Source organism: Bacillus sp. BS1807G30, assembly GCF_040047675.1.
In the GTDB taxonomy this organism is placed as follows: domain Bacteria; phylum Bacillota; class Bacilli; order Bacillales; family Bacillaceae; genus Bacillus; species Bacillus altitudinis.
In genome coordinates, this window is the sequence record NZ_CP157353.1 from 921127 (window position 1) to 977939 (window position 56813).

Consider the following 56813-nt stretch of genomic DNA (forward strand, 5'->3'; position numbering starts at 1 on the left):
CCTAAAAAAAAATAATTTTTGCCGAATTAATAAGCATAATGTCGTAGGAAGTCAAGACTATTTCTTCTGGTATTCGATCCTTATAATAGAAAGTAGATAAAAATTCGGATCACGATAGATACATACAGGAGGAACAAATGAAAAAACAATTGATCACAGCTGCAAGTGCAGTTCTACTTGGGACGACATTATTTGCCGGAGCTGCCTCAGCACAATCAGTAAAGGTTCAAAAAGGTGACTCTCTTTCTGTTCTAGCGAAAAAATACAAAACAACCGTGAGTAAGATTAAATCAGACAATAAACTGAAATCTAACACGATTTATGTTGGACAAACTTTAAAAGTGAATGGTACTTCTTCAAAAAAGGTAACGAAAACATCAAAAACAACAACAAAAGTAAAAGCGTCTTCAGCGACAGCCACTCATAAAGTTGTCAAAGGTGATACTTTATCTAAAATCGGCAAAAAATATGGAATGACAGTGAAAGAGCTGAAATCGTTAAATAAACTCAAAACAGATCTGATTAAAATTGGACAAAAGCTGAAAGTGAAAAAGACATCCAAAGTGAAACCAACACCTGTCAAAGAAAAAACAGTTGCTACTTCTTCTTTAAACACGTCTAAACTCGTAGCAGATGCGAAAGCACAAAACGGTACACCATATAAATGGGGTGGAACGACACCGAAAGGCTTTGATTGCAGCGGTTTTATGTGGTATATCATTAACAAACAAACAAAGATTTCAAGACAAACAACTGAAGGTTTTTGGGGATCAATGAAAAGCGTCTCAACACCTAAAGTTGGAGATTTTGTCTTCTTTACAACCTATAAATCTGGCCCATCTCACATGGGTGTCTACCTTGGGAACAACAAGTTTATCCACGCTGCTTCTGATGGTGTGACGATCAGCGATATGACTTCAAGCTATTGGAAGCCAATTTACCTTGGCGCAAAGACATTTGTAAACTAACATCATCTAGGGACTGCTTATAAAGCAGTCTCAGATTGTTGACAAAGGGCTAAAATGAACTTTATTTTAGCCCTTTGTCTTCTTTTTTTCAGCGTGATAGAAAACCTTTGCAGTCAATGAAAGAAAATAAAAACGATATCATAAAAAAGCCCATGCTGCTTGACATTAGCCAAGTAACACGGGCTTTTTATCTCATGAGATTTAAAAACCTAATTGAAGATCGACATCAATGGAGACGATCGCATAGACACAAACGATGACAAAAATATTGAGAACGACGCCTAGGAAACCTGGTCCAGTGCGGCCTTTTTTAATGAACAGTTCAATCACACCGAATGGAACTGCGGCCATTGCAAAAGGAAGCATTTGAAACGAATAAAATGTCACATTGCTAATAATGGCGAGGTTCAGCATGAGCAGCGATAAAATAGCGGTGCCGACCGAAATCCAGCCAAACACATTATGCTCTTTAAAAATTCTTACCAATTCCATAATTCCACCTCGCTCACTTTGGCCGTTTTAATGCGTTTTGTCTTCACAAATTTCTCTATTTCTTTAGAAGGACCTGTGACAACAGAACCGTAAACCGTGACACCATTTTGATTGATGTAGCGTATTCGGTTAGAGAGGTCAAGTTCAGGTCTGCCAGAGATCGTTTTTGCCCAGGATGGATGCTGGTTGACATAGGCGAGGGCATCTTTGAACTGATCAACCTCTGTTTTTGATGTGTGCTGAAGCTCTTTTAAAAATTCAGAGTCTTTCCCGGGAAAACCGATTGGACGCTGATTTCCACTTAATGAATCTTCTGTTTTGATCGCATTCCAAAGCACTTTCATATCATATTTTTTAGCAAATGAATACACGTCTTTCGGTGTGTATGCTTTGTCATAGGATACATATACTTCACTCACTGTTCCTTCAGGTAACTTGTCTAAAGTGGTGAGTGTTTGTTTTTTAGATGTATCTGCCTGCGACGAAGGGTGCGTAAAGAAATCCTCCGTATTACGTGCGCTGTCGCCATAATAAGAGATCGTAGGCTGCTTTAATTTATCGAAAAACATTTCGATTTGTTCACTACCGATGGCTTCTGTTTTATTGCCAATTTGTTTTTGTAGCTTAAGTTCTGTGTTCATACCAAACAGTTTGACCTGCCCTTTTAAATCCTTCATATCAATGGCGACGTTCGGTTTTGTTAGGGCGACTGTTACAGCGGCCGTTTCCATAAAATGATTGCCTTTACTGTCTGCTCCGCCAACGCCGTAGTATAGATAACTACCTAGTGTACAAAGCGGTAAAATAATCAGTGTAGATATGACAGCAAGCACAGAAATACGTAAATAGGACTTTCTTTTTCCGTATTGTAAAATGGCTTTTTGTTTTTCAGGACTGATGGAGAAGTCTGTCCAATCTGAGTCATTCAGTTCTTGGCTTAAGCGTTTTTCATTTTCTTCGAGCTCTTCTTCAAACGCCATCATTTCTTCCTCGTTCATCTCGCCATTATTATATTGTTCCCATCGCTTATTAAACTCTTCATTCATCATTAACACCTCTGTTATATAGTGCTTTTAGGCGCTGCCTTGCACGAAATAAAACACTTTTAAAATTTGCTTCAGTAATATTCATGACCTTGGATGCTTCTTTGTAATTCAGTTCTTTTAAATAATACAATGTCAACGCTTCCTTGTAGTTATCTGGAAGCTGCTCCAAATACATGTTGAGGACTTCTTTTATTTCAATCTGTTCAGCAGGACTTTGTACAGACGTTTGTAAAAGGCCGCCAATGAGATCATCCGATATGGTCACTTCTTTTTTATGTTTCCTGACATAATCAATAAAAGCATTTCGTGCCACCTGAAATAACCAAGGTTTCACTTTGCTATGGTCGTAGGAATGAATATGTATATAAGCACGCATAAAGGTTTCCTGCAATAAGTCCTCTGCCAAATGTTTGTCTTTTGTCATGGAGAGCAGAAACCTGTAAACATCGTTCATATACATTTGATAAATTTCATCGATCGTCACTGATTTTTCTCCCCTCTATGTTATACACGCATAAGAAAGGCATAAAGTTGCACGAAACTTCTCATAGGCCGTACATTACTCATCTCTTTCACCGAATCAAAATCATTTCTCCTTATCATAGCGAAATTTGCATCATTTATAAAGTGTTTTCAATAGAACAAATCAGGAAAAAAACTCAAAAAACGACAATTTCGGACACATTTCTTCCTCTATTCTCTCCTAAAAACACATACTTGAATACAGAAGGAGCGGTCTCTTAAGTGAAAAGATGATTTTTAGTGAACCGTCTCTATTTTATCAGCAGGAGAAAATTTTTAGTACCAGGTAATAAAAAATTTGTTATAATAGAAACAAATCCTTCATTCTTCAAACAAAGGAAGTGCACTATGTATAAATTTTCAGGCTATACCGTCAAAGCATTTTTTGCTCTCCGAGGCGGAATCAAAGTATATCAAAAAGAGAATCTGCCAACAGACCGGGGGTTTGTCATTGCTTGTACGCATGAGGGTTTTGTGGATGTTCTTGCATTAGGCGCAGGAATTCTTCCGTTTGAGATCCACTACATGGCGAAAAAAGAATTGTTTGCAAATAAATGGATCGGCGGATTTTTAAAGAAGATTCATGCTTTTCCAGTTGATCGAGAGAATCCTGGGCCAAGCAGTATTAAAACGCCCATTAAATTATTAAAAGAGGGGAAAATCGTTGGGATTTTTCCAAGCGGAACACGTACAACAGAAGATGTTCCTTTAAAAAGAGGGGCCGTTACGATTGCGCAGCTCGGCAAATCACCAATCGTACCAGCAGCGTACAAAGGACCTTCTAATGCAAAAAGCCTTTTTAAGAAGGGGAAAATGCGCTTAATTATTGGTGAACCGATTGAGCTGTCTGAATTTGATCATCTGCCGCCAAAAGAAAGATTAGGTGCGATGACAGAAGTATTAAACACAAGAATCAAAGAACTTGAAGCTAAGTTAATCGAAAAGGGATAAAGAAAACGACCACTTGCTAAGGCAAGGGTCGTTTTTTTCTTAAGAAGCGCCTTCTTCAGCTGCTTCTAATAGTTGTTCGTTTAGTTTTTTGACTTCGATGTATGCCACATGGTGTCCATCGACTTCATTAATGATAAATTCATAGCCTTGTTCACGAATCGCGTCATTTTTCTCGACTTCATATTTTTGTGTAAGGAACCAGCCGCCGATTGTGTCGACTTCTTCGTTATCAAGCTGAATACCTAGTAGCAGGTTAACTTGATCTACAAGGACCTTTCCATCAAAGATGTAGTGGTCTTCTCCCAATTTACGCACTTCGTTGATTTCATCAATATCGAATTCATCACGAATTTCACCGACGATTTCTTCAAGGATGTCTTCAACTGTTACAAGTCCTGCTGTACCGCCATATTCATCTGATAAAATGGCCATGTGTACACGCTCACGCTGCATTTTAAGCAGTAGATCATGAACAGGAACTGTTTCAATTACATGAATAATCGGGTTTACAAAATGTTCGATCGTATCACTTGTGGAACATTCACCACTAATACATGCAGTGAGTACTTCTTTAATATTCACAACACCGATAATGTTGTCTTTATCGCCATCTTCAATTGGATAACGTGTATATTTCTCGACTTTGGTCACTTTCAGCATTTCCTCAATCGTAATATCGTGCGGGAAGCTGACAACTTCGGTACGAGGAATCATAATTTCTTTCGCCAGACGGTCATCAAATTCAAAAATTTTATTCACATATTTGAATTCAGACTGGTTAATCTCGCCGCTCTTATAGCTCTCAGATAAAATAATCCGCAATTCTTCTTCAGAGTGCGCCATGTCATGCTCAGATACTTGTTGAAGACCAAATGCTTTCGTTAATAAACGAGCAGATCCATTTAACACCCAAATGAACGGAAACATCACTTTATAAAATATCATAAGCGGTCTAGCAAATAGAAGGGACACTTGCTCAGCCTTTTGAATGGCGAGTGTTTTCGGTGCAAGCTCTCCAACCACGACGTGTAAAAACGTCATAATACTAAACGCAATAATAAAAGTGACAATATGACTGGCTGATTGAGGAATGGACAGCTCTACAAATAGTGGAGCAAGCATGTGCGCAATTGTTTCTTCCCCTAACCAACCGATCCCAAGGGCGGTAATGGTAATACCGAGCTGACAGGCCGACAGATACTCATCAAGGTGAGTCGTGACATGCTTGACAGCAACTGCTGTTTTATTACCTTCTGCAATTAATTGATCAATTCTTGAGCTTCTTAAGCGAATGATCGCAAACTCCGATGCAACGAAAAACGCGGTTAAAGCTATAAGTAAAGCAACTATGAGTAAATTCACTATGTCCAATTAAGGCCTTCGTTCTGACTTTGAGAACGAAGGTAACACCTCCTGTTTAGTAAAAATTTTAACTTAACAGCAGTAAAAATGATTGGACAGCCGTCATTTTTTCAGGAGTAAGCTGCTCTTTTAGTTTTTCACGTTGTTCTGGCTGAAGCTGCTTACAACGTGCCAAAATGCGGTCCATATGCTCATTCATCCGATCGATATCAGAGGTTAAATGGACAAGTTCATCAGGATCTTCCTTTTGAGAAGGGAATTGTTCATCTAATCTGGATTTGATGTCAGAAAGAGCCAATCTCTGCTGTTTGCAAAGAACGATTAATTGTAATCGTTTTAAAGCATGTTCATCGTAATAACGATAATTAGAGCAAGATCTAACAGGCGCAAGCAACCCTAGATTCGTATAATAATCTACAGTTCGTTTCGTCACCTGTGCAATCTGTGCTAGTTCACCAATACGATACTTTTTCTCAGCCCCATCTGAACATCTCCTCCTAACCGTCACGTTATAGTTTATGAAAATAGTTTAATATAATTCGAGTCTGAAATACAAGATAATTGTTCAGATTTCCTGGCAATATGAAGAAACAAAGGGCATTTCCATCAATTTAGGTTGTCATCTTTAAAATACTGTAGCGATACAGGAATTTTCAGATTATTTATGGTAAGATAAAATGAATACCGTTTCATATATATGTAGAGAGACGGATTTTACGTGAACCGGAGGTGGTTAAGTGGGGCCCTCAAAGTAGTCTTATTTAATCAGTTAACCGTTTTGCAAAAGACAACATCATCAATCAGGAGGTGACTCCTTGTTCTTCTAAGAAAGAGCAAGGTTAAATGGACGATATTGTTAATCTGAGTATAGTCGGAGTTTTGATTGCTTTAACAGCTTTCTTTGTTGCATCTGAATTTGCCATTGTAAAGGTGAGAAGTTCAAGAATTAATCAGCTTGTTGCCGAAGGGTCCAAAAAGGCTATCATGGCGAAAAAGGTGACATCAAGGCTAGATGAATATTTGTCAGCCTGCCAGCTCGGTATTACAGTGACATCCCTTGGTTTAGGGTGGATCGGTAAACCGGCAGTAAAAGAACTTTTAGTTCGAGGTTTTGGTTTGACAAACATTCCTGATTCAGCAATCAGCCTGATCTCAGCAACACTTGCGTTCTCTATTATTACCTTTTTGCATGTAGTTGTTGGCGAGCTTGCACCAAAAACACTTGCCATACAAAAGGCAGAAAAAATGACGCTTTGGCTGTCAGGACCGCTGCATGCATTTTATATCCTTATGTACCCTTTCATTTATGTGTTGAACGGGTCAGCCCGTGTACTAACGAAAATGATGGGTATCGATATGGGGTCTGAAAAAGAACATTCCCATTCCGAAGAGGAATTAAAGATTTTATTATCTGAAAGCTTAAAAAATGGGGAAATCAACTCATCAGAGTATAATTATATGAACAAGATATTCGATTTTGATAATCGAATCGCAAGAGAAATTATGATACCGCGAAGAGAAATTTGTGCGATTCCAGAAGATATGCCGTTAGACGAAATACTGGTGATCATGACAAAGGAAAAGTACACACGCTTCCCAGTGTTTTCAGGGGATAAAGACCATGTCATTGGCATGCTCAACAAAAAGCAGCTCTTTGCAGATATTGTGTATCAAGGAGAAAAAGATCAACTGAAGCTTCAAGATTATATTTATCCAGTGATTGAAGTGATTGACACGATTCCAATTCAAGAGCTTCTCGTCAAGATGCAGCGCGATCGAATGCATATGGCGATTTTAACGGATGAATATGGCGGGACATCTGGACTTGTCACAACGGAGGATATTTTAGAAGAGATTGTTGGAGACATTCGAGATGAATTCGATGAAGATGAGCAGCCTGTCATTCAAAAGAGAGCGGAGCATCATTATATATTAGATGGAAAAGTAAGATTAGAGGAAGTTCAAGATTTGATCGAAATGTCATATCATGATGAAGAAATTGATACGATAGGCGGGCTAATCTTAAATGAGAACATTGATATCCGAGAAGGACAATCCATTTATCTTGATGATATTCGGATGAAGGTCTTGGAGATGGATGGACGCTATGTGAAAAAGATCGACCTGAAAAAAGGCGTCACATCATCAGAAAAAGAAAATACACGAACAGGGCTTGATATAAAAGAGCCACTGTTAGTAAATGAAATGACCTTGAGCGAAAAATAAGCTCAAGGTTTTTTTAGGTATTTAGCCTCTTTTTTAAGAATGTATGTTCGTATATAATAAGAACAAACGTTCGTAAAAGGGGGATGGACATGCTCTGGTATGAAACAGCAAGTATCACGGAGAAAAAAACCTCAATGAAACGTATTGAGTTTCATTTAAAAAATTTCAAGAATTATCAAGCAGCCATTTTAAATATTGAAAGACAGCTTGAAAAGCGAAGTTCTCTCCAACATCATCATATGGCACGTCAAAAATTAGAAGAGCAGAAAAGTCAGTATGAACTGATTGTTGCTTGTATTGAAACGGCTTTAAAAGAATTGGATGAAATAGAGCAGCAGCTCATTGATTATAAGTATTTTCGAGATTGGCGCATGGCAAAATGTGCAATCGAAATCGGCTATAGTGAGAAGACACTATTTTTAATGAAGCGCCAGTTGATGGATCAACTGCTCATCAGCCTAGCTGCCATCACAGATATTTAAAACAGAAGTTGTCCTATTTGATAAAACGCCGCAAAAAGGCATAAAGAGCCGATAATTGTCACAAGTAAATAGGCAGCAAGCTTTCCTATTTGACGCTGCATCAGCATCGTCGCAGATTCTACACTAAACGTAGAGAATGTGGTAAAGCCGCCAAAAAAACCAGTTCCTATGATCACTAGCAGTGGATGATTGGACGTTACAGCGCCTGTGAGAAAACCTAAACCGGCTGCACCTAATAAATTAATGAAAATAATACTGTACGGGAAAAGGGCATGGGATGGAGTTTTCTGGATTTTTTGGCTGATGAAGAAACGACATGCACTACCGATCCCTCCAGCTACAGCTGTATAAAAAAGAATCATTTATCTGCTTCCTTTCTGCTGCTTATTTTGATGAAAGAGCCGTTCAGCAAGGATCAGGCCAGCTAAAGCAGCGGCTACTCCAGCAATGACTGAGAGCAGGATGTACATCATACTTAAATTGAACTGCCCTGCCTGTAACAGAAGAACTGTCTCTTTAGAAAAGGTGGACATGGTCGTAAACCCGCCGCAAAACCCTGTCCCAATCAAAGCAACAAGATATTTTTTCCCTTTCTGAAATAGAAAGTATCCTGTCGCAAAACCAAGAAGCAGGCTGCCAGAAATGTTTTCAATCATCGTTGCATAGGGGAATGTCTGGCTGATGACAGTTTGGCTTAGTTCATATCTGCAAAGTGTACCAATCAATCCACCGATAAAAACGGCGAAATAAGTTTTCATCTGCATCATTTCTCCTTTTGAAAAAATAGCGGGTTATCCGTTACCACACCATCAATTGGGTATTTTTTGATTCGATCCGCTGTTTTTTGATCTTTTACAGTCCATATGAATACTTCCATTCCGAATGAATGAATACGATCAATCCACCATCTATTGATCATCGTTTTCTTCATATTAAGACCATTTGCAAACGAGCTGTATGTCGTTAACTTTCGTTTTGTTAGTTTAAATGCATCAGGCTTTATAATCAAAGCTGTGCGAAGAGAAGGGGCGAATGCTTTGATTCTTTGCAGTGCATGAACATCAAAAGATTGAATGATGATATGACGAGAATAGGAAAACCGATTGATGATGCGGGCAACTGCCTTTTCGATTCCTATCTGCCGTTTTGGGTGTTTGATCTCGATCAATATCCCAATCCGCTGACTGTATCTTTCAAGAATTTCTTGTAATGTTGGAATTCGTTCATTCGTATACTGTTGTTCAAACCAGCTTCCTGCGTCCAGTTTTTTCAACTGATCAAGTGTATAACTTTTGACTAAGCCGTTTCCGTTCGTCGTTCGATCAACGGTATCATCATGGATGACGACGACGTGCTGATCCATTGTCATTTGTACATCTAATTCAATATAATCTGCTCCTTGCTCGACAGCTACATCAAACGCAGCGATTGTATTTTCTGGGGCGGCGCTTGATGACCCTCTATGTGCGATAATATACACTTGCTCCAGCTCCCTGACATAAGTTCTGGTCTTATCATATCAAATGCTTTGGTGGTTTTCCTTCTTTACTATATGGAGAAGAAGAGCGCCGTATTATCATGGAACCTCATGTACCGAAAAAGCTTGATGTATCATTTTGAAAAGTTACAGGAATAGAGCAAGCTTTGATTGAGTAAACCTGAATTACATCAATTTTTCTTCGATCAATTTTGTCCAAATCGTCAGCGTTCGTCAAAATATTAGTGCTTTCGTCATGTTGACTGAAAATTCTGATGTTTTATAATGATGAAAAGGAGGCGAGATGATTGGGTAAAGGGAGAATTAGAGTGGAAGAACGTATTAAGGCCGAAACGGATGCTGAAATGTTTAAAGCGACTCTCCTTGATCAGGCTCAGAAGAAAAAGTAGTTTGCTGCCCGTCGATATGTCTCAAGCCAAAATTTCATAATTGAACATCATGCCTCGGGATAGGTCCCGAGGCTTTTTATATAGAGGTCAGACATTTAAGAGAGGACATAAACGAAGGTTATATTATAAACTAGAGAGGATTGTTTTAAAGGAGAGAGACAGAGATGTTTACACAAAAATGGATGGATACATATTTTACAGTCGATATTGCGATCCAAATAGGCATTAGCCTTTGTATTTTATTGCTTTTTTTATTACTTCGAAAAGTATTTACGAAATACTTGTTTCACCTGCTCTTTAAGCTGACAAACCGGTCTAAAACCGAAGTCATTAATCAAATTGTCGTGGCGTTTGAAAAACCTGCGAGGCTGTTTTTTGTGGCACTAGGTTTATATTTTGCGTTAAGACAAGCCCCATACTTTGAGCACCATATGGATGTCATTGTCAAATTGTATAGATCCTCTATTATTTTGATGCTGACGTGGGGACTTTGTAATCTAACCGCAGCTTCTTCCTTCTTATTTCAAAAAGTGAATTCAAAATTTGAATTAGAGATGGATGATATTTTAGCGCCATTTTTATCAAAGGTTCTTCGTTTTATTATTATTGCACTGAGTATTAGCGTCATTGCACAAGAGTTTAATTATGATGTGAACGGACTTGTGGCTGGGCTTGGTCTAGGTGGTCTTGCTTTTGCGCTCGCTGCGCAGGATACAGTGGCGAACTTTTTTGGAGGAATTGTGATTATTACAGAGAAGCCTTTTACAATGGGCGATTTTGTAGAGACTCCAAGTGTACTTGGGACTGTAGAGGACATTACCTTCCGAAGCACAAAATTTAGAACACCTGCTGAAGCGGTGGTGACCGTGCCAAATTCGACCCTTTCAAAGGAGCCGATCACAAATTGGACGAGAATGAATAAACGTCAAATTACGTTCTCCGTTCGCGTATCTTACAATACACCGAAAGAAAACATTGATAAGTGCATCAAACGTCTGAAACAAATGCTTTATGAGCATGATGGGGTTCATAAGGAAACGATTATGGTGAATCTCGATGTGCTGGCAGACAGCTATTTAAACTTATTCTTCAACTTTTATACAAACACAATCGCTTGGTCTGAAAACCTGGATATTAAGCAGGATATTAACTATCGCATTATTGATATTTTCCATGAAGAAGGGGTAGAATTTGCTTTCCCTGGACAGACCATTTATATGAAACAAAAAGGTGAGAAACAGCTCGGTGAATAAAGGAGGAATGGTGGTTGGATCAAACAAAAGTGGCAGCGCTAAGAGAGAGATTATCAAAGGTCTCACATATTACGGTCCTTTCAGGTGCTGGGATGAGCACAGAATCGGGAATTCCCGATTTTAGATCAACGGGTGGACTATGGACAGAAGATACCTCTCGCATGGAGGCAATGAGCCGGTCTTACTTTTTATCACATCCTCATCAATTTTGGCCGAAATTCAAAGAATTGTTTCAAATGAAGATGAGTGGAGAGTACGAGCCAAACGCTGGACATGCTTTTTTAGCCAATTTAGAAAAGCAAGGAAAACGCGTGGATATTTTCACGCAAAATATCGATGGTCTGCATAAAAAAGCGGGAAGCCAGCATGTGTATGAACTGCATGGTTCCATTCAAACAGCTACATGTCCATCATGCGGGTCAACATACGAACTGCCTTATTTATTACAAGAAGAGGTGCCGGTTTGTGAGCGGATTTCATCAGACGGCCGCACATGTGGACGAGTACTTAAAACAGATGTTGTCCTTTTTGGAGACATGGTGAAGCACTTTGATCAAGTGGAGAAATCGCTCCAGCAAACGGACATGCTGCTCGTCATGGGAACTTCCTTGGAAGTGGCACCAGCACGATATATTCCAGAAGATGCTGCTCATCATCCTTCCATCTTTAAGGTCATGATGAATTTAAGTGAAACGGAATTCGATCCGCTGTTTGATCTTGTCTTTCACGAACGAATTGGCGAGCTTGTGAATGCTTTATAAATCATAAAAAACCCGCATCCAACAGGTGCGGGTTTTCTTTATTGCTGTAGTGGCTTCATTGTTTCATCAAGGACTTCAAACGTGTAGCCCTTTGCCTTTAATTGTGTGATCAGACTGTTTAAGTATTTTGCGGTAGCTGGTTGATCATGCATTAAGATGATTTTTGGCTCTTTCGGGTACTTGGTTTCAAGCACTTGCAGCTGATTTAATACTTCTGGTACATATTTTGAGCTTTTATATTTCCAGTCAAGACTGTCAATGGTCCAGTCCCAGTATACAAAGCCTTTTTGTTTTAAACGTGTTTTTTGCTGGTCTGTTAAGTTTGGAGAACTGCCATAAGGTGTTCTCACAAGATGTGTATATTCACCAGTAACAGAAGCCAATATACGTTGATCTTCTTTCATCTCATTTACAGGAGAATCACTTTTTTGATAAAAGCGTTTCACATCATGCGTGATGCCATGAAGTCCTAATTGATGACCTTCTTGATGAAGTCTTTTCACAGCTGCTGGGTGTTCTTTGATTTGCGGCCCGAGCATAAAGAATGTGGCCTTCACTTGCTGTGATTTTAGCACATCTAACAGCTGATTTGATGTAGCAGAAGGGCCATCATCAAAGGTCAAAAAGATCGTTTGATCCGTTACATGTTTGTTTGGATTGATCTTAAAATGTGCATCTAATGTTTTTGGCGAATCATCTTTTGCTTTCAGACTTGTACTTGTGTCTCGAAATGGACTGCTCGCAGACACTTCATTCGGTTGATCTGCTGCCTGCATATTGGTTTTAGATATATCCCAAATGAAAAAAAGGATCAATGTCAGAATGACTAGACCAATTGCCTTTGAGAGCAGCATCGTGTTTGAAGGTGTCTGTTTTTTCGTAACCCGTTGCATTACAATCGCTCCAATAAATCAGTAGTTTGTGTCGAATCATGTAGTGGATTCTGTCTTTTTTCGCTGTTTTTTGTCGTGCTCATATGGAGTAAGTATACAGGAAAAAAGAGCCTATGAATATAGAAGATGCTAAAAAATTGGAATCTTTTTGGTTATGAATCTATATTTGTTACAATAGAAGGTTATCCAGTCAAATGGATATGAAATAATTCTGAATAATCATTGAAACGTTTACATTTATCCGCTAAGATAGCATCAGATTCAACCATTAAGCAAAGCGAAGGGGAGATTCCATATGAAAGTATTGTACAATGGGGATTTTATTGAAAAAAAAGATGCACATGTTGATATTGAAGACAGAGGCTATCAATTTGGCGACGGAGTCTATGAGGTCATCCGCGTATATAATGGAACTTTGTTTACATTAAAAGAGCATACTGAGCGTCTATTCAAGAGTGCAAAGGAAATCGGCATTCATCTGCAAGGTACAGTATCCGATATGGAAGAGAATTTGAAGAAGCTAGTCGCAGATAATCAAGTGATTGATGGTGGCGTGTATATTCAAGTCACGCGAGGCGTCGCACCTCGTAAACATCAATATGGTGCACTTACCCCTCAGATTACGGCATATACATTTCAAGTGAAAAAGCCTATTCAAGAGCAGACAGCTGGTGCGAAAGCTCTATTGTCTGAAGATCTTCGCTGGTTAAGATGTGATATTAAAAGCTTAAACCTTTTATATAACGTCATGGAAAAGCAGAAAGCGTCTGAAGCTGGTGCGTTTGAAGCGATTTTAATAAGAGACGGCTTTGTGACAGAGGGGACGTCCTCGAATGTGTATGCCGTCATTGACGGTGTCATTCGTACACACCCAGCAAATAACCTGATTTTAAACGGCATTACACGTAGAAAGCTGCTAGAGGTTTGTCAGGAAGAAGGATGTCGTGTGGAAGAAACCCGCATGAGTAAAGACGAACTTTTGCATGCACAGGAAATTTTCATTAGTTCAACGACAGCTGAAGTGATTCCAATTGTAGAGATAGATGGTCAGCCAGTTGGGGAAGGTGTTCCAGGGGAGATCACGAAGCGTGTACAGGAAGGGTTCCAGAAAAAAATTAAGCATGAAAGCGAAGCATCTATTTCTTCGTAAAAGGAAAAAGGCTGTAAACCAATGTTTACAGCCTTTCAGCGTGTAGACAAACCCTCGCATTCGGTGTCAGTCCTGCGTGCTGGTGCTCACGAATGTCAAATTCGCTCCGCGCCAGTACTCGTCCTTCCTAGGGCTGCAAAGGTTTTCTATCACGCTGAAAAGAAGACAAAGGGCTAAAATAAAGTTCATTTTAGCCTTTTGTGATGACATTTATTTCACGATCAGTACAGGTATATCTGATTTGGACGATAACTTTTCACTCACACTGCCAAAGAGCATTTTTTTCAATCTGCTTTGGTCACGTGCTCCCATGACGATGAGGTCTGCTGAAATCTCTTCAGCGTATTCGATAATCGCTTCTGCAGGCTCCCCTTCAACAATTTCAATCGCAGCTTCAAACTGCTCTTCATTTAACAGCATTCTTGCTTCTGCAACGACCTCTTCTGTATGGTCTTCAAAAATCAAGGGACTTTGCTGTTCATCATGAGGTACATACACAGGGGGTGTTTGAAGGTCTGCCATGCCGCCTCCGATATAAGCGCCGCCAGTCATTGGGCGAGGTGCATCAAACACCTGTCTGCTGGATTTCCCATCATGAGCGTAGGCAATGGTCAGCTTGGCATGCAAAGTTTTGGCTAAAGCGATTGCCTTCTTTAATGCTTTCTTACTGTCTTCATGTCCATCAAACGCAACGACCATCCGATCAGCTTGAAACAATGTCCTCATTCCTTTCAAAAGGAGTCTATACGTTCATGGTATACCCGATATCTGAAAAAGATACACATAAAGGGTGTGAACTTTTTGTTAGAAAATTTCATTTATTGAAAAATATTTATTGACAAAATGGTGACAGCCACTATAAGATAAAAAAAGATTCAAGAGCCAAAAGGAGGAAATGTCATGTGCAACATCATTGGAAGAATGAAATCAAACTGCATGAATGGGTTGATTCACGTGACAATTACACCTTCATTGGTCATTGAAAAGGGACTCGTATGTTCCAATTGATCGGATGAATCAAGGCGTATGTTGCGTATTTGTCAACATGCGCCTTTTTATCATGTATAAAAGAGGCGTACCAGTCAGCTGGTTGCCTCTTTTTTTGTTGTATACATTTCGTATATCGAAATAATGGAATGCATCAACAACTAAATGAAGAGGAGTGAAAGCATGTGAACATGCCAAAGGCAAGACAAATGACAAAAGCTCAAAAAACGAAACAAGGTGACAATCAGGAAAATATAGAAAGCGGCTAGCTTTAAAAGGAGAGACAAACATGTTTTCAGTATTTGTGAAATTAGGCTGGTTCTTTAAACAAGAGTGGAGGCGCTATACAATCGCCATTACACTGCTGCTCATTGTGAATGTACTTGAAATGCTGCCACCGAGGTATCTAGGTCAAGCAGTTGATGACATTCGGTCTGGTCAATTTACAACATCCAGTATTCTGTTTTACGTAACCATTTTTTGCTTACTTGGTGTCAGTGTCTATGCGCTCACTTATTTTTGGATGTACCAGTTATTTGGCGGCGCGAATGTCATGGAACGTGTGATGCGCGGAAAATTAATGCGCCACTTACTTAAGATGACACCCACCTTTTATGAAAAGAAAAAAACCGGAAATTTAATGGCGTTAGGTACAAATGATTTGAATGCTGTGGCTTTAACAACAGGCTTTGGCGTTTTAACATTAGTCGATTCCACTGCTTACATGCTGATGATCTTTTTTACGATGGGACTGACGATCAGCTGGAAATTAACTTTAATGGCCATTATTCCGATGCCGCTGATGGCGATTTTGATAGCGTTTTATGGCAGTAAAATTCATGAACGCTTTACAGTCGCTCAAGATGCATTTGGTGATATGAATGATCGTGTATTAGAATCAGTTGCCGGCGTTCGGGTGATTCGGTCTTTTGTACAGGAAAAACAAGATGTGAATCGCTTTCGAGAAATGACAGATGATGTTTTTCAAAAAAATATGAGAGTGGCGATCATTGATTCATTGTTTGAGCCGACGGTGAAATTGCTTGTGGGGATCAGTTATTTAATCGGTATCGGTTACGGCGCATATCTTGTGTTCCAAAGTGATTTAACCATTGGTGAGCTTGTTGCATTTAACGTCTATCTGGGGATGATGATCTGGCCAATGTTTGCCATTGGTGAATTGATTAATATCATGCAAAGAGGAAATGCCTCATTAGACCGGTTGAATCATACACTCAGTTATCAACCGGATGTAACTGACGTAGCCAAGCCAAAAACATTACAAGAGCCTGGCGATATTCGATTTGAACATGTGACATTTAGGTATCCAACTTCCTCTAAAGATAATCTAACGGATGTCTCCTTTACTGTACGAAAAGGGCAAACGATTGGTATTACAGGAAAAACGGGAAGCGGAAAAACAACGATTGTCAAACAGCTTCTTCGTCAGTATCCGACAGGTGATGGAAAGATCTTGTTTTCAGGTGTTCCAATTGAGGACATTGAATTGGATCAACTGTTCCAATGGATTGGCTATGTTCCGCAAGATCATGTCCTTTTCTCTAAAAGTGTAGAAGAGAATATGCGTTTCGGTCATAGAGACGCGAGAGAAGCTGAATTAGCACAAGCGATTAAAGATGCTTACTTTGAAAAGGATTTACGCCTTTTACCAGAAGGCTTGGAAACCATGGTTGGAGAAAAGGGAGTGGCGCTGTCAGGAGGACAGAAGCAGCGGATTTCCATTGCACGTGCTTTATTAATTGATCCAGACATTTTGATTTTGGATGACTCGTTATCTGCAGTTGATGCAAAAACAGAAACGGCTATTTTAGAGAATTTAAGACAAAATCGTCATGGAAAAACGACATTTATTACAACCCACCGTCTATCAGCTGTAGAGCATGCGGATCTCATTCTTGTCATGGAAGAAGGACGTATTGTTCAAAAGGGAACCCATCAAGCGCTTATTCAGCAAGATGGATGGTATAAAGAGCAATTTCTGCGTCAGCAGCTGACAAATCAGCTGGAAGGAGGGGATGAGGCATGACAACAGGGAGAAGACTTCTTGCCTATGCACTCCTATATAAAAAAGTATTGTCTGTTGCTTTGATCTTTCTGATCATTGCAGTTGGTGCTGAGTTGACAGGACCTTTCATTGGGAAAAAAATGATTGATGATCATATTTTAGGTGTAGAAAAACCGTATGTTGAGGTAAATGAAAAAACAGATAAAACGGTTTATTACCAGGGAAATAACTATATAAGAAGTGACCGGCTACAGAATCAAAATGAAGATGGAAAGCAAATCAATGTCGTGCAAGTCGGATTTGGGTACTATTTTGTGAATGAACCGATTCGCTTTGACGGGAGCCGGACAATAGAAGGGGATCAGCTCACCATTGAAAATGGGAGCGAGCGTGAGACGTATCAGGTACAGCGTTTATCCAAAGAGGAAATCTTCGCTTTTTATCAGCCGGAAATCAGTGGTTTGGTGCAGCTTGTTCTATTTTATTTTGGGATGCTCGTCATTGCGATTTTCTTTCAATATGGGCAGCACTATTTACTCCAGCGTATTGCAAATCGCATTATTCAAAAAATGCGAGTGGACGTATTTGAACATATTCAAACGCTTCCGATTCGGTATTTTGATAATTTACCGGCTGGAAAGGTTGTCGCGCGGATTACCAATGACACAGAAACCATTCGTGATTTATATGTCACAGTACTAGCGAATTTCGTCACGAGTGCCATTTACATGATTGGCATTTATATCGCCATGTTTTTATTAAATGTGAAGCTGGCGCTCATTTGTTTAGTGGCTGTTCCGATTATTTTCCTATGGTCGATGACTTACAGAAAGTTTGCGTCGGTTTACAATCATCGCATTCGATCCATCATCAGTGAAATTAATGCCAAGCTAAATGAAGCCATTCAAGGAATGACGATTATTCAAGCATTTCGACATGAACAAGCAACAAAAGAAGAATTTGATGAGCTGAATAACAATCACTTTCGATATCAGCGAAAGATGCTTCATTTAAATTCACTGCTCTCACATAACTTGGTGAATCTGCTTCGGAACTTAGCATATGTCGCACTCATTTGGTATTTTGGCGGTGCGTCCTTAAGTGCCACGGGCATTGTATCGATTGGGGTGCTCTATGCATTTGTCGATTATTTAAATCGTTTGTTCCAGCCGATTACAGGCATTGTGAATCAATTTTCTAGATTAGAATTAGCAAGGGTTTCATCTGAACGGGTCTTTCGATTATTAGATGAGCCTGGTACTGAAGTGGAAGAACCGGTTCAGAAGAAAATCGAGGGGCACGTTCAATTTCAGGATGTTACCTTTGCGTATAATGAAGGGAAAAATGTATTAAAGAACATCACCTTTGAGGCGAAAAAAGGTCAGACGGTGGCACTCGTTGGACATACCGGTTCTGGGAAAAGTTCGATCATGAATTTGCTACTGCGTTTTTATGATATTCAGCATGGGGATATCCTCATTGATGGAAAAAGCATCTATGATCAGTCGCGCCAAACGTTGCGTAAACAAATGGGCATTGTACTTCAAGATCCTTATTTATTTTCTGGAACGATCGCATCCAATGTCAGTTTAGGAAATGAAGACATTAAAAGAGAAACGATTGAAACATCGTTAAAGCAAGTGGGCGCAGCAGAACTATTAAAGCATTTGCCTGAAGGTTTTGATGAACCAGTTGTTGAAAAGGGGAGTACTCTTTCCTCTGGGGAGCGTCAATTGATTTCATTTGCCCGTGCACTGGCATACGATCCAGCGATCTTAATTCTAGATGAAGCGACGGCTAACATCGATACAGAAACAGAAGCCATCATTCAACGGGCACTAGATGTCGTCAAAGAAGGACGAACCACTTTTGTCATTGCACACCGATTATCTACTATTAAGAAAGCTGACATGATTTTGGTGTTAGAAAAGGGTGAGATTGTCGAGCGCGGCAGCCACGAAGAGCTCATGGAGCAAGGCGGACTGTATGCGCAAATGTACGAATTACAAAAGGGAGCTGTGACGAGCAGCTAATGAAGTATTTTAATATAGAAAGCCTCTTTCAACTGAAAGAGGCTTTTCTCAGTGGTGAAACTCAAGTAACTTTAATATTAATAGGAAGATATATTTTTGTAATTATGAATCAATATCACATATGTGAAATAAGATATGTAAAATGGTTAATTAATGAATTTTTATACATATTTTTTAGTTTTTTTATCCAAAAATATATGATTTTCTCTTATTTGTGATATTATATTCTTGTATCAAAAAACAGGAGGATTGAATATGAAGAGTAAAAAAAGGTTATTTAAGAACGTCATCTTGATTGCTGCAACAACATTAATTATTTCTGGATTTAGTGAAATTACATCATCTGCATCAGCAGCTGAACAAAAAGTACCAAAGAAACAAGTAGTCGAGACAAAAACTGATTTATCATCACAAATTCAATCATTTAAGACTGCTAATCAGGTTGGACAAGTTCATGCTTTAGGTAATATTGATTCTTCAGAATATGCTGCAAGGGTTACTCTTAATTTAAGCCAAGTTAGAAAAATGACATCTGCTCAGCGTAATATTTTTGATAAAGGATTTAATAAAAAAGATTACAGCAAGCTAAAAGATGCACTAGGCACAAGTGCGACTGTACTTGGATTGGTATTTGTAACTAGTACACCTGCAGGAGTAGTTGCGGGAGTGTCTGGTTTAATAACTACCTTAGCTCCTAGTGCTCGAGGTACTCTTAAGAATATGGTTTATAATGGATATTGGCAAATGGGGTATTTAGAAGACTTTTTAACTAAGAATAAAAAATACGATCTTATAGATGTTCAATTGCCTTTCATTGAGTACAAAGTAAAAGGAAAAAGAATTAGATTTGTTACAGGAAAAGGTGTAGTAAAAAGAGTTCATTCAAAATCAGGCTGGATTACTCTTTAATTGATTTTTTGAAATATTCAATTTAATTTATTTTTATACTCATATTAAAAAGTCGAGGTGATTTTCACCTCGGCTTTTTGAATTTCTCTGGCTACATTGGGTGTGTTTCCATCAATAAGCGATACCGACGCGTTGATGCACAAATTCCTTTGAGTTTAACTGCTGATACAAAAAGTGTGCGGTATCTTCAACTGAAATTTTCTGTCCATCTATAGGGAGAAAATTCTTTTCATAGCGATATGACCGTGTCACTTCTCCATCTGGTAAATAGGTTGGGCAAATGATTGTCCAATCTAGTTCAGTTGATTGAAGAATTTCAAATGCTTTGGCATGTTCTTTAGCAGCTCGGGAAGTGGTTCGCCTTGATTCATTTGTTTCAAAGCGGTAAAGCTCAGGCTGCTGCCTTGCTTTTAAAATCCCCGCAGTGCCAATCGTTATAATTCTTGATGTTCCTGTTTGCTTCATGGCTTGTACGATATGCTCCATTGAAACAGATAAAGTATCATCACCATCTGTTGATAGACAGCTCACGACAATATCTGATCCTTTAATCGTTTCAAGCACATCCTCTTGATTTCTGGAATTGCCGGTGACTTGAAACATACCCGCAAGCATTTCTTCCCGGTTTGTCCGAATTAACGAGCGAACCATGTAACGATCATCTTCTTTTACGAAACGAAGAAATGCTTGTCCTACACGTCCATGAGCACCGAAAAGAGCTATTTTCATCTGATCGATCCCTCCACTACATACTATAAGTGAAAAGAACTTAAAATGGTACAGTTTTATGTCATGCTTTTTTTATAAAGATGAAAGGACCGAATACTATGAGCATATTCACATAATAGAGAGAGACCGACAAATTGTAGAAGTTCAAAATTCACACCTGAAATAATGTCCATGAAGATCCGCTCCTTTCTAATACATCATATGAATTCAAAAGGAATCGGTGAGGGATAAAACCAAAAAAAGAAGACACCATAAGAGGTGCCTTCTATGATCCAGATATGAAATTAAGCTTTTGTTCCACCAAGGTTTTGCTGAGCGTAAGATACAAGACGTTTAGTGATTTCTCCACCAACTGAACCGTTAGCACGAGCTGTTGTTTCTGCTCCAAGGTTTACACCAAACTCAGAAGCGATTTCGTATTTCATTTGATCGATTGCTTGCGCTGCTCCAGGAACTAGTAATTGATTTGAACTATTAGAATTTGCCATGATGTGAATCTCCTTTTTATATATGATTTTTTTTGGTTGGGTTTGCTGGAGTCGCACCAGCGAAATGACCAAGTCATTTGCCACTTGGCGAAACCCAATGCGGTAACTGCTTTGTACTAAATATTATGGTTCGCTACGAAAAAAACATACGGAAAAAGAACATGGTAAATGTTGTTTTCACATACAAAAAACCACCACCCAATGGTGATGGTTTGTGGAACGTCTTCTTATTCAGCTGAGCGGATGCGTAGCTCAGTCTCTGTATCAAAGAAGTGAGCTTTATTCATATCAATGGCAAGAGGGATCGTCTGACCTGCCTGAATATCTGTGCGAGAATCAACTCGTGCAATAAACGTTTGACCAGCGAGAGAAGAATAAAGCATCGTTTCGGCTCCCATTAATTCAGCCACTTCTACGTTTGCTTCAATTTTTGTTCCTTCAGAAGCCTCTATAAACACAGGCTCATCATGGAAATCTTCTGGTCTGATGCCTAGAATCACATCTTTTCCGATATAGCCCTGACTGCGTAATACTTTCATTTTTCCTTCTGGTACACGAATGTGCGTATTCCCAATGGCAATGGCTCCGTCAGAAAGTTTTCCTGTAAAAAAGTTCATCGCTGGAGAGCCAATAAATCCTCCTACAAAGACATTCTCTGGGTTTTCATACACATCCTTTGGTGCGCCAACCTGCTGAATAAAGCCATCTTTCATGACAACAAGCCGAGTAGCCATTGTCATGGCTTCTGTTTGATCGTGTGTGACATAGATGAATGTCGTCTGCAGCCGCTGATGAAGTTTAGAAATTTCGGCACGCATCTGAACACGAAGTTTAGCATCTAAATTAGAGAGAGGTTCATCCAAAAGAAAGACTTTTGCATCTCGCACAATGGCCCTTCCAAGTGCAACACGCTGTCTTTGACCTCCAGACAATGCCTTAGGTTTTCGATCTAAGTATTGTTCAAGCCCTAATATTTTCGCAGCGTTTCGTACCCGCTCATCAATTTCTGCTTTAGGAAATTTTCGAAGCTTTAATCCAAAAGCCATATTATCGTACACATTCATATGAGGGTATAAGGCATAGTTTTGGAAAACCATCGCAATATCCCGATCTTTTGGTGCCACATCATTCATTCGCTTGCCGTCTAATAGAAAATCCCCTTGTGAAATTTCTTCAAGGCCTGCAATCATGCGGAGGGTTGTTGATTTTCCGCACCCAGATGGACCAACAAACACAATAAATTCTTTATCCTCAATATGTAGATTAAAGTTATCTACTGCTGTTACTTTGTTATCGTACACTTTATAAATTTGATTCAGCATCATTTCAGCCATAGGTGGTAGCCTCCCAGTCCTTTTTTTGAAAGCGCTCTACTTATAAATAAAGTGTATAAAAAGGAAGGGTGTCTGTAAATGGACAACGTGCACAACATCTTATTTTCATTTTTAGGCAAGGTGCTCATGATAGGATCATTTAAGAAAGATCGAGAAGATTCATCATGAAATAGGCAGCTGACGCTTCTTGAAAATGCCGTATATCTAGTCCTGTCCGTTCAATAAATTTATCAATCCGATACTGAAGGCTGTTTCGATGAACATATAAAGCTTTTGCTGCCTGCGATGCATTTAAATTACATTGCATATAGGTCATGAGAGTTCTGTAAACGTCCCGATCAAAGATTGTTTCTATAAATGCATCTGATATAGCGGCAGAAACCATGTCTGTATCATGGCGAATGAAAGCAGGTAGACATTGATAAAATGTTGCAACCCCTGACCTAAGTTTTCCTTGCTTCAGATGCCATAAAAAGAGCTGATGTTCATTCAATAATCTCTTTTTTAAATTTTCATTTGGCAAATGCAGCTGTCCTTGCATGAAGACAACGTCTGTTAAAAAATCACTTGTGATGGCTTGAGACAAATCATGTAGTTGTTCAAGTTGACCATTTTCTGATGTGGCGTTTGTTTGAATGAGCATAGCTGTTTCAGTGCCTGTCCATATGAAATGAATATGTTCGAGGCTGCTGTTCACAGCCTCTTTTATTTGCTGCCTTTGTTCTGCTTGGTGATCCATTTTAAAAAAATGAACACGGACGGAGTGATCGATGGTGATTGATTTGTTTTCAAAGAGATAGCTGTACCATTTCTGTTCTTCTTCCGTTTCCTGCGTATGAGGTACATCGATTGGTGTGAGGAATGAATTGAGAAGAAGCGTTTCCCTTTCTGTTAGCTCCGTTTTGTTTACTCCGAATATTTCGCCTTCGTCTGTTTGATACCAGAGAGTTTGTTTATCATTTGTTGGTGAACTGATGATATGGTGTCCGTAAACAAGTTTTAGCTTTTCTAACATGGCGAGGCTCCTTAAACAGTTTAATCATACACATGGAATAGCATTAATTCGTGGATTTCTTCTTTTAAGGTTGGTTCAACTTCATGAGGCGGAAGCTGAGAGCCCCATTCAATATCACCCGTTTTGTGATAAATGCCTTCATAGTGTGAACCATTATGAAAAAAGGATATTTTCCAGCCAGGTAATTGCGCTTTTTTAAAGAGAGGTTTCCATTGAAAATGAGAAATCATATCATCATTGCCTCCTTGCTTTTATTGATGAAACAATAAATACACACGACAATACGGAAACAACCTTGAACTTGGTTTTATTGTATCTCATCTGATGAAAAGAGCATAGGGAAAGCACAGATTTCAGAGACATGAAAAGAATTCATCAGTAGGCGTTTGCATGGTCTATAGGAGTAAGAGCCATTTGTGTTAGGTAAGATGCGTATTCAACGATTCTTTTCCCAATCAGCCATTCTGAGTTTTTCAATGGTGCATGTAGAAAAATCTCGCGGCCTGGACGAGAATTGGCTTCAAACATCCAGATAGCACCTAAGTGATCAATACCTAAGTCAAAACCAATTTCGCCAATCAGACCGGGCATTTTTTCATCTATCACACGACTAAGTGCGAGGGCAGTATCAGAGAGCTCTTGCAAAACCTTCAAACGTTTCTCTGCATCAGGAAAGATATCATACAGTGTTTTTACTGAACCACCATGCAGTTGATGGGTTGTGACAGTGTGATCTCCTGAAACTTTTCCAGCAGCGGCTGTAACAGTCCAATGACCATACTTATTTTTATTCGTATGAATTCTAAAATCCAGTGGTTGATTGTCTATTTGAAGAAGCTCAATGCCTTGTTGTGCAATCAAGTCGTGAATTGCACAATCTTCCCGCAGTTTTTTCACGAAATGATCTACGGAATGATATGAAGTGGATTTCCCTTTATTTGAGCAGACAGTGATCCCGTTTTCCGTCTTCTTTAACTGATAAATACCGTCTCCGTGACTGCCGTTTGTTGGTTTTAAATAAATGACATGATGCAGATGAAGGAGTGTTTCTATTTTATTTAAAGCATCAACAGGATCTAACCGTATGGAATGTGGTAAGAAAGAGCTTGTTTTTTCATCTGTTAATAATTGCTCATGAATGTCCAATTTATTAAAAAAATAAGGATTGAACCAAGGGATATCGTAGTCTTGAGTGAGTTTTCGTTTTGTTTCTTGAATGAATGCCGACTGAGCAGCCTTTCTATTAGGGAGCCGGTCATAAACAACGGATGGGAGGGGCATCTTCTTTTTTACCCATCGCTCCTCTTGGTAAAGCAAACCTTCTACTATTCCTTTATCCCAATCGATAGAATGAGTACCAAAAAGATATGCAAAACCAGCATGCTGTCTGCAAGATTGCAACAGTTTCATAAAATAGGAAGACCTAGTGCCTAAAGGTGCTGTATTTTGTTCGAATCCTGCAGTGAAAATGCCGATGAGAGGTCCTATATAGAGTGTATGTTGAACTAATATGACATCAGCTTTCGTTTTGTATGGAATGAGTAAAGCGCGATAAAGGTCTTCTGATAATAAAATCCTTTGTGATTGATGATGATAGGAAATGGTGAAATCATCTACTAAACAAGAACCTAAAGCAATAGATAAAATTGCCCCCTGCTCTTTAAACTGGACAGGGAGATGTACTGTTTTTTCACTTGCTGAATGAGGAGCGATGATGTAGCGTTTTCTCTTCATAAGGAACCTCCTTTTCTTCAGCCATCATCGATTTGGCATGTTCAAGTATGGTCTGAATCAATTGATTCTCCCTCTCAGGGTAAGCTTTTAAAAAAGAGGATCGTCCTGGCTTTGATCTTACGTTTGAGATAAAAAGTCTGCCTTCATTTGTATGAAGCAAGTCTACAGCGAATTCAATACACGGTGAGAAAGTTTTGTCTATAAACGCTGGAAGAGATGACTGAATGGAGGCAATATCATCTAACAGCAGCTCCTTGATGTGTGGCTTTAATGAGTTTAAATAGTGATCAAAGGCTACCACATGACCGGAATTTTGTGTATTGCTTAAAAGGCTGTTTTCTACTGATGGTTTTGTATAAATCCCCATGCTATTCCATTGATTTTGTAAGTTTTTTATAAGTGAAATTCTAATTTCATTGAATAAAACGTCTTTTTGATCATTCGTGTTAAAAAATTGAAGGAAAGATCGGCCGATATACTTTTTGCACCAGCGCTCAACCTCTGCTGAATTTGAAAAGGTGATGATTTGCTTAGCGTTTAGCTGCACAGTAATGAGTGATTTGTCTCTTAAAGAAATGAAGCCAGAGGGTGCTGCGTGCTGTTGAGAAAGCGGCTGTATTTTACAATATCCGCCCTTTCTGACAAAGTTGAGAAGGTCTGAAGGCTCTGTCAATAGAGAGCAGACAGGTAAGTATGGTTGTAAAGAAGGGAGGAGACGGAGCTGCTCGAATAGCCGCATTTTATTTGAAATTCCAGTATTCAAAAAAACGGTTTTTGGATACTTTTTTAACCAATTCATGATAGGTTTTGCTTTTTTAGATTGTGCGTCATGCTGATAAAGACAACGATCATAAATCAAGTCAGGAATCTGAAATTCTGACGCTTCAAATCCTTTGCCAGTCGTAAATTTTTGACCGTGAATGACATTTGAAGCAGGCTTTAAATCTAGAGGTGAAAAACGAACAACTTCTAAATCAAAAGTAGAGGCAGCTTTGGCAAGCTGAAGTGTGAATGCCTCTTCATGCTTCGGAGAAAGAGTGACAATGCCGAGCGTTGACGTCATGAAACAACACCTACTTTTCAAATTCTTTTTTTAACATCTGAAAAACACTTTTTGTTGATTTTACATAAACTTGGCGTTCCTATATCATTACGACAGATCGTTGTCTCATATGTCACATTGAATGCTTCATTTGCTTGGACTCTTGACAACAACTATAATACGTATAGATAAAAACAATAAACTTCAGGTGTTGTTTGAAAGGTAGATGACGACTTTGGATATATTCACAACGTTTCTCTTTATGATTGTGATAGGTGCAGTGATAGGGGCAGCAACAAACCATCTCGCAATTAAAATGCTCTTTCGTCCGTATAAGCCATATTATTTATTTGGGAAGCAGCTCCCATTTACACCAGGTCTTATTCCTAAAAGGAGAGATGAAGTAGCCAAGCAGGTTGGCGTCATGGTGATGGAGCATTTACTAACGCCACAGGGTATTCAAAAACGATTTGAATCATCGGAGGCAAGGCAAGAGATATTGCAGACAGTGCACCGATATATTGATAAAGGTGCTGATATGGAAATGACGGTTTTCTCCATGTTAGAAAGATACGGTTTTTCACAGGCTGACGTTAAAGCTGACGCATGGCTTCATCAGTGGACTGATCATAAGCTCCACTCACTGCTTGAAAAGTATGATCAGCAAACGTTGTCTGAGCTGCTGCCACAGGATGTAGAAAATAAGCTTGCATCAAAAATTCCAGATGCCGCAGATTATATTTTAAAGAGAGGCATTCATTACTTTGAAAGTGATGAGGGAAAAGCAAGACTCGGTCATATGATAGATGATTTCTTAAAAGAACGAGGAATGCTTGGCAGTATGGTCCAAATGTTTTTAGGGAATTCAAGCTTAATTGATCGCGTACATCCTGAAATGATGAAGTTCTTAAAGAATGCAGAGACAAAAAGGTTTTTATCAGATTTACTTGTTCAAGAATGGGACAAGGTAAAGCAATTTTCTTTACATGAGCTTGATAAAAAATGGAATGTGAAAGAGCTTCTATTTAGTGTGAAAAAGCAATTACTTTCACATTTTTCTACAAAGATTCTGTTAGATAGACCAGTAGGAGTTTACATCAGTGCAGTAGCGGATGATCTTAAGACCAAGTTTGCTCCATCTCTCATTGATAAAGGGATTGAAGCCGCATCTAATGCGCTTGAGGGACTTCTCGCAAAGCTCCAATTTGAAGAAATTATTCGTGAACAAATTGAACTTTTCCCGCTTGAAAAAATGGAAGAGCTTGTGATCAGCATATCTAATAAGGAGCTGAAGATGATCACATTTTTAGGCGGTCTTTTAGGTGGATTGATCGGTGCTGTCCAAGCGATTTTTGTCACCTTATTCTAAGGCAAGATCGAGAAATTTCGATGAATTTATTGTATATATGTGAAACGAAAGCCATAGTTTGTTATAGTGGAGTGGTGTCCGCCGATCCATATCGGTGATAACGGATAGAAAGGAGACATAACATGTCTGTAAATCTTTATGATGTTGCATATGACCTTGAAAAAGCACTGCGTCATAGCGAAGAATATTCAGCGTTAAGAAATCTTTATGATGAGGTAAACGGGGATGAGTCCTCTAAAAGAATGTTTGAGAACTTCCGTGACATTCAAGTAAACCTTCAACAAAAACAAATGACTGGTCAAGAGATTACACAAGAAGAAGTAGAGCAAGCGCAAAAAACGGTTGCACTTGTGCAGCAGCACGATAAAATCTCTCAGTTGATGGAAGCAGAACAACGCGTAAGTGTTCTCATCGGTGAATTAAATAAAATTATCATGAAGCCTCTTGAAGAGCTTTATGGAAATACAGAAGAAAATTAATTGAAAGGGCGATCATATTCGCCCTTTTTTTCATTCATATCGCCGCTTGTATATCTTTAAAAAAAGGGTTGTCGAAGCTCGTAAATTCTGCGATAATACTTATTGAAAGTGCTTTCAAAAAGCGCTATCGTGATGAATTGGGTGCGTTCCACTTTGGATTTACGACGATGAGTCAAATGAGAGAGAAGCGCTTCTGGGAGAAAAGCAAAGCATAAGGGGATATGATATAAGCAATGCTTTGGTGTGTGAAAGATGAGGGGATCATGGGGAGCTTCATCACGCCATTGTTACGCATCCAAACCATACATAAAAAAAAGCCTAGGGGTAGGCTTTTTTTATTTGCGATTAGGCATAAAACAAGGGCTGCTTCAACTGCATGTTCTAAAGCGATAAGCTAGGGCATATCCTCATCGTAAGTACAGTCATCAAGAAGGGGGATGCCTCAGTGTCAAAAAAGCTACTTGCACTCAATATAGATGGAACGTTACTTCGTTCCAATGGGAAAATCCATTCCGCTACAAAAGAAGCTGTGGAATATGTTAAGAAAAAAGGGGTTTACGTGACGATTGTCACCAACCGTCATTTTCGATCCGCGCAAAAAATTGCCAAGGCGTTGAAAATACCGACTTCAACTCTTGTGACGCATAGTGGTGCATTTATCGCTGATAAGCTCGATGAGCCGCTCCATGTGAAGAAATTAACGGAAGAGAAAACATTTAATCTTGTGCAGATCCTTGAAAGCTTTGATTGTAATGTTCGCTTGTTACATGAAAAATTCTCAATCGGCAATCGGAAAAAAACACAGTCTCAACTGATGGGAAAAACGTTGATTCATCCGTCTGATCCCATTTTCTATCCCGTTCAATTTGTTGAATCATTAAGTGATATGCTCATGGATGAACCGGTGAGCACACCTGTCATTGAAGTGTATTCGACGGCAGCACTTCAGCCTGAAATCCACACAACCATTCAACAAGCATTCCCATCTGTTGATCTGATTAAGATCAGTGATGAGAAAATGAATATTGTATGCAAAGGGGTATCGAAAGAAGCAGGACTTTCTCTTTTAACCTCAGCACTAGGTTTTACATTAGAAGATACGGTCGTGATCGGTCACGGGACAGACGACATCCCGATGCTTGAGTTAGCTGGCTTAGGCGTTGCGATGGGGAATGCACCTCATTCGGTCAAACGTAAAGCCGATTGGGTGACACGTTCTCATGATGAACAGGGTGTTGCTTATATGATCAAAGAATACTTTAGAATGCAGCAAAGGGAAGGTTTTTTACATCAATTTGATATTAAACGATAATACAGTGAAGGCCCTGTCTATTAAGAAATGGCAGGGCCTTCGTCTGTTCTCTTCATTGCTTTTCCTAGATGAATTTTGTAAAATGAAACAAGTTTGAAGATAAAGGTGATACGATGCGAATTTTAGTTAAAGGGCTGTCTGATGAACGATTTCATCGACCGCTTGTCAATATAGCCAATTTATTTGAAGAAGATAGTGAAGTGCTGTGTGATTCCGGTGAAGTGGATGATGGCCTAGTGATGGTGTTTGATTGGAAAGAAACCCATGGTAGGGTGGAGGCTTCTGGCCATATTGCTGGATCAGATATGACGAGTCGTTTTACAAGAGAGATGCCAGAGGGCTTGAATGAAAAAGGGCGCTGGAAGCAAATCAAAAACACTGTGCTGTCTGTTTATTTACATCTGCTTCAGGAATATACAGGAATGACGCAAAAATGGGGGATTCTTACGGGGATACGCCCTACGAAATTACTTCATAAGATGCTAAGAGAAGGCATGACAAAGGAAGAAGCACATGCAGCGTTAAAGCGCGATTACTTGATTCATGATGAAAAGATTCATTTGATGCAGGAGATTGTTGATCGTCAAATCAAAGCCATTCCAGATCTGTACGATCTACAGGAGGAAGTGAGTATTTATATCGGTATTCCTTTCTGTCCAACAAAATGTGCTTATTGCACGTTCCCTGCTTATGCCATTCAAGGACAAGCTGGAAGAGTGGGAACGTTTCTTTTTGGGCTGCATTATGAGATGCAAAAAATGGGCGAATGGTTAAAGGAACATGGGATTAAAGTGACGACTGTTTATTTTGGCGGAGGTACTCCAACAAGTATTACAGCAGAAGAAATGGATTTGCTGTATGAGGAAATGTATCGCTCTTTTCCAGATGTGAAACATATTCGGGAAGTCACTGTAGAAGCGGGACGACCTGATACGATTTCACCTGATAAGCTGGAAGTGCTCAACCGTTATCATATTGACCGGATTAGTATCAATCCGCAATCATATGAGAATGAAACATTGAAAGCGATTGGCCGGCACCATAGTGTGGAAGAAACGATTGAAAAGTATCATTTATCAAGGCAGTATGGTATGAATAATATTAACATGGACTTAATCATTGGACTGCCAGGAGAAGGGCTAAAGGAATTCCAGCATTCCTTGAACAAGACAGAAGAACTGAAGCCTGAATCTTTAACGGTGCATACCCTTTCCTTTAAGAGAGCGTCTGAAATGACCCGCAATAAGGAAAAGTATCAAGTGGCAGACCGAGAAGAGATCACACGTATGATGGATGAAGCGGTTGCTTGGACAAAAGCACATGACTATCATCCGTACTATTTATACAGACAAAAAAACATTTTGGGGAATCTCGAAAATGTCGGGTATTCGTTAGATGGACAGGAAAGTTTGTATAATATTATCATTATGGAAGAGGTGCAGACGATCATTGGCATTGGATGCGGCGCTGCGAGTAAATTCATTGATCCGCGAACCGGAAAAATTACGCAATATGCCAATCCAAAAGATCCAAAATCTTATAATGATCGTTATGAGCACTATACGGAAGAGAAGATTCAGTTTCTTGAGTCATTATTTGTTTCTCACATGTAAACACTGCGGTGACGCAGTGTTTTTTTCATTTGTAAAAGGGTATATAGGGGGTAAAAAGATAAAGCAGGTGTACATATGATGGATGTGATCGGAATTGGGATTGGGCCAGCAAATTTAGGATTGGCCACTTTATTAGAGGAGTATGAAGATGTGACATGCTGTTTTTTTGAACAGGAAACCGAATTTGCTTGGCATCCTGGTATGCTCATCAAAGGAACAGACTTACAAGTTTCCTTTCTAGCGGACCTTGTGACAATGGCTAATCCAAGGAGCAAGTATACATTTTTAAATTATTTACATGAATCAAACAGGCTTCACCGCTTTTATACATTTGAACAATTTGATATCCCCCGGAGAGAATTCAATGAGTATTTATCATGGGTTGCAGGTGAATTAGATAGCTGTCAGTTCGGGATGAAGGTGGAAGAAGTGACCGACTGTGAAGACGGGTATCTTGTAAAAGTTCGGCGGTTGAAAGATGGGGCGCTTTCTGAATATCGTGCAAAGCATGTCGTCCTTGGTACTGGAAGCAAGCCGATGATTCCTGTCGATGTGCCAGAAGCTGCGTTGCCGCATGTGACCCATAGCAGCCGTTATGTAGATCAACAAAAAGAACTTCATGAAGCTGAAACGGTGGCGGTGATTGGTTCAGGTCAGAGTGCAGCTGAAATTTTCTTAGACCTGCTTCAGCATCAGAAGAAAGGACAGCAGCTTTCATGGTTTACACGTTCAAGTGAATTTAGAGAACTAGAGACAGCGGAGCTTGGTCAGGAGCTATTTACACCTAAGTATGTTGAATATTTTCATTCCCTTCCTTATGAAGAACGGATGAACACATTGCCTAGACTGGCAGGATTAAGGAATGGCATAGATGCATCGACGCTTTCTCGCATTTATCAGGAATTGTACCATCGATCCGTTTCAGGAGAAGAGCCATCTGTACTCATTCAGCCAATGACGGAGCTTGAAGCGATACATATGGAGGATGAGCAGCAGGTAGAGCTGCATTTGACACAATGGCAGCTGAAGAAAGAAAAGAAAATCACAGTCGATCATGTTGTATTGGCTACAGGATATACGCCTAATATTCCGGAATGGTTTAGCGCATATGAACCATTGATTGAATGGGAAAGCGATGAGCATTTTAAAGTGACAGACGACTTCAGGCTTGTGTTTAAAGACAAACGGTCTCATCATCTCTTTACATTCACGAACCTCGATCACTCTCATGGAACAGCGGCGACCAATTTAAAACTATCGATCTACCGCAATCAGAAAGTCATCCGAACCATTCGCGGGGATACGAAAGAACAAGTGAAGCAAGAAACAGCATTTCAGCAATTTGAATAGATATAAAAAAGGGCCTCTGCACAGGGCCCTTTTCAATTAAATGGTTGTTTCTCTTTTTACTTTTGGTTTTTCAGTTTTCCATTTGAAGATTTTGTTTAGGATTTGATAGATACGCTTTGATTCTTTCGTCACTAGCGGTCCTAAAATCGCAAGGATTAATACATATAATGCAGCAAATGGCTTCAATGTAGCGGCAAGCCCGCCTGCAATCCCAAGTTCGGCTACAATGATGGAAAACTCTCCTCTTGATACGATGGTTAATCCAATATTAGAAGAGGCTTTATGAGAGAAACCGGCTCTTCTTCCAGCAAACATCCCAGCGGTGAAGTTCCCGATCAAGGTGAGAATGACAGCACCGATCGCAAGCCAGAAGGCATCTCCTAATGTAAATGGATCAATACTTAGTCCAAAGCTGAAGAAGAACATGGCGCCAAAGAAATCTCTAAAAGGAACAACGAGATGTTCAATGCGGTCTGAGTGCTCTGTTTCTGAAAACACCAGACCGAGTAAGAGAGCGCCAATGGCCTCTGCGACATGAATCGTCTCTGAAAAACCAGCCACGAAGAACAAAGCGGCAAAAATGACAATGATAAATACTTCATTTGAACGGATATCGAATAGTTTGTTTAATAGTTTTGGCAGCTTACGCGCGATGATAAAGAAAATCATCATGTAACCAAAAGCGATTAAAATAGATAATAAGGCACCGCCAACGGACGTGGCATCTCCAAGGACAAGACCGGATACGACAGATAAATAGACGGCGAGAAAAATATCCTCAAACATAATAATCCCAAGAATTAACTCTGTTTCAGGGTTCGCTGTCCGTTTTAAATCGACAAGGACTTTGGCGACAATGGCGCTGGATGAAATGGTGATAACGCCTGCCATAATGAGAACTTCGAGGAATCCAAAGCCTGTGATAAACCCATAAAGCAATCCTAAGCTAAAGTTGATCAAAATATAAATAGATCCGCCGACTGCAATGGATTTACCCGATTTTATGAGTTTGCCGACAGAGAACTCAAGCCCCAGATAGAATAGAAGGAACAGGACACCCATTCTACCAAAAAACGAAATAATCTCGGTGCTCTCGATAAACTTCAAATCAATGATCCCGATGGTTGGTGCATGCGGACCAACAATCATCCCGAGGACAATGAGAAAAGGAATGATAGAAAATTTAATTTTATTGGCGATTAAGCTGGCAATGGCGATGAGAATAAGCGCCGTTCCAACTTCAAAGACTAAATGATCCATTCATCACTCTCCCCCTCTAGAAAGAAAATCACGTATCAATCGCTTCAAGTGTTTTCTTTCGCCTGAAATGACCATCGTATCATTTGCTTGAATAATCGAATCGGCACCGGGGTTGAGTAATTTTTCATTTGTATGTTTAATGATCGCAATGACGGTGACTTCATAATTTTGTCTCACATCTAAATCGCCGAGTGTATGTCCAACCGCTTTTGCGTCTTTTTCTACCTTAAACCATTCAATGATCAAATCATTGAACGCCATTTCAATCGTTTCAAGTGCTTGCGGCTTATACACCATACCGCCAATAATGGCAGCAATTTGCCGGGCTTCAGCATCATCGAGAGAAATGGTGGACAGTACTTCATCTGGATCTTCATCGTCGAAACGATAAATCTCCCGTCTACCATCATCATGAATCACAATCGTCATCTTTTCTCTATTTCTCGTTTCAATTTCAAATTTCTTTCCAATCCCAGGAAGATCATTTTCTTTAATGTTCATTTTATCCCTCCGAATATGATAGGTTTTGTTTTTCATATAGTGAGTACGGATGAAATAAAATGAATCAGTCGAGGTAATTTGATTGGTACATAACGGGGATCGCACACTTCATTTCTAAAAAACATAAATCAATAGATAACGCTGTGGTTGAAGCAATCTTTACAAGAAAAGCTTTTGAAGCGCCCATTGATAACCTCTGTTTTAACAGAAGAGATGCGGCATGTTTTTTTGAAAATGGAGGTGTCTTCACAGCATTGATTTCTTCATCATAAATCGATGGAGAAATCAGGCTGAGTGTGCTCGCTTCTGCTTGTGAAGCAAAAACGACATTTGAAAAGGGAGAAAACATGACGATGCAGCTAATCAATATACATATGGAACTTCTTATCAATCATTCTCCCCCTTTCATATGATGTTTTATTTCTTATTTTACTATATAAAAATATATTTCTCGTTTCAACAATTATGCTTATTTTAGTATCAGTTGATCTTGAAATTTTTTATGTAGAGGAAAAGGAATTACTTGATGGAAATTGAAGTAAGTGATGAGCTTGAAAAGAAAGAGGGGGAATGGATGATGACATATATCAATTGTCAGGTAGATGGGGATATTTTTGAAATCGTTTTCAATAGGCCTGAAGCGTATAATTCGTTTCATGTTGACATGTTTGCTGAATTGAAGGAAGCGTGTGATAGAGCGAGTGAGAGCAGTGCGAAAATTGTTGTACTCAAGGGGATGGGCAAAGGGTTTTCAGCAGGCGGAGATATTGGAATGATGCTAAAGCAAGATCGTGAAGAAGATTTTCATCGCGTGATGGATCTGATCGAGGGAATTACACTTTCTTTAGCCAGTATGAAAAAAGTGACGATTGCACTTGTCCACGGAGCAGCGGCTGGTCTTGCTTTTAGCTTTGCCCTTAGCTGTGACTATTTGTTTATGCATCAAGATGCTAAACTTGCCATGAACTTTAATGGAATCGGGTTAATCCCAGATGGCGGAGGGCATTTTTTCCTCACCAAAAGAGTTAGTGAACAAACCGCTAAACAATTGATTTGGAGCGGGCAAAAGCTGCCGGCTGAAGAAGCGCTCAAGCTTCGCCTTGCAGACGGCGTGTTTCAAGATGAGGTGGATACGTATCAGAAAGCGTGCGTCAAGCCGTTTTTAAATATGCCGCTTCAAGCCTTTGTTGAAACAAAGATGATTTATTTTCAGCAGTCAGAATCACAGCTGTTAGCCGTTCTTCAAAAAGAGCGTGCTGCACAAGCTAGACTGAGACAAAGCCGTGATCATCAGGAGGGTGTTCAAGCGTTTTTGGAAAAAAGACGTCCTGTGTTTCATTAAATAGAAGAATGAATGGCCGGCGGATGCCGGCTTTTTTAACGTTCAAATAAAAGAAGTTTACCTGCATCATTTACGAGCCGGTGAGAATGCTTTGTGTATTGTTGTTCGATTAAACGATGACGTCCTAATTCTTTTGCTTTTTCATCACTATCTGTGGTGATTTTTTCGTTTAATAAGGTTTCACCTGACGAATCAAATACAGTCAAAAAGTAGGTTTTCTCCATCTCTGATCTTCCCTTTCTTCTTGTTTTTTAATGAATTATACAAGGAGGAAGTTAAAACCTCTTTTTTTACCCCTAAAAATGTGTTTTTTAGAATAAGAGCGATAGAACGTGCATTCGTAAAAACGGCGTGATAAAATATGGACAACTACAGTAACGTACAAGGAGATAGACGTTTGACGAAGCTCACTTTTATTCATGCCGCAGATCTTCATTTAGATAGTCCGTTTGCGGGAATGTCCAATATACCGAACCGAATTTTTAAGAGGTTGAAAGAAAGCACATTTCAAAGTGCCAAGAACATGTTTGAACTTGCAATTGATCGAGAAGTAGACTTTATGCTGCTTAGCGGAGATCTATTTGACGAATCGAATCGCAGCCTAAAAGCACAGCTTTTTTTAAGAAATCAGTTTCTTCAGCTGCAATCACACGGGATTGAAGTGTTTATTATTTATGGTAATCATGATCATTTAGGTGGTGAATGGACACCAATTGAGTGGCCAGAGAATGTTCACGTTTTTTTGAGCAGTACGCCAAGTGAGCAAGCCTTTTATAGAGAAGGTCAGCTTGTGGCAAGTATTTACGGGTTCAGCTACAAAGAGCGGGCTGTCCATGAAAATATGACACCTTATTATGAAAAAAAAACAGATGCCCCCTATCATATTGCCATGCTTCACGGCACATTAGCAGGTCAAGAAGGGCATGATGCGTATGCACCATTTCAGCTTCAGCAGCTTCTAGCGCGGGATTTTGATTATTGGGCGCTTGGACATATTCATAAGCGGGCTCTTCTGCATGAAGATCCAATGGTGATCTATCCTGGAAACGTGCAAGGAAGACATATAAAAGAAACAGGAGAGAAAGGCTGTTATGTCGTTTACCTATCTGAAGATGCTCAAAGAGCGGAGTTTATGAGCTGTTCAGATGTCATCTTTGAGACATTGACAATAGATATCACACATACCGCTCATATGACCGATCTTGTGACACTTGTGGACAAAAAGATGAGTGGACTGAAAGAGAGAGGTGTTCCTCATTTTGTGAAAATCGTACTAACTGGCGATGCTCCTGCTTATATGGAGCTCACGCAGCTTGAAGTGCTTGAGGAGCTGATGGCTGTACTTCATGAACAGGAGGAAGAAGAAGACTTGTTTGTTTGGGTGATGTCGATTGACTGCCGGACACATGAAGATGCCGTCTATCCAGAAGATTCTTTTTTGACAGAACTAACAGCAGAAATTGCCGAGTTTGATGCGTATGATGAGCTGCTTTTACCGATCAAGCGTCATCCAACCTATAGAAAAGCAGGAAAAGCTCTTACAAAAGAGGACGAGATCGATATTAAAGAAGAGGCACAAAGGCTGCTGGCAGAACAGCTGAAGCAATTATGAGAAAAGGAGAGGCATGATGAAAATACGTTCACTCCATATTGCGAATTTCGGGAAATTTTCCAATCAAACCTTCCACTTTTCTGATGACGGTTTTCAGTTAGTTTATGGCCTGAATGAATCGGGGAAAACGACATTGAAGGCGTTTATTGAATCGATGTTATTTGGTTTTTCCAAAAGCCATATGTATAAGCCAAAGCATGGCTCGTTTTATGGTGGTTCTCTTACGTGTTTAGATGAGGAATTAGGTGTGATTCATATTGAAAGAACATCTGATCATGGCGGCCAAGCTCAGGTGTTGCTGCCAAATGGTGAAGTGAAAGATGAAGCTTTTCTACATGCGATGTTAAAGGGAACGGATCGCAGATTATACCAATCGATCTATTCTTTTGACGTGTTTGGTCTGCAAAATGTACAAGCATTAAATCAAGATCAAATAGGGGAATTTCTACTCTTTTCAAGTTTGTTTGGCTCAGATGCGGCATCCAAAATGGACAGTAGGTTGCTAAAACAGCAGGAGCAGCTTTTTAAACCGAATGGACGTAAGCCTGAATTAAATCAGCAGCTCGATCATGTAAAAGAGCTGTCAGGTAAGTTGAAACAGGCCAAATTGGTAGAAAGTCGTTATACCGAAAAGAAAAAAGAACAAGCTGAATTAACCGAGAAGGTAGAAATGCTTCAGCATGAAATGAGACAGAATGAAAAAGAGATTCAGCATTTGACTGAACATATTCGACTTTATCCTATGATAGAAAAAAAGATAGAGTTAAAAAAAGATTTGGCTAGTTATCCAGAACGAGTCAAGCGGTTTAGACCGGAAACCGCGCATGAACTTGATAAATTAGAATCACACCTTCACCCAAAAAAGGCGCAATTGACGGCACTGAAACAAAAATTAGATCATTTGCAAACGTCGCTCACGCAAGTTCAGCCACTCTATGACAAGGATACGGTATTGGAGATGAAGCGAGTCATAGCTGAATCATCTGATGCTGAACTTGTGAAGAAACGCTTAGCAGAAGGGAAAACAGGGCAGAATTCTTTGAAACAAAAAATAGAAGAAGCATCAGCGAAGCTGAAGTGGCAGCGTCCAATCAAGCTTGACCAGCTGGATGATTCACTTGACTTTGAGTGGGAATTAAAAGAGGCTGTGAGCCAATACGTTCGTTTAATGGATAGGAAAACGCAGCTCGATGACCGGTTTGATCATGCAAGACATGAGCTAGAAGAAGCGGAAACCGCTCTAAAAGGATTAAAGGAAAAGCCCGTTAAACAGCAAGTTGCAGAAGATGTCAGGGGAACAAGGGCTACAGTGAAACAGAATCATTCCAGAGTGTGGTTATTCCCGCTGATGTTCGTGCTATGTGCTGTCATTCTCACGATTTTATTCGTTTTAGCAGAGAGCTGGGTGACGTTACTGTTTGCAGGATTTTCCGTATTTATCTTGATTGCTATTTATCCAGTGCTTAAACAGACTCAGATGAAGGAAGCAAACGACAGTAACGCCTATCATTCCTTTCAAGTTCAAACAGCTTCAGCTGAAACGCTAGTGAAGCAAAAGGAGCTTTTATACGAAAGAATGATACAGCAATATGAAGACTGGGAGCGGGAACTGGAACCTGTACAGCAGCAAGTAGAAGATATGAGAAGGCAGCTAGGTTTGTCCTCAGAGCTCTCATTCCTTGTGGAAGCTTTCCATATCTTGAAACAATTAAAAGCGAATACAGCGGCATATGAGGCGCTTAACAAGGAAATAGAGATGTTCACACAGCAGCAATCGACCTACGAGCAAAGAGTTTCAGCGCTCATGAGTCTCCTTCAAAGAAAAGAAGGGACCATTCAAGAGAATATCTCAGCCTTTCAAGAGATATTGAAAGATGAGGAAAAAAGAGAAAAAGAACGTCAGACATTGCACGTATCCATTCAACATGTAGAGCAGCAGCTGACAACATTAGAAGGAGAAGTTCAATATTATAAAAAACAAACGGACGAGCTTTTACAAAAAGTAGAAGCAGAGTCAAAAGAAGATTATCATGTCCTGTCTCATCTATCCAAAGAATACCGGGAGCGACTGTACAATTTGCAGCAGCTGAACCAAGAGCTGCACAGAAGCGGTTATGTAGATGAGGAAGAGGTCATTGTCCGTAAAGGTTTGCGCACCCTTGAGGAGCAGTGTGCACAAGCAAAAAGACGTCTGAATGACATGCAAGAGAATGTGACGAATATGAAAAAGCGCTTGGCAGAATTAGCAGTAGAAATACGCCAAATAGAAGCATCAGGTACGGTGTCTGATTTGACTCATCAGCTTGCTGTAGAGCAGGAGCAGGCAAAGCACCTAGCGAAAAAATGGGCGGCTATTCAGCTCGTTCGTTCCGTCATTCGAGAGAAACTCAATGAGCATAAAGAAACGAGGCTACCAGCACTCCTCCAAACAGCTTCCCGATTTATTCAGCCGTTAACGAATGATCGATATGAAGTGATTTTATTTTCTGCCGAAGATGACCGGCTGATTGTGAAACGGAGGGATGGACGCCTATTCCGCCCGGAGGAGCTTTCACAAGCAACATGTGAGCAGATTTATCTCTCGATTCGTTTTGCACTTGCTTTGTCCCACCAGCAAGATTGTCAGCTCCCATTTATGATGGATGACAGTTTCGTTCACTTTGATCATGTCCGTCTAGAAAGGGTACTGGAGCTGATGAATGAACTCACTCGTTTTGAAACACAGCTGTTTTATTTCACTTGTCATCATTATATGAAACAAGCAGCGGAAGACGGGCAGATTACGAGTTTAGCAGTGGAATGATTGACAAATTATGACTTATGTTATACTTATATGAGCAGAAACATGGAAGGAGCATTTATTGAATGGCTAAAGGGATCATGACCTATGACGTCGGCGAACAAGTTGACCTGCATTTATTAATTAAATCATCTACTAAAGGGATTGCGAGTAATGGCAAACCATTTTTAACGTTAATTCTTCAAGATCAAAGTGGAGATATTGAGGCGAAGCTATGGGATGCAAAGCAGAATGATGAACTCACATATGCCGCACAAACCATTGTGAAGGTAGTAGGTGATATTCATCATTATCGCGGAAGGAATCAGCTGAAGCTTAGGAATATACGTCCTGTTGCTGAAAACGAGCAAATCCGCATTGATGATTTTCTAGAAACAGCTCCTATTCCAAAGCACGATATGATGGATACCATCATGCAATATATTTTTGATATGAAAAACCCTAATATTCAGCGTGTCACAAGACATTTGCTGAAGAAATATGGACAGGAATTCGCTGATTACCCAGCAGCTACGAAAAACCATCACGAGTTTGTTTCGGGTCTTGCCTATCACGTGGTATCGATGCTTCATTTAGCGAAATCCATTGTTGATCTATACCCATCACTTGATCGAGATCTTTTATATTCAGGGATCATTCTACATGATTTAGGGAAAGTCAAAGAGCTTTCGGGCCCTGTCTCCACCACATATACAGTAGAAGGGAACTTAATTGGCCACATTTCTATTATGGTGACAGAAATTGCGAAAGCCGCAGAGGAGCTTGGCATTGATTCTGAGGAAATTCTGATTCTGCAGCATTTAGTGCTGAGTCATCATGGAAAAGGGGAGTGGGGCAGTCCTAAACCACCAATGGTGAAGGAAGCCGAAATTCTCCACTATATAGATAATTTAGATGCAAAAATGAACATGATGGATCGTGCGCTTGAGCATGTGAAGCCAGGAGAATATACAGAGCGTATTTTTGCACTAGAGAATCGTTCGTTTTATAAACCAACCTTTCACAATGAATCCTCATGATAAAACGCCCGTTTGATGCGGGCGTTTTTTTTCATAACTTGTCTTCTTTTCGCATAAGCATGTAACACAAAGGGAGAGAGGTTTGTCCTAAAAAAGGAGGCGAAGACGATGTTGTTTTTTCCATGGTGGGTATATGCATGTATCATTGGCATTATTTTTTGTGCCTATAAATTAATGACGACAGCCAAAGAGGAGCAAGAGATTGATCAATCCTTTATTGAAAAAGAGGGAGAAATCTTTATTGAACGAATGGAGCAGGAGAGAGAGCGTAGACGTCAAGGACAGCAAATGAAACGATCCCAGGAAACGGCGAAGCATGAGGACCATTCGATTGCATAATCAATAAGAATAAAAAAACCCCTCTACAAGTTCATGTAGAGGGGTTTTTCGTTCATTATTGGTTTGGTGTTTGTTGTGTGGTTTGCTCAGATTTTTCTTTGAATGTATTTTCAAGTTCTTTATCTTTTACTTTCACATCAGCATCTTTCACCAATTTGTTTAAGATCGTTTGAATTTCATTGTTATCTGCTTGTTTTTGATCAAGCAGTTCTTTTTTCAAGTCTGCTTTCATGTCATCGTATTTACCGCGTTCTTCGGTCTTTTTAATGATATGGTAACCAAATTGAGATTTTACTGGTTTGCTGATTTCATTTACTTTTAGTTTGAAGGCAGCTTTACTGAAGTTCTCATCCATTTGGCCTTCTTTTGCGAACCAGCCTACATCGCCGCCTTGTGCTGCTGAAGCAGTGTCAGTTGAATATTCAGATACAAGGTCATCCCATTTTTCGCCCTTATCTAATTTCTTTTCTACTTCATCTGCTGTTTTCTTGTCAGCAACTAAAATGTGGCTTGCGCGGATTTTCCCTTTTAGGTCATCGTAATACGCTTTTACTTCTTTGTCAGTGATTTTGATGTTAGCTTTGGCAGCCTTTTGAGTCAGCAGCTCATATTTTACTTGATCTTTGATGTAATCTTTTCCGAATTCATCTTGAAGTTGTTTTAAACGATCTTCACCAAGTGTCTTTTTATATTCTTCCAATTTCTTATCAATTTCTTTATCTGATACTTTGTATTTGTCAGCAAGAACCTTTTGTTGAACAAGTAGGTTTAAAGCATCTCCACCTGCTTGTTTCTTAAGAGTTGTGTAAAGCTCTTCTTTTGTGACATCTCCTGATTTTGTTGTTGCGATCACTTCTTTGTCACCGCTACTGCATGCGCCAAGAGTTAAAACACTTACTGCTGTTACAGCTGCTAAAGCCATTTTTTTCATTCAAAAAACACTCCTAATCTTTCCAATTTATTTATCATTGCTTGTATCATAACATATTGTGACATGCTGTAAAAAGAAATGCAAATGGGAGGGCATTCGTCTAGTCAAATTTTTGCGACCAACATACACATATATTGATCACAAAAAGGAGGCTGAATTATATGGGAGCAGGATATTCTAATGGGTTTGCTTTATTGGTCGTGCTATTCATTTTGCTGATCATCGTTGGTGCAGCATATCTTTATTAATTAAATCGCTGTAACAGAAAGGAGCCGTCCTGCCATGCGTGCGGGCGGTTCTTTTTTAAAACGATGACAGGTGCCTAAACGTTTTAAAATTTTCTGCATACACTGAGCTTAGAACAGAGGAAGAACTGGCAGGAGGTGTTTTCACATGGGAGGAGAAGTCTTTGCTGGCGGTTTTGCACTAGTCGTCGTGTTATTCATCTTATTGATCATTATCGGTGCATCGTGGATTTGCTAATAGATCATCATACACAAAAAGCTGCCATCAAACAGGCAGCTTTTGCTTTGATCTTAAATAGATATGGTAATTTCAACAAATGATGAGATCAGTAAGATCAGTATCGATACATTGATAAAGCGAAACACCTTATCTTGCCGTTCTTCAGGAATCTCTCTGACAAGGCATAATGTATTAGTAAGCCTGTTTATTGAATACACAATAAACGCGGCAAAGACAATGAAGTAAAATAAAACTATCGGAGATCCCCCCTCTCTATGCTATTCCCATACTACATTACCAAATTTTTTATGAAAAAGATAGAAGTTGGCTTTAAAAACCTCATGATGAGGAAGTTGGGTCAACTAAAATATCAAACTCGTCTTGGGCTTGATCAATGATGCATGATTTTGGCGCTTTTAGCAGTTTCCAAGCAAATAAAAAGTCAGGCAAACAATAGCCTGCATGAATACTTGCGATCATGATAAAATAGTGTGCGTACATTGGAAATGCCATTCCTAAAACAAAGTAAACAGGTGAGATGACACAAAACGGGCTGAGCAGTGAGAAAAGCATCACTCTCTTAGGCACGCGCTGCCAGCAATTTCGTTTAAATAACGTCATTTTTTTCTTATGTTTCATGACTGGGATCAAGTGAACCACGCGGTGGACAAGCAATGTCGCAAGTAAAAGCACGATAAAAAGCGGTGCATTGTGACTGCTGAGTCTCGTTTCAGGATGAGTCAGTTGAAAACATAAAAATGCCATAATGAAAAAAAATACAGTAAGACATATGGCTGAAATCATCATTCTCGTATAACCATAATCCTTTTCAAGATTAATGGTCTTCCAACAATTCATTTTTCATCCTTCCAATCTCAAAAAAACTAATTGAATATCTCAAGATAATTTACTCTTCCTGAGGATAAAAATCAATGGTTTTCATGAAAAAAAATAAATTGTTACATTCATATGGAATAAAGAGAGGAAACTTTGGGTTTTTCAAGAAAAAAAGACATAAGAGGGAGGTTCGTCTCTTTCGTCAATGAGTAATTTCGGCTAAAATAGAGTGACTAAGAGAAAGAGGGAACGTACATGAGTATTGAGGAACGAATGAGCCAGCTCGAATATTATATGGAACTGTTACTGACGGCGACAGATATGAGCCGTTATCCATATTATGCGCTATTGATCCGGCAGCGTGTATCGAAAGAAGAGGCAATGGACATTGAGCGTATTTGTGCTGAGCTCTCAGATGAAATGGACAAGCAAAAAGCACAAGGCTATGTCATGTTCGACGATCTCCTTGCGCTGTTTGCGGGACAGTTAATTGAAAAGCTGGATGTTCATGAGACGATTTTTGCTTTGCATGATCAAGGGCTGTTTCAGCCGTTAATGAATGAATTTATAAAGATCATTAAACAATTTGATTTGCTTTAGCCGCTTTTTCCTCCGCTGAGTCTTCAAGTTCTTCAGGCTTTTTCGTGACTTTCCCACGTTCATTCAAAAAGTCCTTCTCAATGTTTGAAAACGATTTCTCAAAAATCTCCATGAAATCCTCACCATAAATGTTTCGGATAATACACATCATTTCTAAAATTTCAGGGAACTTTCCGTAAATGTCATGAAGCGGCTGTGCGCCTTTGACAATACCAGTTCGGGCCGGGTCGTAATCTTCGAGTAGTTTATGGAATGTCTCTTCGCCTTTTGGCGTTAGTTCAATATACGTATTGCGTTTATCGTTTAACTTTTTAGAAAATTTTAAAAATCCTCTTTCCTCTAATTTTTTAGAGAAGTTAAACGCCGTTGATACATGCATGACGCCAAACTTTGCAATTTCTGATATTGAAGCTCCTTTTAATTGATACGCAATCCACAAAATATGATGTTCATTGATATTTAGGTTATACGGTTTGATCCACTGCTGCCAGTCCTTTTCAATGGATTTCCAAAGAGCTTTGCTCAATTGGGCCATTCTTTGACTGAATAAAAGTGCTTCTTTTACATCGAAAGGCTGTTCCGAATGATTCATCCATTTCACCTACTTCTCTTTTTCTTGTAATTCTATTATGCCAATAAAATAAAGATTAATAAAGCTGAAAATTCAAGAATTTTTAAAAGTCATGAAAAACATTGACAAAATAACCTTTTTTCAACAAAAAAAGTGCGGGATACGCACCCCGCACACTTTTGTAAACGAATATTTTTTTGTGAGTATATTAGTTTTGTAAGGTTTTCTCCAGTTGTTTGAGCTTTTCCTCAATTTCCTGAATTTCCTTTTGTAAGTCCTGCTGATGAGGTTTGATTTCCTCGCGCCATTGCTGTATCGATGTTTGTAATTCAGTTCCGACCTCTTTAATGACTTCAGCACTTTCTTTTGCGGTTTCAACAATCTGCTCTTTTAAAGCTTGTCCATCTCTTTTTAATCTTGTCAGCGTATCTTCGAATTTGTCATAGCCGTCTTTCATCTTTCCGCGTACATCTCTGCCAGAAGAGGGAGTCGTCAGGAGCACTGCCGCACCTCCGAGGAGACCGCCTACAAATAATCCTGTTAATAAAGAACGTCCACTAGCCATTCCAATCACCTCTAGTCAAATTTTACACATTCGCATGTTCTCTCTGAGCTGACGATCAGCTTCATTGAACTTCCATACATAGCTTGCTTTATTTTAGCATACTTTTGAAGAAAAGGGAGGGGAGAAGGTTGTCTGTCTTTCTGTTCGTTTTTACGTGTATGTGTGTGATTTTCGCAGGTGGTTCTATTCATTATGTAAGGCAGCTTGGGTATGCGGGGTCTTATCCGCCAAAACATGTATTAAGACAAAAAGCAATTGTGTGTGCAGCAGGTGCAGGGATTTCGCTCTCCATTTTGCTGCTTACCCTTTTTCTTTTATAGAAGCATGAAAAAAACCTCTTCATCCAATGAAGAGGTTCAGTTATTCGTTAAGCGACTTCAATCATTCTTGCGCGCTTTAATATGGACTGAGCAATCGGGAAGACAAATACCATAGCTATCGTATTTATCACAGTTGCTGGCAGGACAACACCTACAAGAAGTGCTGGTAACGCAGCCGGTAGTCCAGTAATCAGTAAAGCGGCAGATAGGAAAATCACGCCTGATACGACGGTCCCAACAGCGGTGAGTACAGCGGTCAGAACGACTTTGTTCTTGATCTTCTGGCAAGATAAGAAAAGGGCTAAGAAGATAAAGGCTGTCACCGGTTTATCAATCATATTTGGAATTTGTCCGCCTGGAAAACCTGTTGTCAAAGCGGAAATGACCCCAGTGACTAGGGCGATCACAACGACATGCTGTACCTTCGGAAAAAGGATGATGCTTAAAAACATCATGACCAGCATCATATCAGGTTTCATTCCGAAAAAGATGGGCGGAAAAATCGTATGCAAAACAGCTCCCATTGCTGCAAACAATGACATAATCACTAATTCTTTTGTTTTCATTTCTATGCTCTCCTCTGCTAAGCTCTTATAGGACTCTCCAATAATATGGCTGATCATTTATTGCAAGAGTCATGACTTTATATTTCTCGTTATTATAACAAATTTATTTCACGATAGAAAAGCCTTTTTACTCATTTTCTTGCTGGAACTTTTTCATAAAGTCCGCAAGCTTTTGGCAGTCCTCTATAGAAACGGCGTTGTAAATCGAGGCTCTGCATCCACCAACAGAACGGTGGCCGGCGAGTCCAACCATTTGTTCTTGTTTTGCTTTCTCCACAAAGGACGCAGTGAGTGCATCATCACGCAGGGTAAACGTGACATTCATATGCGAACGGCTGTCAGCACGTGCATGCCCTTTGTAAAAACCGCCGCTTTGATCAATCGTATCATACAGAAGCGCTGCTTTTTGTTCATTGCGTTTTTCTGCTGCTTCTACGCCGCCCGCCTGTTTCACATGCTCCAGGACAAGGGACAGCATATAAATCGCAAAAGTCGGTGGTGTGTGATAAAGAGAATTGGCTTTGGCATGTGTTGAATATTTTAAAATTTTAGGTGTGCCGCTTTTTTCTTTCTCTAATAAACGTTTGCGCGCGATCACAATCGTGATACCAGAAGGCCCTAGATTTTTTTGTGCCCCGGCATAAATGAAATCAAATGAAGACACGTCTATTTTTTTGCTGAGAATATCACTGGACATGTCGGCAATAAGCGGGAGTGACGTGTTCGGGAACGTTTTCCACTGAGTACCGAAAATGGTATTGTTCGATGTGATGTGCAAGTAAGCACCGTCATTTAAAACGGAAGCATCTACATCTGGAATATACGAATAGTTGTCGTCTTCACTTGAGGCAAACACTGATGTTTCACCAAACCCTTTTGCTTCTGACAAGGCTTTCTCTGACCAAGCACCTGTTTGGATGAAATGAGCCGTTTCGCCTTCATGTAAGAAGTTCATCGGAATCATTGCAAATTGAAGACTTGCCCCGCCTTGTAAAAAGAGGACCTCATAATCTTCTGGAATGTCCATCAATTCTACCAAGAGTGCTTTCGCTTTATTGTGGACTTCTTCATACTCACCGCTGCGATGAGAAAGTTCCATCACAGACATCCCGGTTTGTTTAAAATCAACAAGTTCTTCCTGTGCTTTTTGAAGCACTTCTAGCGGCAGCGCCGCCGGACCAGCATTAAAATTCGTCGTTCGCTTCATCACAATCTCTCCCTATTTCTCGCGTTAATGGATCAAAAGATAAAACCATCCTATCACAAATTTGAAGCATTTGGACAAAAAATTTGAATCGTCCTAAATATCTTACGATTCACAGGATAAGCACAGAAAAGAGGTGAAAAAAAGAAAAACCTCATCCATTAAGATGAGGTAAGGCGCGTATGAATGGCAGAAGAAATGTCTTTTAAATCCTCTGATGTATATTGATCTTGGTGAGATTTCCATACGGCACCAAAGCCGTCGCCTTTGCCATAACGCGGAATAATGTGCATATGGTAATGGAACACAGATTGTCCGGCTTTTTCACCGTTGTTGTTCAGAAGGTTTAAACCAATTGGTTCAAATTCTTGCTTAATCGCTCTAGCAATTTTCGGAATCGCTTGGAAGTAATGATTAGACACTTCTGGTGTCATGTCATAAATGTTTTCTTTATGTATTTTCGGGATTACTAGGGTATGTCCTTTCGTTACTTGGCTAATATCAAGAAAAGCCAATACATGCTCATCTTCATATACTTTTGCACATGGAATGTCTCCATCAATGATCTTGCAAAAAATGCAGTCGCTCACGCCATGTCACTCCTCATTATTTTTCCTTTATCGTATCACAAAAAGAAGCAAAAAAGAAAACAGGACAAGCGAACTCCTTTGGTCGCTCATCCTGCTCCTGCAGAAGAAATGCTGATGCTTTCATTTGATATGCCTTTTGAATTCTCTATTTACTGAAATAAAGAATTCATATGCCTGCTATTTCTGCCGTAAACACCTCATTTGACGTTTTGGTTCGTCGTATACATATTTGTATAGGACACAAAAATCAAGAATCAGTGAAGCAAAACAGAAGCTAAGGTTTTTAGATGAAAAACCAATTTGTCATGCGGTCATTGCCTTTAACAAACACCTCATTTACGTATTGGTCATCAAGTTCATTTCTTCTACATACATTATGATGACCAGTATGCCGATGTTTTATTCATGAGTTGTCTATAGGTAAACATTTCAAATTGTCTTTCGTTTTTGGTACTATAAAGGAAAAAAGAAAGAAAGGAACGAACTGATGTCCCTTCTAACTGTAAAAGATGTAACGGGTGGATATACAAAGAATCCCGTTCTGAAAAATATTTCATTTGAATTAGAAAGAAACCAAATCGTTGGTCTCATTGGCTTAAACGGGGCGGGAAAAAGTACAACCATTCGTCATATTATTGGATTAATGAAACCTCATAAAGGGGTCATTGAGCTGAACGGACGAACCCTTCAAGAAGATCAAGAGGCGTATCGTTCACAATTTACGTTTATTCCAGAGACACCTGTCTTATATGAAGAATTAACGTTAAAAGAGCATTTAGAGCTGACAGCGATGGCTTACGGCCTTTCAAAAGAACAATTAGAAGAACGTCTGCCGTCTTTGCTGAAGGAATTCCGAATGGAGAAGCGATTGAAATGGTTCCCTGCTCATTTTTCTAAAGGGATGAAGCAGAAGGTGATGATTATGTGTGCGTTTCTTGTGGAGCCAGAGTTGTATATTATCGATGAGCCGTTTTTAGGGCTTGATCCGCTTGCGATCAACGCACTATTAGAACGTATGAATGCGGCGAAACAAAATGGCGCAAGTGTTCTGATGTCAACGCATATTTTAGCCACAGCGGAACGTTATTGTGATTCCTTTATTATTTTGCATGAAGGGGAAATTAGAGCGAAAGGAACACTGACAGAACTAAGAGAGCAGTTCAACATGAGAGATGCGACACTCGATGATCTTTATTTGGAATTAACAAAGGAAGAAAGCTATGAGTAAAACAACGCAAACCATTTGGAAATCAAGATTAGAAGAACACGTACAAGAAACAAGAAAATATTTAAAATATATGTTCAATGATCATCTTGTGATTGTGCTCATTTTTTTCCTTGCAGGCGGGGCGAGCTGGTACAGTAATTGGCTGAAGCATATTCCAGCTCACTTCCCATCCTATTGGGTCATGGCAGTTGTTTTCTCATTGGTACTGACTAGTTCTTACGTGCGAACGTTGATCAAAGAGGCAGATCTTGTGTTTATGCTTCCTTTGGAAGCTAAGATGGACCCTTATTTAAAACAAGCGTTTAACTTTAGCTTCATTTCTCAGTTATTTCCTTTGATTGCCGTGTCCATTATTGCACTTCCGCTATATTCGGCTGTCTCCTCAGGCGATCTGATGCTATATGTGCTCATTTTGGCGCAAATGATCTTAATAAAAGGTCTGAATACAGCGATTCAGTGGAGAATCACTTATTTTCAAGGGAAACATGTCAGATGGATTGATGCAGTGATTCGTTTTCTGCTCAATACAATGTTAATGTATACCGTTTTACAAGCAGCTTATGCCATTGCCATCGTTTTTTATCTTTTATATGCTGTCTATCTCATTTACTTAACAAATGCAGTAAAAAAACAGCCTTTTCAATGGGAATTGCATATTTCTGATGAGTTAAAACGAAAACAGCGTTTTTACCGCTTGGCAAACTTATTTACGGATGTCCCTCATTTAAAGAAACAAGTGAAAAGAAGGGCGTATATGGACTGGGTCTTGCAGTTTGTCCCTTATGAACAGCGTAAAGCTTTTTCTTATATGTATGTGAGGGCGTTTTTACGTTCAAATGACTATTTTGGTCTTGTGTTTAGGTTAACGGTCGTGTTTGTGCTCATCCTCTTGTATACAGGTGCAGCAGGTTGGGTGGGGGCATTACTTGTCTTGTTTACAGTCTTTATCACAGGTGTACAGCTTGTCCCGTTAACAAAGCACTTTGCTCATCTGTCGTTACAGGCACTTTATCCTGTGTCTCAGCAAGAAAAAGATCGAAGCTTTTTTGTTCTCGTTCGAAATGTACTCATCATCCAGTCAATTGTACTGAGCTCCGCCGTTTTCCCAGCAGGTGGATGGAAGGGAAGCGGACTTGCTCTTCTCATTTCATTGGTATTTGTGCTTGTCCTTTTCAAGCCTTACGTACAAAGCAGATTAAAAAAGATGAGATAAGCATTTTTTACAGCGTGTGTATGATGTCATCAAGGAGGGAACTGGGATGAATGCAGCTGAACGGGAACTGTATGAAGAGGCCATTTTTTTTCAAATGCGTTTTTTAAGAAAACCATCCAAGATCGAGCGGTTTTCAAAAGGCGTTCAGCAGCAAGTGAATCGCCGAATCCCTGCTCGATTTCATCAAGTCATCACAAATGCGGTGAAAACAATGGTTGAATCCACCGTATCAGGAAGCCATTTTACTTCATTTACAGTCATTGATGAACAATTGTCTATTGTAGAGCGAAATGAGCTGGCAAAGGAAAAGGTGACATATTATCAAAAGGCCGCTGCGATTGAAGGAATTGGCACAGGTGCGGGTGGATTGTTTCTCGGAATGGCGGATTTTCCTCTCCTTTTGAGTATCAAGATGAAATGTCTTTATGAGCTTGCTTGTATATATGGATTTGATTTGTCTCAAAAAGAGGAAAGGCTCTTTTTGCTTTGTATTTTTCAACTCGCCTTTTCAAGCAGTACACACCGTCAAAAAATGATGAAACTCATTGAAGAATGGGAAACAACCCGGGAAGAAATGGATTGGTATAGCTTTCAACAGGAATATCGAGATTATATTGACCTTGTGAAGCTGTTTCAATTAATGCCTGTGGTCGGTGCCGCTGTTGGTGGGGTGGCAAATCATCAGCTGACAGGACAGCTTGGTGAAGTCGCACGCCATGTGTTTCACTTGCGTGTGTTGAAAGAATTGAAATAGAAAAGCCGCTGCCTAACAGCGGCTTTTTTTCATTCATCGTAGGAAAGGACGGCATGAGCGAGTACCTTTGCTGCGACAGGCATTGCGTTTTCGTTAATATCAAATTTCGGATGGTGGTGTGGATACACATCTTGGCTGTTTTCTGGCATAGCGCCTGTGTAGAAGAAAGTACCAGGAACATGCTGAAGGTAGTAAGCAAAGTCTTCTCCGCCCATTTGGGTTTCTGCTTCTTTTACTTCTGTGACTCCTTCTGTCTGTTTGGCTATTTCTGCTATATATTCAGTCGGTGCAGGGTGATTTTTGACTGCAGGATAGCCTCTTACATATTCATAAGTATAAGAGGCATCGTGCATGTGGCAGACACCTTTCACCACCTGTTCAATTTCACGTTCAATGATATGGCGTGCACTCTCTTCAAAGGAACGTGCAGTACCTGTTAGCACGGCCGAATCTGCAATGACGTTAAAGGCATTTTCAGCGACAAATCCCCCTACAGATACCACCGCAGAATCAATCGGATTGACTTTACGGGCCACGACCTGCTGAAGATTGGCTACAATTTGTGAACCGATGAGTACGGCATCTTTTGTCAGGTGCGGCTGTGCGCCATGTCCGCCTTTACCTTGCACTTGAATAGAGAAACGATCGGCGGCTGCCATAAAGTTCCCGCTTTTATAAAGAACAGTGCCGCATGGCTCTGAGGACCAAAGGTGGGTGCCGAAAATGACGTCAACACCGTCTAAACAGCCATCTTCAATCATTGGTTTCGCACCGCCGGGGGCATATTCTTCAGCGTGTTGATGAATGAGGACGATTTTTCCTTTTAATTGATCTCGGTGCTCATGTAAGATCTTCGCTAAGACGAGAAGTGTTGCTGTGTGGCCATCGTGACCGCATGCGTGCATGACGCCAGGTTTTGTTGAACGGTAAGGTACATCCTTTTCATCATGAATGGGAAGTGCATCAAAATCAGCTCTCAGTGCAATGGTCGGTCCAGGGGAAGCTCCTTCAATAAAAGCGAGTACACCATGTCCGCCTACATGTGTGCGTGTTGGGATATGTAATCTGTCATAATATTGAGCGATGTAAGCAGCTGTTTCCTCTTCCTGAAAAGAAAGTTCTGGATTCATATGGAGATGGCGTCTAATTTCAACCATTTCCTCATAATGTTCATCAAGACGTTCATTGATCCTTTTGTGTAAAGTGGATACTGTCATTGATCCGAAAACCTCCTTTAGGCTCTTTTACTGATTGTATGGTAATTGTTAGAATCTTTCAACAGAAGAGGATGTCGAGAATGACAGAAAAGGTCATTTTACATAAAAGTCGAAGGTTAAGTATGAAGCTTGAAAAAGGGGGAGTGGCATTGGGAAGCTGTCCAAATTGTTCAAAAGCATTTTCTTTCGTCGAAAAATTTCATTTATCACATACGAGAATGATGCTGTGTCCAAGCTGCCGGCATCAAATCAAAGAAACGTTCGTTTCGAAAATGAGCTTTTTAATGATTTGTTTGATTCCACTGTTGGTACTACTTATTCAGATGAAAGGTGCTTCACCTATGTTAAAATGGCCCATCTTATTAGGATGGATCTTGCTGAATTTTTATGTACTTCAGCCAATCATTCATCGGTACGAGCTTAGAGATAAGCGTTGAAAGCCCAGCAGAAGGGCTTTTTTTAATGAAAAAAAGAAGTGCGAAGAGCAGCACTTCCCAGCGTGTAGACAAACCCTCGCATTCTTTGTCAGTCCTGCGTGCTGGTGCTCACGAATGTCAAATTCGCTCCGCGCCAGTACTCGTCCTTCCTAGGGCTGCAAAGGTTTTCTATCACGCTGAAAAGAAGACAAAGGGCTAAAATAAAGTTCATTTTAGCCCTTTGTCAACAATCTAAGAAGTGCGAAGAGCAGCACTTCCTTAATGGTCTATGACGGCATGATAGGATGTCAGATAGGCAGGACGAGAGAAGATGGAGCCAGTATCCTCGTGCGGCTGAAAGAACGCTTCTGACTCTTGAAAGTCTTGAAATAAGTCTTCAGATTCCCAAAGGGTCAAAATCAAGTACACCTCTTCATCCTTTTTTGGTCTTAACACACGAAGCGCCTGAAAGCCGCGCTGGTGTTCTGATATGTTTGTTTTTTTCTGAAAGGTGGATTCAAAAAGTGCTCTGCTTTCGAGCTTTACAGGGATATGATTCAGCGTGACAAAGCCAGATTGGACGAGCTCACCTTTTGTATAAATCACATCATAGGCATGGGGGGCTTTAAAGACTGTCTCACCCTCCGTTTCATGAAAAAGAGCCGCTTGTTCCTTACCGACCGTATAAAGCAGATTTTCAAGATGATGTTTTTTTGCGATTTTTTGCAAAAAGTCTGCTGTTCCATATGTAATATAGAAATTCATCTAAACCGCCTCCTGCTTGATAGTATAACAAAAGAATGATATATAATTCTTTGGTAGTCAATCCATAAAACATATTATGAAGCAATACATCCCATACTATCCGTATAAAGGAATGAGGTGACCTAATTTGAAGAAAAAGAAGATAATCATTCCATTAGTCATTGCAGGAAGTACAATCGTGCTTTCATTTATTGGCTATCTGACCATTTTATTTTTAGGACATTATGTCATAGATGAGAAGAAGCTCGTTTTTCACGCTTCCTCGAAAATCATTGATCAGAATGGAAAAGAACTCACAAGCATGTATTCAGAAAATCGGGACCCTGTGTCATTAAAAGAGGTCCCAGATAAAGTGGCGAAAGCTTTTGTTGCTGTAGAGGACAAGCGCTTTTATGAGCACCACGGAATTGATGCACAATCGATTTCAAGGGCGGTTTATCGAGATATATTAGCAGGTGGAAAGGTAGAAGGCGGCAGTACCATCACCCAGCAGCTCGCTAAAAATATCTTTCTCACAAATGATAAAACGTTTCTTCGAAAAACAAAAGAAGTCATTATTGCGATCAATTTAGAAAGAGATTATTCAAAGGACAAGCTGCTTGAAATGTATTTAAATCAGCTTTACTTTGGTCATGGCGTCTATGGAATCCAAGCAGCGGCCAATTACTATTTTAGTAAAGATGTAAAAGATCTCACTGTCAGTGAAGGAGCTACACTTGCTGCCATGCCAAAGGCACCTTCAACGTATTCCCCTGTTCTACACCCAGATAAAAATAAACAAAGACGGGATACCATCCTGAATTTAATGAATGAACAAGGATATTTGTCTTCTACAGAAACAGTTGAAGCAAAAGGAAGAACACTTGGTATTCATTTAAAAAAGAAATCAGAAACCCCATGGGTGGACAGTTATGTAGATCTCATGATTAAAGAAGCAGAATCACAGTATTCGATTTCGCATGAACAATTGCTTCAAGGCGGCTATACTATTACGGTACCAATCGATATGAATTTGCAAAAAGTTGCCTATGATGCGATGAAAAACAATCGTTATTTCCCGGGAAAAAGCGGGTCACCTGAAGGCAGCGCTGTGTTTATTGACAACGCATCTGGTGGTGTAAAAGCAGCAATAGGCGGACGAGAATATCAGGCAAGAGGCTATAACAGAGTCACAGCTGTTAGACAGCCTGGTTCTGTCTTTAAGCCGATCGCAGTATATGGTCCAGCGATGCAGGAGAAAAAATTCAGACCGTATTCACTGCTTGAGGACAAGGAAAAAAGCTATGACGGCTATTCTCCAAAGAACTACGATGGACAGTACGAGGGCAGGGTCACGATGGTAGAGGCTCTCATGAAAAGTAAAAATACATCTGCCGTATGGACGTTAAGCCAGCTTGGCATCGATACCTCTAAATCCTATCTTGAGAAAATGGGAATGGATATTTCGGATAAAGGACTTGCCATAGCGCTTGGCGGGTTAGAAAAAGGGGTTTCTCCATTGCAGATAGCTGGAGCATTTCATACATTTGCAAATGAAGGCGTCTATAAAAAGCCGTTCTTCATTCAGAAAATCACGAATGATGATGGTGAAACCGTTGAAAAAAATCGAAACAAAGAAGAACGAGTGTTTAGCGTACAAAATGCTTGGAATATGACAAGAATGCTTCAACAGGTCGTCAAAGGCGGAACCGCTCAGAGCGGATCATACGCTGGAGATTTGGCTGGTAAAACAGGCACAACTACGTATTCCGGTGTCAAAGGAGCAACGAAAGATGCTTGGTTTGCTGGCTACACACCTAGTACAACAGGGGCAATCTGGATGGGGTATGACAAAACGGATAACAGTCATTATTTAACTGGCGGCAGTCAGTATCCAGTGCAGTTAATGAAAGATATTTTAACGACAGCCCAAATAACCAATGAAACATTCCAAAAACCAGAGGGAATTAAAGAACTTCAATCGCCAATCCATTTAGAAGGACTGTCAGGCTTTGAAGCACGGTATGCATTTAAAATCAAAGGGCTCTTTACATTGGAGCTGTCATGGGATGAACAGGAAGACAAACGCGTTGAATATCGTATTTATGAAAAGAGAAATGGAAGCGAGACCCTGATCGATTCTGTAACAGGAACAAACAGCTACACAATGCCGTATGCAAATGTGTTTTCAGATGCGCAGTATAAGGTTGTTCCATACAATACTCAAACACAAGAAGAAGGCGAAGGTAGTGCTTATATCAAGCCAGAGGCTTTTGGGCGTTAATATTCGGCGATTTTTTGAACATTGAGCCGCTTTAGTATACCGAGCCCTGAAAAAGCGGTATAGTAAAAGCAGTGTTTGAGCCTTATACAAAGAGAGTGTAAGGCGAAAGGTGGAATGAAAGGTAATGGGAAAAACGATGGCTTTTAATGACACGTTCTTAAAGGCGTGCAAAGGGGAAAAAACAGACCATGTACCGGTTTGGTATATGAGACAGGCAGGACGCTCGCAGCCTGAATATCGTGCCCTTAAAGAAAAATATGGGCTATTTGAAATTACGCATCAGCCAGAGCTATGTGCTTACGTAACAAGACTTCCTGTAGAACAATATGGTGTAGATGCCGCTATTTTATATAAAGATATTATGACTCCGCTTCCAGCTATTGGAGTGGACGTTGAAATTAAAAATGGAATTGGACCAGTGATTGACTCGCCTATTCGGACAAAGGCAGATATCCAGCGTCTTGGAGAGCTTCATCCTGAAGAAGACCTGCCGTATGTGCTTGATACGATCAAGCTGTTAACAGAGGAGCAGTTGAATGTTCCGCTGATTGGTTTCGCAGGTGCACCTTTTACGATGGCAAGCTATATGATCGAAGGCGGTCCATCTAAAAATTATCATAAAACAAAGGCGCTCATGTACAGTGAGCCAGAGACATGGATGCTTTTGATGAATAAATTAGCCGATATGACGATCACATACATACGCGCTCAGGTAAAAGCAGGCGTCCGAGCATTTCAAATCTTCGACTCTTGGGTTGGCGCTTTAAACGCAGCAGATTACCGGACCTTCATTAAGCCTGTCATGCAGCGTATTTTCACAGAGCTGAAGTCTGAAAACGTACCAATGATTATGTATGGTGTCGGTGCGAGCCATCTAGCGAAAGATTGGCATGACTTGCCGCTTGATGTCGTTGGACTGGATTGGCGTATGAGTATAGACGAAGCGCGAAAAGAAGGCTTAACAAAAACGTTACAAGGAAACCTTGATCCAACGATTTTACTTTCTCCTTGGGAAGTGATTG

Annotated in this window: 61 protein-coding genes (1 of these 61 running past the window's edge); 30 read left to right on the forward strand and 31 right to left on the reverse strand. The window is 39.9% G+C overall.

Annotation, left to right across the window (positions count from 1 at the left end):
* The first annotated feature begins 137 nt into the window (after positions 1–137).
* Positions 138–968 (forward strand): C40 family peptidase, encoded by an 831-nt coding sequence (locus tag ABG082_RS04685; protein WP_008348987.1) that lies wholly within the window; start codon positions 138–140, stop codon positions 966–968.
* Between the two features lie 201 nt (positions 969–1169).
* Here the strand turns inward: ABG082_RS04685 and ABG082_RS04690 are convergent, their stop codons facing one another.
* From ABG082_RS04690 to ABG082_RS04700, 3 genes are read right to left on the reverse strand one after another with little or no spacing between them, the layout of a single operon-like run.
* Positions 1170–1460: a hypothetical protein gene (locus tag ABG082_RS04690; RefSeq protein WP_008348984.1), complete on the reverse strand. Its 291-nt coding sequence runs from the start codon at positions 1458–1460 to the stop codon at positions 1170–1172.
* The gene (locus ABG082_RS04695) at positions 1448–2506 is read right to left on the reverse strand and encodes an anti-sigma factor (RefSeq protein ID WP_024719964.1); all 1059 of its coding nucleotides are present in this window, start codon (positions 2504–2506) and stop codon (positions 1448–1450) included. Before ABG082_RS04695 ends, ABG082_RS04690 begins: the two co-directional genes overlap by 13 nt.
* Positions 2499–2990 carry a sigma-70 family RNA polymerase sigma factor gene (locus tag ABG082_RS04700; RefSeq protein ID WP_008348979.1) on the reverse strand — a complete coding sequence of 164 codons (492 nt, stop codon included), beginning with the start codon at positions 2988–2990 and terminating at the stop codon, positions 2499–2501. The genes ABG082_RS04695 and ABG082_RS04700 overlap by 8 nt, the downstream gene beginning before the upstream one ends.
* A 386-nt stretch (positions 2991–3376) precedes the next feature.
* On the opposite strand from ABG082_RS04700, the gene ABG082_RS04705 reads away from it, so the two are divergent.
* Complete coding sequence (locus ABG082_RS04705; RefSeq protein WP_017360344.1) at positions 3377–3979, forward strand: 1-acyl-sn-glycerol-3-phosphate acyltransferase; 603 nt, start codon at positions 3377–3379, stop codon at positions 3977–3979.
* 39 nt (positions 3980–4018) lie between these two features.
* Here the strand turns inward: ABG082_RS04705 and ABG082_RS04710 are convergent, their stop codons facing one another.
* Both ABG082_RS04710 and ABG082_RS04715 read right to left on the reverse strand, forming a co-directional pair.
* Complete coding sequence (locus ABG082_RS04710; protein ID WP_007497105.1) at positions 4019–5350, reverse strand: hemolysin family protein; 1332 nt, start codon at positions 5348–5350, stop codon at positions 4019–4021.
* Positions 5351–5408: 58 nt separating this feature from the next.
* On the reverse strand, positions 5409–5849 hold the full coding sequence (locus tag ABG082_RS04715; RefSeq protein ID WP_008348973.1) for a MerR family transcriptional regulator: 441 nt from the start codon (positions 5847–5849) through the stop codon (positions 5409–5411).
* 335 nt (positions 5850–6184) lie between these two features.
* Between ABG082_RS04715 and ABG082_RS04720 the strand changes: the two genes are divergently transcribed.
* The gene (locus ABG082_RS04720) at positions 6185–7567 is read left to right on the forward strand and encodes a hemolysin family protein (RefSeq protein WP_050827096.1); all 1383 of its coding nucleotides are present in this window, start codon (positions 6185–6187) and stop codon (positions 7565–7567) included.
* A gap of 89 nt (positions 7568–7656) precedes the next feature.
* Positions 7657–8049 (forward strand): hypothetical protein, encoded by a 393-nt coding sequence (locus ABG082_RS04725; protein WP_017360342.1) that lies wholly within the window; start codon positions 7657–7659, stop codon positions 8047–8049.
* Here the strand turns inward: ABG082_RS04725 and ABG082_RS04730 are convergent.
* From ABG082_RS04730 to ABG082_RS04740, 3 genes are read right to left on the reverse strand one after another with little or no spacing between them, the layout of a single operon-like run.
* Positions 8046–8411 (reverse strand): CrcB family protein, encoded by a 366-nt coding sequence (locus ABG082_RS04730; protein WP_348936609.1) that lies wholly within the window; start codon positions 8409–8411, stop codon positions 8046–8048. The genes ABG082_RS04725 and ABG082_RS04730 overlap by 4 nt on opposite strands.
* Positions 8412–8813 (reverse strand): fluoride efflux transporter CrcB, encoded by a 402-nt coding sequence (gene crcB, locus ABG082_RS04735; RefSeq protein ID WP_348936610.1) that lies wholly within the window; start codon positions 8811–8813, stop codon positions 8412–8414.
* Positions 8813–9529, reverse strand: a complete 717-nt coding sequence (locus ABG082_RS04740; RefSeq protein WP_348936611.1) for a glycerophosphodiester phosphodiesterase family protein — start codon at positions 9527–9529, stop codon at positions 8813–8815. Before ABG082_RS04740 ends, crcB begins: the two co-directional genes overlap by 1 nt.
* A 305-nt stretch (positions 9530–9834) precedes the next feature.
* Between ABG082_RS04740 and ABG082_RS04745 the strand changes: the two genes are divergently transcribed.
* From ABG082_RS04745 to ABG082_RS04755, 3 genes are all read left to right on the forward strand, one after another.
* Positions 9835–9936: a YhdX family protein gene (locus tag ABG082_RS04745; RefSeq protein ID WP_017360338.1), complete on the forward strand. Its 102-nt coding sequence runs from the start codon at positions 9835–9837 to the stop codon at positions 9934–9936.
* A 164-nt stretch (positions 9937–10100) separates the two neighbouring features.
* Positions 10101–11189 (forward strand): mechanosensitive ion channel family protein, encoded by a 1089-nt coding sequence (locus tag ABG082_RS04750; protein ID WP_348936612.1) that lies wholly within the window; start codon positions 10101–10103, stop codon positions 11187–11189.
* 14 nt (positions 11190–11203) lie between these two features.
* Positions 11204–11950, forward strand: coding sequence for an NAD-dependent protein deacylase (locus tag ABG082_RS04755; RefSeq protein ID WP_282833488.1), 747 nt, complete (start codon positions 11204–11206; stop codon positions 11948–11950).
* Between the two features lie 38 nt (positions 11951–11988).
* On the opposite strand, the gene ABG082_RS04760 is transcribed toward ABG082_RS04755, so the two are convergent.
* Positions 11989–12843, reverse strand: coding sequence for a polysaccharide deacetylase family protein (locus tag ABG082_RS04760; RefSeq protein ID WP_035703432.1), 855 nt, complete (start codon positions 12841–12843; stop codon positions 11989–11991).
* A gap of 295 nt (positions 12844–13138) precedes the next feature.
* Between ABG082_RS04760 and dat the strand changes: the two genes are divergently transcribed.
* Positions 13139–13993, forward strand: coding sequence for a D-amino-acid transaminase (gene dat, locus ABG082_RS04765; protein ID WP_008348952.1), 855 nt, complete (start codon positions 13139–13141; stop codon positions 13991–13993).
* A 210-nt stretch (positions 13994–14203) separates the two neighbouring features.
* Here the strand turns inward: dat and ABG082_RS04770 are convergent, their stop codons facing one another.
* Positions 14204–14710, reverse strand: coding sequence for a universal stress protein (locus ABG082_RS04770; protein WP_008348950.1), 507 nt, complete (start codon positions 14708–14710; stop codon positions 14204–14206).
* Between the two features lie 559 nt (positions 14711–15269).
* On the opposite strand from ABG082_RS04770, the gene ABG082_RS04775 reads away from it, so the two are divergent.
* The 3 genes from ABG082_RS04775 to ABG082_RS04785 all read left to right on the forward strand — a co-directional run bounded on the left by ABG082_RS04775 (position 15270) and on the right by ABG082_RS04785 (position 19948).
* The gene (locus ABG082_RS04775) at positions 15270–17027 is read left to right on the forward strand and encodes an ABC transporter transmembrane domain-containing protein (protein WP_035703435.1); all 1758 of its coding nucleotides are present in this window, start codon (positions 15270–15272) and stop codon (positions 17025–17027) included.
* Complete coding sequence (locus ABG082_RS04780) at positions 17024–19039, forward strand: ABC transporter ATP-binding protein (RefSeq protein ID WP_035703438.1); 2016 nt, start codon at positions 17024–17026, stop codon at positions 19037–19039. Before ABG082_RS04775 ends, ABG082_RS04780 begins: the two co-directional genes overlap by 4 nt.
* 255 nt (positions 19040–19294) lie before the next feature.
* Entirely contained in the window at positions 19295–19948 is a 654-nt protein-coding gene (locus tag ABG082_RS04785; protein ID WP_035392539.1) for a hypothetical protein, read from the forward strand.
* A gap of 111 nt (positions 19949–20059) precedes the next feature.
* On the opposite strand, the gene ABG082_RS04790 is transcribed toward ABG082_RS04785, so the two are convergent.
* The 7 genes from ABG082_RS04790 to ABG082_RS04820 form a co-directional block, all read right to left on the reverse strand.
* Complete coding sequence (locus ABG082_RS04790; protein WP_008348943.1) at positions 20060–20677, reverse strand: NAD(P)H-binding protein; 618 nt, start codon at positions 20675–20677, stop codon at positions 20060–20062.
* 284 nt (positions 20678–20961) lie between these two features.
* Positions 20962–21165: an alpha/beta-type small acid-soluble spore protein gene (locus ABG082_RS04795; RefSeq protein WP_008348940.1), complete on the reverse strand. Its 204-nt coding sequence runs from the start codon at positions 21163–21165 to the stop codon at positions 20962–20964.
* Positions 21166–21392: 227 nt separating this feature from the next.
* Complete coding sequence (gene ugpC / locus ABG082_RS04800) at positions 21393–22499, reverse strand: sn-glycerol-3-phosphate ABC transporter ATP-binding protein UgpC (RefSeq protein ID WP_024719977.1); 1107 nt, start codon at positions 22497–22499, stop codon at positions 21393–21395.
* Positions 22500–22638: 139 nt separating this feature from the next.
* Positions 22639–23514 carry a helix-turn-helix domain-containing protein gene (locus tag ABG082_RS04805; RefSeq protein ID WP_348936613.1) on the reverse strand — a complete coding sequence of 292 codons (876 nt, stop codon included), beginning with the start codon at positions 23512–23514 and terminating at the stop codon, positions 22639–22641.
* Positions 23515–23534: 20 nt separating this feature from the next.
* Positions 23535–23744 (reverse strand): YheE family protein, encoded by a 210-nt coding sequence (locus tag ABG082_RS04810; RefSeq protein ID WP_008348933.1) that lies wholly within the window; start codon positions 23742–23744, stop codon positions 23535–23537.
* Positions 23745–23889: 145 nt separating this feature from the next.
* Entirely contained in the window at positions 23890–25248 is a 1359-nt protein-coding gene (locus tag ABG082_RS04815) for a YheC/YheD family protein (protein ID WP_348936614.1), read from the reverse strand.
* Positions 25205–26311 (reverse strand): YheC/YheD family protein, encoded by a 1107-nt coding sequence (locus ABG082_RS04820; RefSeq protein WP_348936615.1) that lies wholly within the window; start codon positions 26309–26311, stop codon positions 25205–25207. The genes ABG082_RS04815 and ABG082_RS04820 overlap by 44 nt, the downstream gene beginning before the upstream one ends.
* Positions 26312–26525: 214 nt before the next feature.
* Between ABG082_RS04820 and ABG082_RS04825 the strand changes: the two genes are divergently transcribed.
* The 5 genes from ABG082_RS04825 to ABG082_RS04845 all read left to right on the forward strand — a co-directional run bounded on the left by ABG082_RS04825 (position 26526) and on the right by ABG082_RS04845 (position 32413).
* Complete coding sequence (locus tag ABG082_RS04825; RefSeq protein WP_156060597.1) at positions 26526–27659, forward strand: DUF445 family protein; 1134 nt, start codon at positions 26526–26528, stop codon at positions 27657–27659.
* A gap of 122 nt (positions 27660–27781) precedes the next feature.
* Positions 27782–28138, forward strand: coding sequence for a YlbF family regulator (locus tag ABG082_RS04830; protein ID WP_008348927.1), 357 nt, complete (start codon positions 27782–27784; stop codon positions 28136–28138).
* 445 nt (positions 28139–28583) lie between these two features.
* Positions 28584–29450 (forward strand): Cof-type HAD-IIB family hydrolase, encoded by an 867-nt coding sequence (locus tag ABG082_RS04835; RefSeq protein WP_008348923.1) that lies wholly within the window; start codon positions 28584–28586, stop codon positions 29448–29450.
* A gap of 113 nt (positions 29451–29563) precedes the next feature.
* Complete coding sequence (locus ABG082_RS04840) at positions 29564–31063, forward strand: coproporphyrinogen III oxidase (RefSeq protein WP_348936616.1); 1500 nt, start codon at positions 29564–29566, stop codon at positions 31061–31063.
* Between the two features lie 75 nt (positions 31064–31138).
* Positions 31139–32413 carry a SidA/IucD/PvdA family monooxygenase gene (locus ABG082_RS04845; RefSeq protein ID WP_348936617.1) on the forward strand — a complete coding sequence of 425 codons (1275 nt, stop codon included), beginning with the start codon at positions 31139–31141 and terminating at the stop codon, positions 32411–32413.
* A 36-nt stretch (positions 32414–32449) separates the two neighbouring features.
* Here the strand turns inward: ABG082_RS04845 and ABG082_RS04850 are convergent, their stop codons facing one another.
* From ABG082_RS04850 to ABG082_RS04860, 3 genes are all read right to left on the reverse strand, one after another.
* Positions 32450–33673, reverse strand: a complete 1224-nt coding sequence (locus tag ABG082_RS04850; protein ID WP_007497140.1) for a cation:proton antiporter — start codon at positions 33671–33673, stop codon at positions 32450–32452.
* Between the two features lie 3 nt (positions 33674–33676).
* Positions 33677–34174: a cation:proton antiporter regulatory subunit gene (locus ABG082_RS04855; RefSeq protein ID WP_017366937.1), complete on the reverse strand. Its 498-nt coding sequence runs from the start codon at positions 34172–34174 to the stop codon at positions 33677–33679.
* 64 nt (positions 34175–34238) lie between these two features.
* Complete coding sequence (locus ABG082_RS04860; RefSeq protein WP_224559635.1) at positions 34239–34565, reverse strand: potassium:proton antiporter; 327 nt, start codon at positions 34563–34565, stop codon at positions 34239–34241.
* 135 nt (positions 34566–34700) lie between these two features.
* On the opposite strand from ABG082_RS04860, the gene ABG082_RS04865 reads away from it, so the two are divergent.
* Positions 34701–35516, forward strand: a complete 816-nt coding sequence (locus ABG082_RS04865) for an enoyl-CoA hydratase (protein WP_081827003.1) — start codon at positions 34701–34703, stop codon at positions 35514–35516.
* Positions 35517–35551: 35 nt separating this feature from the next.
* Here ABG082_RS04865 and ABG082_RS04870 read toward each other — a convergent pair whose 3' ends face one another.
* The gene (locus ABG082_RS04870) at positions 35552–35740 is read right to left on the reverse strand and encodes a YhzD family protein (RefSeq protein WP_008348907.1); all 189 of its coding nucleotides are present in this window, start codon (positions 35738–35740) and stop codon (positions 35552–35554) included.
* Positions 35741–35913: 173 nt separating this feature from the next.
* Between ABG082_RS04870 and ABG082_RS04875 the strand changes: the two genes are divergently transcribed.
* The 4 genes from ABG082_RS04875 (at position 35914) to ABG082_RS04890 (ending at position 41286) form a co-directional block, all read left to right on the forward strand.
* The gene (locus tag ABG082_RS04875; protein WP_348936618.1) at positions 35914–37128 is read left to right on the forward strand and encodes a DNA repair exonuclease; all 1215 of its coding nucleotides are present in this window, start codon (positions 35914–35916) and stop codon (positions 37126–37128) included.
* Positions 37129–37144: 16 nt separating this feature from the next.
* The gene (locus tag ABG082_RS04880; RefSeq protein WP_348936619.1) at positions 37145–39931 is read left to right on the forward strand and encodes an AAA family ATPase; all 2787 of its coding nucleotides are present in this window, start codon (positions 37145–37147) and stop codon (positions 39929–39931) included.
* 62 nt (positions 39932–39993) lie between these two features.
* The gene (yhaM, locus tag ABG082_RS04885; RefSeq protein WP_007497151.1) at positions 39994–40947 is read left to right on the forward strand and encodes a 3'-5' exoribonuclease YhaM; all 954 of its coding nucleotides are present in this window, start codon (positions 39994–39996) and stop codon (positions 40945–40947) included.
* A gap of 108 nt (positions 40948–41055) precedes the next feature.
* Positions 41056–41286: a sporulation YhaL family protein gene (locus ABG082_RS04890; RefSeq protein WP_017360318.1), complete on the forward strand. Its 231-nt coding sequence runs from the start codon at positions 41056–41058 to the stop codon at positions 41284–41286.
* A gap of 55 nt (positions 41287–41341) precedes the next feature.
* Here the strand turns inward: ABG082_RS04890 and ABG082_RS04895 are convergent, their stop codons facing one another.
* Positions 41342–42217: a peptidylprolyl isomerase gene (locus ABG082_RS04895; protein ID WP_024719991.1), complete on the reverse strand. Its 876-nt coding sequence runs from the start codon at positions 42215–42217 to the stop codon at positions 41342–41344.
* A gap of 161 nt (positions 42218–42378) precedes the next feature.
* On the opposite strand from ABG082_RS04895, the gene ABG082_RS04900 reads away from it, so the two are divergent.
* Positions 42379–42465 carry a YjcZ family sporulation protein gene (locus ABG082_RS04900; protein ID WP_008361129.1) on the forward strand — a complete coding sequence of 29 codons (87 nt, stop codon included), beginning with the start codon at positions 42379–42381 and terminating at the stop codon, positions 42463–42465.
* A 145-nt stretch (positions 42466–42610) separates the two neighbouring features.
* Positions 42611–42700 carry a YjcZ family sporulation protein gene (locus tag ABG082_RS04905; protein WP_017360317.1) on the forward strand — a complete coding sequence of 30 codons (90 nt, stop codon included), beginning with the start codon at positions 42611–42613 and terminating at the stop codon, positions 42698–42700.
* A 53-nt stretch (positions 42701–42753) separates the two neighbouring features.
* Here ABG082_RS04905 and ABG082_RS04910 read toward each other — a convergent pair whose 3' ends face one another.
* A complete protein-coding gene (locus tag ABG082_RS04910) occupies positions 42754–42939 on the reverse strand; it encodes a hypothetical protein (RefSeq protein ID WP_072368131.1) in 186 nt (61 codons plus the stop codon).
* A gap of 82 nt (positions 42940–43021) precedes the next feature.
* Entirely contained in the window at positions 43022–43540 is a 519-nt protein-coding gene (locus ABG082_RS04915) for a DUF3267 domain-containing protein (protein WP_008348895.1), read from the reverse strand.
* Positions 43541–43774: 234 nt separating this feature from the next.
* On the opposite strand from ABG082_RS04915, the gene ABG082_RS04920 reads away from it, so the two are divergent.
* On the forward strand, positions 43775–44119 hold the full coding sequence (locus ABG082_RS04920; protein WP_251185925.1) for a YhaI family protein: 345 nt from the start codon (positions 43775–43777) through the stop codon (positions 44117–44119).
* Here the strand turns inward: ABG082_RS04920 and ABG082_RS04925 are convergent.
* Positions 44097–44711 (reverse strand): HTH-type transcriptional regulator Hpr, encoded by a 615-nt coding sequence (locus tag ABG082_RS04925; protein ID WP_008348891.1) that lies wholly within the window; start codon positions 44709–44711, stop codon positions 44097–44099. The genes ABG082_RS04920 and ABG082_RS04925 overlap by 23 nt on opposite strands.
* 187 nt (positions 44712–44898) lie before the next feature.
* The gene (locus ABG082_RS04930) at positions 44899–45255 is read right to left on the reverse strand and encodes a YtxH domain-containing protein (protein ID WP_007497160.1); all 357 of its coding nucleotides are present in this window, start codon (positions 45253–45255) and stop codon (positions 44899–44901) included.
* A gap of 128 nt (positions 45256–45383) precedes the next feature.
* Here ABG082_RS04930 and ABG082_RS04935 point away from each other — a divergent pair, with 128 nt between their 5' ends.
* The gene (locus ABG082_RS04935) at positions 45384–45575 is read left to right on the forward strand and encodes a hypothetical protein (RefSeq protein ID WP_008348888.1); all 192 of its coding nucleotides are present in this window, start codon (positions 45384–45386) and stop codon (positions 45573–45575) included.
* 47 nt (positions 45576–45622) lie between these two features.
* Here ABG082_RS04935 and ABG082_RS04940 read toward each other — a convergent pair whose 3' ends face one another.
* From ABG082_RS04940 to ABG082_RS04950, 3 genes are all read right to left on the reverse strand, one after another.
* A complete protein-coding gene (locus ABG082_RS04940; RefSeq protein ID WP_348936620.1) occupies positions 45623–46141 on the reverse strand; it encodes a tryptophan transporter in 519 nt (172 codons plus the stop codon).
* A 127-nt stretch (positions 46142–46268) separates the two neighbouring features.
* On the reverse strand, positions 46269–47348 hold the full coding sequence (serC, locus tag ABG082_RS04945) for a 3-phosphoserine/phosphohydroxythreonine transaminase (RefSeq protein ID WP_007497164.1): 1080 nt from the start codon (positions 47346–47348) through the stop codon (positions 46269–46271).
* A 158-nt stretch (positions 47349–47506) separates the two neighbouring features.
* Positions 47507–47935, reverse strand: coding sequence for an HIT family protein (locus tag ABG082_RS04950; protein WP_008348883.1), 429 nt, complete (start codon positions 47933–47935; stop codon positions 47507–47509).
* A 487-nt stretch (positions 47936–48422) separates the two neighbouring features.
* On the opposite strand from ABG082_RS04950, the gene ABG082_RS04955 reads away from it, so the two are divergent.
* Genes ABG082_RS04955 through ABG082_RS04965 form a run of 3 tightly spaced genes read left to right on the forward strand, consistent with a single transcriptional unit; the run spans position 48423 to position 51130 of the window.
* Positions 48423–49163, forward strand: coding sequence for an ABC transporter ATP-binding protein (locus tag ABG082_RS04955; RefSeq protein ID WP_008348877.1), 741 nt, complete (start codon positions 48423–48425; stop codon positions 49161–49163).
* Positions 49156–50376 (forward strand): ABC transporter permease, encoded by a 1221-nt coding sequence (locus ABG082_RS04960; protein WP_007497169.1) that lies wholly within the window; start codon positions 49156–49158, stop codon positions 50374–50376. The genes ABG082_RS04955 and ABG082_RS04960 overlap by 8 nt, the downstream gene beginning before the upstream one ends.
* A 46-nt stretch (positions 50377–50422) precedes the next feature.
* Positions 50423–51130, forward strand: coding sequence for an EcsC family protein (locus tag ABG082_RS04965; protein WP_272511363.1), 708 nt, complete (start codon positions 50423–50425; stop codon positions 51128–51130).
* A 29-nt stretch (positions 51131–51159) separates the two neighbouring features.
* Here ABG082_RS04965 and ABG082_RS04970 read toward each other — a convergent pair whose 3' ends face one another.
* Both ABG082_RS04970 and ABG082_RS04975 read right to left on the reverse strand, forming a co-directional pair.
* Complete coding sequence (locus ABG082_RS04970) at positions 51160–52347, reverse strand: M20 family metallopeptidase (RefSeq protein ID WP_008348870.1); 1188 nt, start codon at positions 52345–52347, stop codon at positions 51160–51162.
* Positions 52348–53042: 695 nt separating this feature from the next.
* Positions 53043–53528, reverse strand: coding sequence for an antibiotic biosynthesis monooxygenase (locus tag ABG082_RS04975; protein ID WP_017366947.1), 486 nt, complete (start codon positions 53526–53528; stop codon positions 53043–53045).
* A gap of 127 nt (positions 53529–53655) precedes the next feature.
* On the opposite strand from ABG082_RS04975, the gene ABG082_RS04980 reads away from it, so the two are divergent.
* Complete coding sequence (locus ABG082_RS04980) at positions 53656–55791, forward strand: transglycosylase domain-containing protein (protein ID WP_017360307.1); 2136 nt, start codon at positions 53656–53658, stop codon at positions 55789–55791.
* A 124-nt stretch (positions 55792–55915) separates the two neighbouring features.
* Positions 55916–56813 carry the 5' portion of a uroporphyrinogen decarboxylase gene (gene hemE, locus ABG082_RS04985; RefSeq protein WP_348936621.1) on the forward strand. 161 nt of this gene lie beyond the right edge of the window, so the window shows 898 of its 1059 coding nt (coding positions 1–898); its start codon is at positions 55916–55918; the stop codon falls past the right edge of the window.

Excerpts from the sequence above, each read along its gene's own strand:
- ABG082_RS04705 (WP_017360344.1), top strand. The coding sequence starts at position 3,377 with ATGTATAAATTTTCAGGCTATACCGTCAAAGCATTTTTTGCTCTCCGA.
- ABG082_RS04815 (WP_348936614.1), bottom strand. The coding sequence starts at position 25,248 with ATGAAGAGAAAACGCTACATCATCGCTCCTCATTCAGCAAGTGAAAAA.
- ABG082_RS04720 (WP_050827096.1), top strand. The coding sequence starts at position 6,185 with ATGGACGATATTGTTAATCTGAGTATAGTCGGAGTTTTGATTGCTTTA.
- ABG082_RS04880 (WP_348936619.1), top strand. The coding sequence starts at position 37,145 with ATGAAAATACGTTCACTCCATATTGCGAATTTCGGGAAATTTTCCAAT.
- ABG082_RS04730 (WP_348936609.1), bottom strand. The coding sequence starts at position 8,411 with ATGATTCTTTTTTATACAGCTGTAGCTGGAGGGATCGGTAGTGCATGT.
- yhaM (WP_007497151.1), top strand. The coding sequence starts at position 39,994 with ATGGCTAAAGGGATCATGACCTATGACGTCGGCGAACAAGTTGACCTG.
- ABG082_RS04775 (WP_035703435.1), top strand. The coding sequence starts at position 15,270 with ATGTTTTCAGTATTTGTGAAATTAGGCTGGTTCTTTAAACAAGAGTGG.
- ABG082_RS04690 (WP_008348984.1), bottom strand. The coding sequence starts at position 1,460 with ATGGAATTGGTAAGAATTTTTAAAGAGCATAATGTGTTTGGCTGGATT.
- ugpC (WP_024719977.1), bottom strand. The coding sequence starts at position 22,499 with ATGGCTGAAATGATGCTGAATCAAATTTATAAAGTGTACGATAACAAA.
- ABG082_RS04965 (WP_272511363.1), top strand. The coding sequence starts at position 50,423 with ATGAATGCAGCTGAACGGGAACTGTATGAAGAGGCCATTTTTTTTCAA.
- ABG082_RS04870 (WP_008348907.1), bottom strand. The coding sequence starts at position 35,740 with ATGGAGAAAACCTACTTTTTGACTGTATTTGATTCGTCAGGTGAAACC.
- ABG082_RS04725 (WP_017360342.1), top strand. The coding sequence starts at position 7,657 with ATGCTCTGGTATGAAACAGCAAGTATCACGGAGAAAAAAACCTCAATG.
- ABG082_RS04685 (WP_008348987.1), top strand. The coding sequence starts at position 138 with ATGAAAAAACAATTGATCACAGCTGCAAGTGCAGTTCTACTTGGGACG.
- ABG082_RS04850 (WP_007497140.1), bottom strand. The coding sequence starts at position 33,673 with ATGGATCATTTAGTCTTTGAAGTTGGAACGGCGCTTATTCTCATCGCC.
- ABG082_RS04905 (WP_017360317.1), top strand. The coding sequence starts at position 42,611 with ATGGGAGGAGAAGTCTTTGCTGGCGGTTTTGCACTAGTCGTCGTGTTA.
- ABG082_RS04915 (WP_008348895.1), bottom strand. The coding sequence starts at position 43,540 with ATGAATTGTTGGAAGACCATTAATCTTGAAAAGGATTATGGTTATACG.
- ABG082_RS04900 (WP_008361129.1), top strand. The coding sequence starts at position 42,379 with ATGGGAGCAGGATATTCTAATGGGTTTGCTTTATTGGTCGTGCTATTC.
- ABG082_RS04810 (WP_008348933.1), bottom strand. The coding sequence starts at position 23,744 with ATGATTTCTCATTTTCAATGGAAACCTCTCTTTAAAAAAGCGCAATTA.
- ABG082_RS04805 (WP_348936613.1), bottom strand. The coding sequence starts at position 23,514 with ATGTTAGAAAAGCTAAAACTTGTTTACGGACACCATATCATCAGTTCA.
- ABG082_RS04780 (WP_035703438.1), top strand. The coding sequence starts at position 17,024 with ATGACAACAGGGAGAAGACTTCTTGCCTATGCACTCCTATATAAAAAA.
- ABG082_RS04890 (WP_017360318.1), top strand. The coding sequence starts at position 41,056 with ATGTTGTTTTTTCCATGGTGGGTATATGCATGTATCATTGGCATTATT.
- ABG082_RS04795 (WP_008348940.1), bottom strand. The coding sequence starts at position 21,165 with ATGGCAAATTCTAATAGTTCAAATCAATTACTAGTTCCTGGAGCAGCG.
- ABG082_RS04955 (WP_008348877.1), top strand. The coding sequence starts at position 48,423 with ATGTCCCTTCTAACTGTAAAAGATGTAACGGGTGGATATACAAAGAAT.
- ABG082_RS04855 (WP_017366937.1), bottom strand. The coding sequence starts at position 34,174 with ATGAACATTAAAGAAAATGATCTTCCTGGGATTGGAAAGAAATTTGAA.
- ABG082_RS04695 (WP_024719964.1), bottom strand. The coding sequence starts at position 2,506 with ATGAATGAAGAGTTTAATAAGCGATGGGAACAATATAATAATGGCGAG.
- dat (WP_008348952.1), top strand. The coding sequence starts at position 13,139 with ATGAAAGTATTGTACAATGGGGATTTTATTGAAAAAAAAGATGCACAT.
- ABG082_RS04865 (WP_081827003.1), top strand. The coding sequence starts at position 34,701 with ATGGAAATTGAAGTAAGTGATGAGCTTGAAAAGAAAGAGGGGGAATGG.
- ABG082_RS04785 (WP_035392539.1), top strand. The coding sequence starts at position 19,295 with ATGAAGAGTAAAAAAAGGTTATTTAAGAACGTCATCTTGATTGCTGCA.
- ABG082_RS04840 (WP_348936616.1), top strand. The coding sequence starts at position 29,564 with ATGCGAATTTTAGTTAAAGGGCTGTCTGATGAACGATTTCATCGACCG.
- ABG082_RS04920 (WP_251185925.1), top strand. The coding sequence starts at position 43,775 with ATGAGTATTGAGGAACGAATGAGCCAGCTCGAATATTATATGGAACTG.
- ABG082_RS04970 (WP_008348870.1), bottom strand. The coding sequence starts at position 52,347 with ATGACAGTATCCACTTTACACAAAAGGATCAATGAACGTCTTGATGAA.
- ABG082_RS04820 (WP_348936615.1), bottom strand. The coding sequence starts at position 26,311 with ATGACGTCAACGCTCGGCATTGTCACTCTTTCTCCGAAGCATGAAGAG.
- ABG082_RS04925 (WP_008348891.1), bottom strand. The coding sequence starts at position 44,711 with ATGAATCATTCGGAACAGCCTTTCGATGTAAAAGAAGCACTTTTATTC.
- ABG082_RS04750 (WP_348936612.1), top strand. The coding sequence starts at position 10,101 with ATGTTTACACAAAAATGGATGGATACATATTTTACAGTCGATATTGCG.
- ABG082_RS04930 (WP_007497160.1), bottom strand. The coding sequence starts at position 45,255 with ATGGCTAGTGGACGTTCTTTATTAACAGGATTATTTGTAGGCGGTCTC.
- ABG082_RS04845 (WP_348936617.1), top strand. The coding sequence starts at position 31,139 with ATGATGGATGTGATCGGAATTGGGATTGGGCCAGCAAATTTAGGATTG.
- ABG082_RS04830 (WP_008348927.1), top strand. The coding sequence starts at position 27,782 with ATGTCTGTAAATCTTTATGATGTTGCATATGACCTTGAAAAAGCACTG.
- ABG082_RS04960 (WP_007497169.1), top strand. The coding sequence starts at position 49,156 with ATGAGTAAAACAACGCAAACCATTTGGAAATCAAGATTAGAAGAACAC.
- ABG082_RS04760 (WP_035703432.1), bottom strand. The coding sequence starts at position 12,843 with ATGCAACGGGTTACGAAAAAACAGACACCTTCAAACACGATGCTGCTC.
- ABG082_RS04940 (WP_348936620.1), bottom strand. The coding sequence starts at position 46,141 with ATGAAAACAAAAGAATTAGTGATTATGTCATTGTTTGCAGCAATGGGA.
- ABG082_RS04790 (WP_008348943.1), bottom strand. The coding sequence starts at position 20,677 with ATGAAAATAGCTCTTTTCGGTGCTCATGGACGTGTAGGACAAGCATTT.
- ABG082_RS04975 (WP_017366947.1), bottom strand. The coding sequence starts at position 53,528 with ATGAATTTCTATATTACATATGGAACAGCAGACTTTTTGCAAAAAATC.
- ABG082_RS04895 (WP_024719991.1), bottom strand. The coding sequence starts at position 42,217 with ATGAAAAAAATGGCTTTAGCAGCTGTAACAGCAGTAAGTGTTTTAACT.
- crcB (WP_348936610.1), bottom strand. The coding sequence starts at position 8,813 with ATGCAGATGAAAACTTATTTCGCCGTTTTTATCGGTGGATTGATTGGT.
- serC (WP_007497164.1), bottom strand. The coding sequence starts at position 47,348 with ATGAAGCGAACGACGAATTTTAATGCTGGTCCGGCGGCGCTGCCGCTA.